The sequence below is a fragment of the Pseudomonas oryzihabitans genome (assembly GCF_032027545.1).
GTDB lineage: Bacteria > Pseudomonadota > Gammaproteobacteria > Pseudomonadales > Pseudomonadaceae > Chryseomonas > Chryseomonas oryzihabitans_F.
In genome coordinates this window covers 55,799-112,466 of record NZ_JAVSJB010000007.1, presented here as the reverse complement: position 1 = coordinate 112,466, position 56,668 = coordinate 55,799, and the positions used below count along the sequence as shown (strand labels likewise).

Here is a 56,668-nt window from a genome sequence, read left to right as displayed (position 1 = left end):
GGGCGCTTAGAGCCTGCTCAAAATCTGCTGCGCGTCGGCCAAACTGCGTTGAAAATGGCTTCGGAATGCTCATTTACCACTCGTAAACTCCGCTTCCTCAGCCCTTTTCGCCTTGTTTGGCTCTAGCTCGCGAGATTATGAAAAGGCGCTTAGCGCTGGCGCGGCTGGCGCCGCAGGAAGTCGTCGGCGATCTCGTCCATGGTGGCGAAGCGCACCCCGGCGTGACCCTGGATGTGCTCGATCAGGCGTTCGAGCATCAGCAGCACCTGCGGCCGCCCCGAGACATCGGGATGGATGGTGATGGGGAAGACGGCGTAGTCCAGCTCGCGATAGACCCAGTCGAACTGGTCGCGCCACATCTCTTCCAGATGGCGCGGATTGACGAAACCGTGGCTGTTGGGCGCCTTCTTGATGAACATCATCGGCGGCAGGTCGTCGAGGTACCAGTTGGCCGGGATCTCCACCAGGTCGGTCTCCTGGCCCCGCACCAAGGGCTTCATCCAGCTCTCGGGCTGCTGGCTGTAGTCGATCTTGGTCCAGTTGTCGCCGACCCGCACGTAATACGGGCTGAAGTCGTTGTGCATCAGGCTGTGGTCGTACTTGATGCCTTTCTTCAGCAGCAGCTCGTTGGTCACCCGGCTGAATTCCCACCAGGGCGCCACGTAGCCGGTGGGCCGTTTGCCGGCCAGGGTGGTGATCAGCTCGATGGACTTGTCCAGCACCGCCTCCTCCTGCTCGGGGGTCATGGCGATGGGATTCTCGTGGCTATAGCCGTGGATGCCGATCTCGTGGCCGGCGGCCGCGACGGCCTGCATCTGTTCGGGAAAGGTTTCCACCGAATGCCCGGGAATGAACCAGGTGGTCTTGAGGCCGTAGCGCTCGAACAGCTTGAGCAGCCGCGGCGCCCCCACTTCGCCGGCGAACAATCCGCGGGAGATGTCATCGGGCGAATCTTCGCCGCCGTAGGAGCCCAGCCAGCCTGCCACCGCGTCGACGTCGACGCCGATGGAAACGAAGATTTCTTTGGCCATCGTTGCAACCTCCAGTACCCGGAAAGACACAGGTCGATGGCGGAGCCGGGCCCCCGCCACCGCCGCTTGAAATCAAACGCGGAGCTGAGCTTCCAGGGCCGTGGCGGCATCGAGCAGGCGCTCGTCCGCCGCCGCCGGGGCTACCAGCAGCAGGCCGGTGGGCAGGCCCTGGGCATCGCGGCCGCTGGGTAGCGATACGCCGGGCGCGCCGAGCAGGCTGCCGGCCATGGTCAGGCGCAGCAGTTCCAGATTGGTGGCCGCGAAGAGGTCTGTGTCGGCTTCCAGAGGAGCCAGCAGCGGTGCCACGCGGCTCACAGTCGGCACCAGCAGCAGGGCCTGGGCGAATTCAGTAGCGAATCGCGCCCGCAGCTGGTCGCGGCGTTCATGCAGCCTGGCCAGGTGACCGTCCGGCAATGCCCGGGCCCGCTCCAGGCGCTGGCGTACCCGCGGATCCAGACGCTCGGCGTCGGGGCCGTCGAGCAGTTCGCGATGCAGGGCGAAGGCTTCCAAGGCACCTGGCCAACCTTCTTCGGCAAGAAACTCCAGGGCATCGGCGAAGACCGTACGGGCGCGGCGCTCCACCCTGACCCCAGCGCGGGCCAGACGGTCGGCGACTGCAAGCAGATTGGCTCGCACCGTGGATTCCACCCGGGCGTCCTCCAGCACGCTTGAGTCAAGCACCAGGCGCAATTCGGTCGCTGCCGGTAGCGGTCGCGCGGCGCCGCCCACCAGCAGCCGATCCAGGCACTGCACATCGCGCAGGCTGCGCGCCAGCGGACCCGGCACGTCATAGGATGCGGCCAACGGAAAGATGCCGGTCGCCGGATAGCGCCCCAGGCTGGGGCGATAACCCACCAGCCCATTGAGCGCGGCCGGCAGGCGCACCGAACCGGCGGTGTCGGTACCGAGGGCGAGGGGCACGATGCCGGCGGCGACAGCCACCGCCGACCCCGAGGAGGAGCCGCCGGGTATGCGCACCTCACCCTGCGCCCGGGGATTGGCAGGCGTGCCGAAATGAGGATTCGATCCCACACCGGAATAGGCGAATTCGCTGAGATTGACCTTGCCCAGGCTGACCAGGCCGGCCCGGCTCAGGCGCTGCACCAGCTCGGCGTCGGTGGCGGCCGGTGGCGCCAGACGGCGCAGCTCGGCGCCGCAGGTGGTGACCTCGCCCTGCAGGTCGAACAGATCCTTCCAGGCCAGCGGCACGCCATCCAGCGGCGAGCGCGGCTGCCCAGTCTGCCAGCGCTCGCGCGCGGCCAGGGCTTCGGCGCGTCCACGCGCGGCGGTCAGGCTGATGAATACGGCCGAGGATGCCTGGGCGCGCGCCAGCGCGGCCTCGAAAACCGCGACCGGATCGAGGATACCGGCGGCGTAGGCCTCGCCAAGACCGACGGCATCCAGGGACAAGGCTTGGGCGGACTCCATCGTCGCTCCTTAAACGTACATTTTATAATTTGATACGTTTAATAGAGCAGGCTTTGTGCCAGCTTGAAGAAAAAGAACGGCATTACTCGGAAAGCTGACGCTCAGCGCCCACTTGAGCTGTTCTTCAAACCGGTCGATAAAATGTACTTATAATAAATAGATCCATTTTTGTGCAGAACCGTAACGCCTGCCCCGTTACCGTGCGTGCGCCAGACCCGGCCGGTAACGCGCGAAAGGCCTCTGGCCTGTGCCACAATTCTCATCTCGTTTCTGGAAGTCCCCCGGATGTCGGCAGCAGTCCCCGCCCCCCTCGATGACAGTCGTACTGCCGCGCGCTACGCGATGATCCGCAGCGCGCTGCGCGAAGCCATCCTGGCCGGCCGTGCAGCGCCGGGCCTGGTCCTGGTCGAGGCGCCGCTGGCGCAGCTGTTCGGCACCAGCCGGGTACCCGTGCGCCAGGCGCTGACGCTGCTGCAGGAGGAAGGCCTGATCCGTCGCTTCGAAGGGCGCGGCTATCTGATCGATCCGGCCGGCACCGCGGGCGAGCCGCAGCGCCAACCGCTGACCCGCCAGTTGCTCGGGCTGGACAGCAGCGACGAACTGATCGATACGCGCTCCCTGGGCGAGCGGGTCGGCGATGAGATCGCCGCCTGTGTCAGCCACGCCATGCTCTTCGGCCATTTCCGCCTGGACGAGCAGCAGGCGGCGGACCACCTGGGCGTCAGTCGCGCCGTGGTGCGCGAAGCCCTGATGCGCCTGCGCGATCGCGGCCTGGTGGAAAAGGAACCCTATGGCCAGTGGCTGGCCGGTCCCCTGACCGCCCAGGCCATCCGCGACGACTACGAGATCCGCGCCCTGCTGGAACCCGAGGCGCTGTTGCAGACCGCACCGGGCCTGGCACGCAGCGAGCTGCTGGCGATGCTCGAACGGCTGGAGCAGCTGGCCGGCCACCCTGCCCCCACCTCCTGGGCGGCGGTGGAACGCATCGAGGCGGATCTGCATGGGCGTTGCCTGGCCGGCCTGCGCAATCGCAAGTTGACCCAGCTGATCGCCCACAACCAGAGTCCGCTGAATGTCTCGCGCATCTTCCACCAGTCGCTCGGCACCCCGCTGGACGAGGCGGTGCTGGTGGAGCATCGCCTGGTGCTGGAATCCCTGCTGGTGGGCAGTCCCGACTCGGCGGCCAGCCAGTTGCGCAACCACCTCCTGCGTGGCCGCGATCGCACCCTGCAGCGCCTCAAGGTGCTCTCGGTGCTGCCCGACCCGGAACTGCCACCTTATTTGTCCCGGTTGAGCTAACGCGCCCGCAGGTACCGCACGTAGCGGTCGCCGATGAACTGGATGCCGCACACCAGCACCACCAGGATAACGATCACCACCGCCATCACCTGGGTGTCGTAGCGCTGGTAGCCATAGCGGATCGCCAGGTCACCCAACCCCCCTGCGCCTATGGCACCGGCCATGGCCGAGGCGCCGATCATGGCCACCAGGGTCACGGTGAAACCGCCGATGATCCCCGGCAATGCTTCGGGCAGCAGCACGTTGAAGACGATGTGCCGCCGTTCGCAACCCAGCGCCTGGGCAGCCTCGATCACCCCGCCCCCGACCTCGCGCAGGCTGACCTCGGCGATGCGGGCGAAGAACGGCGTGGCGCTGAGGGTAATGGGCACCACCGCCGCCCAGACGCCGATGGTGGTCCCGGTGATCAGCCGCGTCAGCGGGATCAGGGCCACCAGCAGGATGATGAAGGGCGTGGCGCGAAAGGCGTTGATCACCGTGCCCAGCACCCGGTTGAGGGTGGGCGCGGCGAAGATGGCGCCACGCCCGGTAGTGACCAGCACCACCGCCAGGGCGATGCCGACGAACCAGACGATGAGCGCGGAGACGCTGACCATGGTCAGGGTATCGAGGAAGGCCTTCCACAGCGCCTTGAGCATGAACTCAGACATAGCCCAGCACCTCCGCCCGGGCGAACAGCCCGGCCTGGGTCAGGAAACTGGTCAGCCGCCGTTCCGGTGCCGTGGTGGCCACCAGCAGGCGGCCGAGGGCGCGCCCCTGGATGCGATCGATACCGCCGTGCAACAGCTCCACCGGTGCGCCGAGGGCCTGGCCCAGGGCCTGGAAATCGGGTTCCACGCCCTGGCCGTCGTAACTCAGCTCCAGCACCGCCCGCGCACCCGGCTGGCGGGTGGCGCTCAGGCGATTGGCAAGATCCGCCGGCAGCTGCGCCGCCAGGGGTGCCAGCAGCGCCTGGGTAGCTTCGGCCTGGGGCGCGCCGAACAGTTGCCACACAGGTCCTTGCTCGACGATACGACCGTGTTCCAGCACCACCACCCGGTCGCAGATCTGGCGGATCACCGCCATCTCGTGGGTGATGAGCACGATGGTCAGGCCCAGGCGGCGATTGATGTCCTGCAGCAGCGCCAGGATCGACTGGGTGGTCTCCGGGTCCAGCGCCGAGGTGGCTTCGTCGCAGAGCAGTATCTCGGGTTTGAGCATCAGGGCGCGGGCGATGCCCACCCGCTGCTTCTGGCCGCCAGAAAGGCGCGAGGGATAGACCTGCTCCTTGCCCTGCAGGCCCACGAGCTCCAGCAGCTCACGGGCGCGCTGTTCGATCTCGGCGCGCCGAAAGCCCGCCGCCTTGAGCGGCAAGGCCAGGTTCTCCAGGACCGTCTGCGACGCCAGCAAATTGAAGTGCTGGAAGATCATGCCGATGCGCCGCCGCAAAGCGACCAACTGGCTGCCACTCAGGGTGCCGATGTCGACGCCATCGATCAGCACCTGGCCAGCACTGGCGTCTTCCAGGCGATTGAGGGTGCGGATCAGGCTGGACTTGCCGGCGCCGCTGCGGCCGATGATGCCGAAGATCTCGCCGCGCGCGATGGACAGGTCGATGTCCGCCAGGGCGGTGACCGGCAGCGCGCCACCGGTATAGACCTTCTGCACCCCGCTCAGGCGCAGGTGCTCCCGCGCGGGCACCGTCCCGGGCTCGACTGGCGTCTGCCGTTCCAGGGTTTGCCGTAGTGCACTGCTCATCGCGAAGCCTCCTGCCGGTTCAGCCAGGCCAGGCTGTAGAGCTGCGGATTGCCATAGGCCTGGGCGATGGCCTCGCGCACCCGCGGATCGCTCTGGAACACCTGGATGAAGGTACGGATCGCCGGGTCGTCGGCCTTTTCCGGCTTGGTGACGAAGCGCAGGGCATAGAGGTGGCCGTTGGCCTCATCGTCGCTGAACAGCAGGGCGCTGTTAGGGTCGGTGGTGCCGGCCGCGAGGATGTGCGAGGGATAGCTCTGTGCCAGGGTCACGTCGTCCAGTACCCGCGCCAGTTGTGGACCCGGCAGCTCGATGAACGTCAAATGCCTGGGATTGGCGACGATGTCCTGCAGGCTGGCCTTGGGCCCGGCGTCGGCCTTGAGCTGGATCAGCCCGGCGCGGGCATAGAGCTGCAACCCGCGCCCCTGGTTGACCGGATCGTCGGCCACCGCCACGGTGGCACCATCGGGCACCTCGGCGAAGCTCTTCACCCGCTTGGAATAGAGCCCGACCTTGTTCTCCACGCCATAGGCGATGGGCACCAGGCCATAGCCATTCTGGGCATTGGCGTTGTCCAGGAACGGCTGATGCTGGAAGTAGTTGACGTCGATGTCGCCGTGGGCGAGCGCCAGGTTCGGCGTGTTCCAGTCGCTGAAGGCGACGATCTCCACCTCCACGCCCTTTTCCCGCGCCAGCTCGGCGGCGCGCTCCAGGGCGGCGTTCTGCGGGCTATCGTTGATGCCGAGGCGAATCTTCTGGGGTTCGGCAGCCTGGGCGGACAGCGCCAGGGCACCGCTCGCCAGGAGCAGCCAGAGGCGTTGGAGAATCGAAGGAATAGCCATGGAGAGACCTCGAGGTGTCTAAGAGCCTGTTCAAAGTCTGCTGCGCGTCGGCCAAACGGCGTTGAAAATGGCTTCGGAATGCTCATTTACCACTCGTAAACTCCGCTTCCTCAGCCCTTTTCGCCTCGTTTGGCTCTAGCTCGCGAGACTTTGAACAGGCTCTAAGGCTCGTCCGGTGGTCCGGTGGAACCCTTGGGAAAAGGATCAACTGCCCTTCTGGTCGGGCGTGTCGACGAAGAAATAGTCCTGCCAGGACGCGGGCTGGTTGCGGATCGCCCCGATGCGGTACATGAACTCCGCGAGCTTCAGGGTGTTCTGCGGCGCCGTGTCGAAGTTGACCTCGGGGCTCTCGATGATCTGCTGGACCAGCGCCGGGTCGAGCTTGGAATTCTCCACCTTGATGTAGGTACGGGCGGCAGCGGCCTTGTCCTTCTCGATGATCTGGCCAGCTTCGACCAGGGCTTCGCGGAAGGCCTTGTAGGTCTTGGGATTGTCCCGGCGGAATTTCTCGGTGACGAACACCAGGTTGGGCGAAACGGCACCGCCGAGGACGTCGTAGGAGCTGAGCACCTTGTGCACCTTGCCGCTGGCCAGTTCCTGTTCCTGGAACGGCGGATTGGCGAAGTGGCTGTTGATCTCGGTACCGCCGGAGATCACCGCCGCCGCGGCATCGGGATGAGGCACCGCGACCGTCAGCGGCTCCAGGCGATTCCAGTTCTGTTCGCCGAAGGCCTGGGCGGCGGCGTACTGCAGGATGCGCGACTGGACCGACACATTCACCGCCGGCACCGCGATGCGGTCCTTGGCGGTGAAGTCCGCCAGGGTCTTCACCTGAGGATTGTTGGTGACGAGGTAGTTGGGAAAGGCTCCCAGGCTGGCCACGGCCTTGACGTTCTGGCGACCATGGGTGCGGTCCCAGAGCGTGAACAGCGGCCCGAGACCGGCAGAGCCCACGTCTACCGCCCCCGACAGCACCGCCTCGTTGACGGCCGCGCCACCGGACAGCTTCACCCAGTCCACCTTGATGTCGAGGCCCTCTTGCTTGCCATGCTTCTCGATCAATTGCTGATCGCGCACCACATGCAGGATCACGTAGGACACCCCGAATTGCTCGGAGATGCGCAGGGTACCTTCGGCCTGGGCCGCCTGGGGCGCCACGAGCAGGCCCGTGAGCAGGCTCGCAGCGAGACCGAGGGCGAGCGGACGATGACTAAACGAAAGGGGTAACGGCATGGCAAAGCTCTCATCCATGGATCAAGACTTATAGCGTACTAAGGGCATAACGGACTTTTGAAATAAGCTTGAGTTATATGGATAGGTCGGCGCAGACCTCGCGGCTTTGCGCAGCGGATGGTGTTGGGCTGCGCTCAGCGCCTAGCGGCAGCGCCGAACCACCTCCTCAGGGAGAGGACTGGAGAGAGGGAGACTGCTCCCTACTTCCGCGCCGCCTGCCGCTGCTCACCCGCCTTGGCCACGCGAAAGCCCTGGGCGAAGGTCCCCTGGGCATCCAATCGCTGCGGGATCAGGCTGCTGCGGTGATAGAAGTCCGCCGCGGCTTGCTGATCGGCCACCACCTGGGCATCGATGGGCTCCCAATGCAGCTGGCGCCGCTCGAATTGCAATCGCGCCACCGCCTCGGGAAAGCCGATGATCTGCGCCAGCGTCTTGGCGTAGCTGTCGAGGTTGGCATATCCCCAGCGCTGGGCGGCGGCCAGGCGATCCAGGTAATCCTGCAGCGCCGCGCGCTTGGCCGGATCGGCCAGGGCGGTGTCGGTGGCCGCGAGGAAGCTGTTGCCCGCCCAGAGCCCGCGGCCATTGACCAGCACCCGGGCGCCATCCACCCGTTCGGCCTGGGCAGTGTAGGGTTCCCAGGTCGCCCAGGCGTCCACCGAACCGTTGGCCAGGGCCATCTTAGCGTCCACCGGACCGAGGAAGCGGAAGCTCACGTCCTTGGCCGTCAACCCCACCGAGTCCAGCGCCTTGAGGGCGATGTAGTGCCCGATGGAACCGCGCCCCGTGGCGATGCGCTTGCCCTTGAGGTCGGCGGCCGAGCGCAGCGGCGAGTCGCGGGGCACGATCACCGCAGTGCCATAGGGATCGGATATGTCCACGGCGATGGCCTTGACCGGCGCACCGGCAGCCAGGGCGAACAGCAGCGGACCATCGCCGATGATGCCGGCGTCCACCGCACCGGCGTTGAGGGCTTCGGCCAGGGGCGCGGCGGCGGGAAATTCCGCCCACTGGATGCGATAGCCGGGCAGGTCATGCAGCCCGTCGGCCGCCTCCAGTTGGGCGCGCATGTTGCCCTTCTGGTCGGCGATGCGCAGGGTGAGGGTCTCGGCGGCCAGGGCCGCGCTGGCGGCGAGTAGCACCGGCAGTGCCAGCAGGATGCGGCGGAGGGAGGTCATGGCGTGGGCTCCTGGGTGAAGACGGAGGGATCGGCCAGTGTTGCTACCTCGACCGGCTTGGGCAGTACCTGAAGTTCGCTGAAGAGATCGGCCACCTTCTGCACCGCCGCGACGTCCGTTGGCTGCACCGGGCGCAGGCCGCGGGAGGTGCGGGCGGAGATGGCCGCCGCGGCGCCTTCCGGCAGACGCGTCAACTCGGCATAGACGCGGGCATAGTCCTGTGGATGAGCCACTGCCCAGGCCCTTGCCCGCGAAAGGCGCTCGGCAAAATCGGCGATGGCGGCGCGCTTGGCCGGGTCCTCCAGGGACGTCGGCGTGGCGGTGAGGAAGCCCAGGGCGGTGGTCAGCCCCTCGCCGTCGCGCAGCAGGCGCGCACCGTGCTGCTCGGCGATGCCGAGATAGGGATCGAAGGTGGCCCAGGCGTCGATCTGCCCGGCAGTGAAGGCCGCGCTGGCGTCGGTGGGCAACACGAACTTGACCGTCACGTCCTCGCGCTTGAGGCCCGCCTCTTCCAGAGCGGCATAGAGCAGATGCTGGGAGATGCTGCCCTTGGCCGAGGACACCACCACGGTGCGCCCCTTGAGATCCCGCACCGAGCGAATCGGCGAATCCTGCTGCACCAGCAGGCCATTGGCCTGGGGGAAACCGACGTTGGTGGCGATCAGCTTGAGCGGCACACCGCCCGATGCGGCCATCAACACCGGCAGATCACCGGCGTAGGAGGTATCCACCGCGCCGACGCGCTGGGCCTCGAACAGCGGCGCGGCGCCCTGGAAGTTGGCCCAGCGATACTGATAGGGCGTCCCTTCGAGGGTGCCGGCGGCTTCCATCATCGCGCGTAGGCCGCGGGCCTGGTCGCCCAGTACCAGGGTCACCCCGGAGAGATCCGGCGCTGCCTGGGCCTGCCCCAGCAGCAGCGCCAGCCCGAGGGTGGCGAGCAGGTGCTTCATAGCGCGTACTCCCGGCCTTCCTGGCGCTCCAGCTGGCGCACCGCCGCCTCCCAGTGACGCACATGGGCGCCGCGGGCCAGGTTGCCAGGGATGAGGTCGCTGACCTTCTGCGCAACGGCGTCCGGGGCGATCACCAGCTCGGCGCCGCCACTCTGGGCTGCCAACTGCGCGGCACAGGAACGCTCCAGATAGTAGAGGTGCCAGAAGGCCTCCTCCAGACTCTGGCCGGTGGTGAGCAAGCCGTGATTGCACAGGATCATGGCCTGGTGCGGCCCGAGATCGGCCACCAGCCGGCTCTGCTCGTCCAGGTCCAGGGCCACGCCCTCGTAGCAGTGGTAGGCCAGGCGCCGGAAGAACCTCATGGCGTGCTGGGAGATCATCAGCAGGCCGCCGCGCTGGGCCGAGACGCCGATGCCCGCGGCGGTATGGGTGTGCAGTACCGCGTGGGTCTCGGGTTGGGCGCGATGGATGGCGCTATGGATCACATAGCCAGCGGGATTGATGCCGAAACCCGTGGGATCGAGGACGATCTTTCCGTCGATGTCCACCTTCACCAGCGAGGAAGCGGTGATCTCATCGAAGGTCTGGCCGAAGGGATTGATCAGGAAGTGCTCATCCGGCCCCGGTACCCGTAGCGAAAAATGGGTGTAGATGTGATCGGTCCAGCGTTCGCGCGCCGCCAACCGATAGGCCGCCGCGAGCTTGACCCGCGCCTCCCATTCGGCGGCGGACACCTGGGCACGGACGCTGGCGAGCGAGGGGACGAAGGCGGTCATGCAAAGGCTCCGAGGGCAGAAGAAATGCCAGGGCGACGGGCGTTGCCCTGGTCCGCTTAGAACCTAACGCCGGTTATCAGCACAGAATAAATACCGATTCCGCATAACCTAATATGCCAAATTCAAATAACTTAATTGTTTAAACATGCATTTATCGGTTTTCAGCACAGAACCAATCGATCTAAGGTCGAGGGTCTCGGCCCTGCTTTAATGGCCCCACTGCCTACCCGCCCTCTTCGTGGAGCCCGTCATGACCCCTAGGCTCGACCGCCTGCGCCTGTTCCTGCACGACCTCGCCGCCCTGGTGGACGAACAGCCAGCCGAAGCCCAATTGCTGGCCCGCGGCGCGGCCCTGCTCGGCGACCTGGTGCGCCATGACGACTGGCTGCCCGAGGACTGCGCCCTGCCCCGGCCCGAGCGCTATAGCCAGTACCTGCTGCATGCCGATGCCCGCCAGCGCTTTTCGGTGGTGAGTTTCGTCTGGGGCCCGGGCCAGGTCACTCCGGTGCACGACCATCGCACCTGGGGCCTGATCGGCATGCTGCGCGGCGCCGAGAACGCCCAGGGCTTCGCCAGAGCGCCCGATGGTCGCCTGTCGCCGGAAGGTGCGCCCGTACGCCTGGAGCCAGGCCAGGTGGAAGCCGTGTCGCCGCGGGTGGGTGACATCCACCAGGTCAGCAACGCCTATGCCGACCGCACCTCCATCAGCATCCACGTCTATGGCGGCAACATCGGCGCCGTGCGCCGCGCCGTCTATGACCTCGACGGCCAGGAGAAACCCTTCATTTCCGGCTACACCAATCGCCAGTTGCCCAACCTGTGGGACCTGTCCCAGGAGAACGCTACGCCATGACCGCCCTCCGTACCCCTGCCGAAATCCGCCAGGCCCTGCTCGCCGGGGCGGAAGTCGCCCTGCTCGATGTCCGCGAGGAAGCGCCTTTCGCCGAAGGCCATCCACTCTGGGCCGCCAACCTGCCGCTGTCGCGCCTGGAGCTGGAAGCCTGGTCGCGCCTACCGCGCCGTGACGTGGCCATCACCCTCTATGACAGTGGCGAAGGCCTGGCCGAACGCGCCGCCGAGCGCCTGCAGGCCCTGGGCTATACCGACGTGGCCCTGCTCGACGGTGGCCTGACAGGCTGGCGTGCCAGCGGCGGCGAGCTGTTCATCGACGTCAACGTGCCGAGCAAGGCCTTCGGTGAGTTGGTGGAGAGCAGGCGCCATACCCCCTCGCTGCCGGCCGAGGACGTCAAGGCGTTGCTGGATCAGGACGCCGACGTGGTAATCCTCGACGCCCGTCGCTTCGAGGAGTACCAGACCATGAGCATCCCCGGCGGCGTCAGCGTACCGGGCGCCGAACTGGTGCTGCGCGTCGCCGAGCTGGCACCCGATCCCCGGACGCGGGTCATCGTCAACTGCGCCGGCCGTACCCGCAGCCTGATCGGCGCCCAGTCGCTGATCAACGCCGGCATCCCCAATCCGGTGGCGGCCCTGCGCAACGGCACCATTGGCTGGACCCTGGCGGGTCAGCAATTGGAGCACGGCCAGGCGCGCCGCTTCGGCGACGTCACGCCAGCCACCCGGGCAACCGCGGCCGCCCGCGCTCGCCAGGTGGCCGACCGCGCCGGCGTCGCCCGCCTCCCCTTCAGCGAACTGGACGCCTGGCGCACCAATCCCCAGCGAACGAATTACCTGATCGACGTGCGCACCCCTGAGGAATTCGCCGCCGGCCATCTGCCCGGCGCCCGCTCCACCCCGGGCGGCCAGTTGGTGCAGGAGACCGACCACAGCGCCCCGGTCCGCGGCGCGCGCCTGGCACTGGTGGACGACGACGGCGTGCGCGCCAACATGAGCGCTTCCTGGCTGGCGCAGATGGGCTGGGAGGTGGCGGTGGTGGACGACATCCCACCCGCCGCCCTGAGTGCCAGCGGTCCCTGGCAGGCACCCGCCCCCACGCCTGGGCCAGTGGAGCGTATTTCCGTGGCGCGCCTGCAGGAGTTGCTGGCCGAGCCGGGCACCCGGGTACTGGACGTCACCGCCAGCGCCAACTACGTGCAGAGACACATCCCCGGTGCCGCCTGGGTGCTGCGCGCCGATCTGCCAGGCGCGTTGCCGCCCGCCGAACGCTATGTCTTCACCTGTGGCAGCGGCCAGCTGGCTGCCTTCGCCGCCGTCGACGTCCAGGCCACCACCGACCGTCCCGTCCTGCTGCTGGAGGGCGGTACCTCAGCCTGGCTGGCCGCCGGGCTGCCGGTGGAAAGCGGGGAGACACAGCTGCTGTCGACCCGCCGCGACCGCTACCGCCGTCCCTATGAGGGCATCGACGCCCCACGCGAAGCCATGCAGGCCTACCTCGATTGGGAATTCGGCTTGGTCGAGCAATTGCGCCGCGATGGCACCAGCGGCTTCCGGGTGATCTAGCCGCCAGTCCTCACGAAGGCGGCTACCCGTGCCGCGGTATCCGCCAGCACCTGGGCTTGGCTCAGGCCGCTGCGCTTGAGCGCCTTGAGGTCATGATCCGCCGTGGCTATCCACTGCACCTCGATGGACGGTGCCAGGGTATAACCGGCCACCTCCTTGCGGTTGCCCAAGGCATCCCGCTCGCCCTGGACGATCAGTGTCGGCGTGGCCAGGGTCGCCAGGTGTTCGGTGCGCAGTCGCTCGGGCTTGCCGGCCGGATGGAAGGGATAGCCGAGGCAGATCAGTCCCGCCGCGCCCAGTTCGTCGGCCAGCAGACTGGCCATCCGCCCGCCCATGGACTTGCCCGCCAGCCACAGCGATCCACTTTCTGCCGCGCGCCAGCGCGCCACCAGCTGGCGCCAGTGCGTAAGCAAGACCGGCGCCGGATCCGGCGGACGCCGCTTGCCCTCGGCACGGGCCCGCGCCATGTAGGGAAAGTCGAATCTCAGGGTACGAATCTCGCGCCGCGCCAGTTCCACCGCCAGTTGTTCCAGGAAGGGGCTGTCCATTCCCGCGCCGGCACCGTGGGCAAGTAACAGCGTCGCCAGGGGTGATCCTGCCGGACGGACCTCGCGAAAGGTGTCGAGGTACAACTCGTCTGCCATGGGCTACTCCTCGTCCAAACGCCAAAGCTTAACCGGCTATCCATTGATCTGGATCAATAAAGCCTGGTCTGTGCCCCTCACACTGGGCGCCTCAAAACTTTCGGAGCCTGGCATGCCATCTGCCCTCGCCTGGGACGCCGAGCTCATCGCGCGCTACGATCGCGCCGGCCCCCGCTACACCTCCTACCCCACCGCCGTGCAATTCCACGACGGCATCGGTGCCTTCGACCTGCTCGGCGCCCTGCGCCTGAGCCGCCAGGCCGGTCGTCCGCTGTCGCTCTACGTCCACGTGCCCTTCTGCGCCAACATCTGCTACTACTGCGCCTGCAACAAGGTCATCACCAAGGACCGCAGCCGCAGCGCCGCTTACCTCGCGGCCCTGCGCGAGGAAATGGCCCTCACCAGCCGCCACCTGGACGGCGGGCAGCGGGTGGAACAATTGCACCTCGGCGGCGGTACCCCGACCTTTCTCAATCCCATGCAACTGCGCGAGCTGATGGCCGACCTGCGGCGCCACTTCACCCTGGCCGACGATGACCATGGCGACTACTCCATCGAGATCGATCCACGCGAAGCCGATTGGAGCACCATGGGTCTGCTGCGCGAACTGGGCTTCAACCGCGTCAGCTTCGGCGTCCAGGATCTCGACCTGCAGGTGCAGCTGGCGATCAACCGCCTGCAACCCTTCGACGACACCCGCACCCTGGTGGAGGCCGCCCGCGCCCTCGGTTACCGCTCCATCAACCTGGACCTCATCTACGGCTTGCCGCGGCAGACTCCGGCCGGCTTCGCCCAGACCGTGGCGCGGGTGCTGGAACTGCAACCCCATCGGCTGTCGGTGTTCAACTATGCCCATCTGCCGCAACGCTTTCCGCCCCAGCGGCGCATCGAGGCCAGTGAGCTACCGGAACCTGCGGCCAAACTAGAGATGCTGCAGCGCACCGTGGAACAGCTGCTGGCCGCTGGCTATCGCTACATCGGCATGGATCACTTCGCCCTGCCCGACGATGACCTGGCCATTGCCCAGGAAGACGGCACCCTGCAACGCAACTTCCAGGGCTACACCACCCATGGTCATTGCGACCTGCTGGGCCTGGGCGTCTCCGCCATCAGCCAGATCGGCGAAGTGCTCTGCCAGAACAACCCCGATCTCGCCGGCTACCAAGAGCGCCTGGGCCACGGCGAACTGGCGGTGACCCGTGGCCTGCGCCGCTCGCGGGACGACCGCATCCGCGGCGCGGTGATCGCCCAGTTGATCTGCCACTTCCAGCTGGATTTCGCGGCCATCGAGCGCAGTTGCGAACTGGATTTCCGCCAGTACTTCGCCGAGGCCTGGCCCCAGCTCGAAGTCATGGCCGCCGATGGCCTGATCCGTCTCGACACGCGCGGCCTCCAGGTATTGCCGCCCGGACGGCTGCTGATCCGCGCCCTGTGCATGCTGTTCGACCGCTATTTGCCGGACGGCGACCGGCAACGCTTTTCCCGGGTGATATGAATCATGGCTGCCATGACTGCTAAAGTTAGACTTTTAGAACCAGACGAGAAGCGACCCGCCCCCATGACCGAGCCCCTCAAGCTGCGCACCGCCCAGGCCCATTGCAAGGATTGCAGCCTCGCCTCGCTGTGCCTGCCGCTCTCGCTCGACCTGGAAGACCTGGATGCCCTCGACCAGATCGTCAAGCGCGGCCGGCCGCTGGCCAAGGGTGATTACCTGTTCCGCCAGGGCGATGCCTTCGGCTCGGTCTATGCAGTACGTTCCGGCGCCCTGCGCACCAGCAGCCTGAGCGACGCCGGCGAAGAGCAGATCACCGGCTTCCACCTGCCCAGCGAACTGGTCGGGCTCTCGGGCATGGACAGCGAGCGCTATCCGGTCTCGGCTCGGGCGCTGGAGACCACGACCGTCTGCGAGATCCCCTTCGAGCGCCTGGACGAACTCTCCGAGCAACTGCCGCAACTGCGCCGGCAGCTGCTGCGGGTGATGAGCCGCGAGATCCGCGACGACCAGCAGATGATGGTGCTCCTATCGAAGAAGAGCGCCGACGAGCGCATCGCCACCTTCCTGGTCAATCTCTCGGCGCGCTTCCATGCCCGCGGCTTCTCCGCCCAGCAATTCCACCTGAGCATGTCGCGCAACGAGATCGGCAATTTCCTCGGCCTGGCCGTGGAAACCGTGTCGCGGGTGTTCACCCGGTTCCAGCAGAGCGGCGTGCTGGCGGCCGAAGGCAAGGAAGTGCGCATCCTCGACTCCGCCCGCCTCTGCGCCCTGGCGGGCGGCCAGTTGGAAGGCTGACGCCGGGGTCCTGCCTGCCGCAGGACCCCGTTCCCGCTAGAAGCTGTAGCTCACCGTCGCGGTGACGTTTCGCTCCTCCCCGAAGTAGCAGAAGTCCAGGCTGTAGCAGGACGCGACATAGTCCTTGCCCATCAGGTTGTTGGCATTGACCCGCGCGGTGAGCCCCGGCAGGCCCAGTCGGCTGAAGTCGTAGGCGAGCATGGCGTCCACCAGGGTGTAGGCCGGTACCTTGCGGGTATTGGCCTTGTCCGCCCAGCTGGTGCCCACGTAGCGCGCCCCTGCGCCGACGCTGAAGCCCGCCAGCGGTCCGGCCAATTCGTACTGCCCCCATAGCGACGCCTGGTGGCGTGGCGCCTGGTTCGGGGTGTTGCCCTGGGTGCCGTCCAGCGCCTGGGTGTACTCGATGTCGGTGAAGGTGTAGCTGCCCAGCAGCTTGAGCCGCTCGGCCAGTTGCAGGTGCCCTTCCAGCTCCAGCCCCCGCGAACGGATCTCACCCACCGAGGAATAGAAGTCCTCCTGCGGCAGCTTGGTTGCCACGTTCTCCTGGGTGATGTGGAACAGCGAGGCGGTGTAGTAACTGCTGCTACCCGGCGGCTGGTACTTCAGGCCCAGCTCCCACTGCTTGCCCTCGGTGGGTTCCAGCGGATTGCCCGCCGCGTCGTTGTAGGCGTTGGGATTGAAGGATGTGGAATAGCTCAGGTAGGGCGCCAGGCCGTTGTCGAACAGATAGAGCACCCCGGCACGCCCACTGGCCTGGCCACGGCGCTCGCTGCTGCGCGAGCCGTTGGCGCGATCCTCGATACCGATCTCAACCCAGTCCTGGCGCAGGCCCAGAGAGAAACGCCAGCGGTCCAATTCGATCAGATCCTGCAGGTAGACGCCGGTCTGCTCCAGTTCGCGGCGGTACTCGCTGCCGGGGTAGATCGTCACCTGGCCGCCATAACTCGGATCGAAGGCGTCCAGCGGATCGGCGGTGCCACTGGGCCAGTCCACCCCGGTCCAGCGACGCTGGTAGTCGGCGCCGGCCAGCAGCGTATGCCGCGTACCCGCCCAATCGAAGTCCGCCTGGACCATGTTGTCCAGGGTATAGGCATGCAGGTTCTCGCGGCCGCCGGAGTAGTAGCGATTGAGCAGATCGCTGTCGCCGACATAGCCGTAGCCATAGACCTGTTCCAGCTCGACCCGTGACTTGGCGTAGCGGAAATTCTGCCGGGCGCTCCAGACGTCATTGAATCTATGCTCGAACTGATAGCCGACCATCTGCTGGGTCCGCTCGAACTTATCGTGCGCCGGCTCGCCGTCGAAGAAGTGGTTGCTGATGTAGCGGCCATTGCGGCGATAGAGACTGCCCTCGGCCGGCACCCCGCTGTGGTAGCCGCCGTCCGGATCCTTCTGCAGATAGGCCTGCAGGGTCAGGGTAGTGGCATCGCTCAGGTCGATGGCCAGGCTGGGTGCCAGGGCGTAGCGCTCTTCTTCCACGTGATCGAATTGGGTATCGCTGTGCTGGGCCAGCCCCACCAGGCGATAGGCGATACGCCCCTCCTCGTCCAGCGGGCCGCCGAAATCGAAGCCGGCACCGCGCTGGCCGAGATTGCCCAGGGTGGCCTGCACCTGGTGATAGGGCTGGTACAAAGGCTTCTTGCTGGTCAGGGCCACCAGCCCACCTGGCAGGCTGCGGCCATAGAGCACCGATGCCGGCCCCTTCACCACGTCGATGCGTTCGAGGAAATAGGGATCGACCTGCAGCGAGCTGAAGGTGCCGCTGTCGCCCATGGTCTTGAGGCCATCGAGAAAGACGTTGTCGACGCTGTTGTCGGCGAAACCGCGCATCACCACGTAGTCGTAGCGATTGGACGCCCCGACTTGCCCGGTGAAGATCCCCGGGGTGTACTTCATGGCCTGCTGGACGGTCTTGGCGCCCTGGTCGTCGATCTGCTCGCGGGTCACCACCGATACTGACTGCGAGGTCTCCAGCAACGCCTTGCTGGTCTTGGTGGCCACGTCGCTGTGGGTGGCGAGATAGCCGTCGGTCTCGCCCAAGGCATTGCCCAGGGCGAAGCCGGTCACCGTGGTGTCGCTCAGGGAAGTCACTCCGCTCGCGGATACGATCTCCAGGCGATAGCTGCCGTCGGCCTGGCGCACCGCCTGCAGGCCACTGCCCTCGAGGATCCGCTGGAAGCCTTCCGTGGCCGTATAACGCCCCTGCAACCCCGCACTTTGGCGCCCCGCCAATCCCTGAGCGGGTGCCGACAGCAGGACACCGCTCTGGGCGGCGAAGGTACTCAGGACCGTCGCCAGGCTACCCGCCTGGATACGATACTCCTGGGCAACGGGCGCGGCGCAAGGCGAGGCGCCAGGCGCGGCGAGGGTCGCGATCCCGAGCGGCACGACCAGGGCGAAGGTGCGGGCTGCACGGCGCAGCGGATGGAGTTTGAAGCGAGAGTGGCAGAGCATGGGAGCCTCGAATGATGGATCTTTGTCTCCCTGAGCCCCGCGAGCGCGCCAAAGGGGAACCGCCCGCTGCAGTTTTTTTCAGGCGGGCACGATCTGCACCCACCAGGGCAGGCGCCGTTCGACTCGCACTGGCAGGCTGTCGGCCAGCGCCGCCAGGGCTCGGTCGGTGTCATCGAGGGGATAGCTGCCCACCACGCGCAGGCTGGCCACCGTGGCGGTACAGGTCAGCAGGCCCGGGCGATAGCGCGCGAGTTCATCCACCAAGGCACCCAGCGACCAGTCGTTCACCACCAGCCGGCCCTGCCGCCACAGTTGCCGACCAGGATCGACCCGGCCCAGCGGCTGCACCACGGTGGCGGTCATCAGGGCTCGCGTTCCCTCGCTCAGGACCTGTGGCCGCGCCTGCCGCGGAAACAGCTGCTGAACGCCGCGGAAGGCCGCGACCTCCAAACCGTCGTCGCGACTGCGTACGCCACAGCAACCCACGCCGAGTCGCACCCTGCCGACCGCGGTCTCCAGCAGCAGGGACGGTGCCCCGCTTTGCTGCTCGAACAGCGCCTCGCCGCGCAGCAGCCGCCAGCGGCCAGGCGCTGCTTCCCGCGCCAGCTGGCTGTCGGTGTCGAGCCAGACCCGGGTGCCCTCAGCCAATGCGAACGCACGAATTTCACCGACCGCGGTGCTCAGCTCGGCGCCTTGCCCCAGGCGCCAGTCATCCCCGCGATTCCAGCCCAGTGCCAATCCACCCAGCGCCAGACTCAGCATTTTGAGCGCGTGGCGACGTCCCAGGCTGTCGCGCCGCGCCAGTACCGCTCGCCCGGAGGCCGGTAGCGCGCGGAAGCGCCCACTGATCTCCTCGACCCGCGCCCAGGCCACCGCATGGCGACTGTCCGCCTGCAGCCAGCGCTCCCAGGCACGCTCGGTGGCCGGGTCCACCTCATCGGCGGCCAGTTCGGCGAACCAGTGGGCGGCCTCCTCCAGGGGGTTACCCCGGTCGCGACTCAGGGCGCTCAAGACACCAGTTCCAGGCAATGCAGCATGGCCTGGGCCATGTATTTCTTCACCATCCGCTCCGACACACCCAGGCGCTGGGCGACGACGGCATAGGTGAGGCCTTCGAGTTGTGCCAGCAGGAAGGCCTGGCGCACCCGAGCGGGCAGCCGGTCGAGCAGCGCATCGAGCTCGGTGAGGGTTTCCAGGATCAGCGCCTGGGCTTCTGGCGAGGGCTGTACCTCGGGCGGACGCGCGGCCAGTACTTCCAGATAGGCGCGTTCCAGCGCCTGTCGGCGCCAATGATTGGCCAGCAGGCCCTGGGCGATGGTGGCGAGAAAGGCGCGCGGCTCCCGCAACCGCTCCAGCTCGCCTTCCCGCGCCAACAACCGGAGAAAGGTGTCCTGGGCCAGATCGGCCGCCTGCCCGAAGCAGCCCAGCCGCCGCTGCAGCCGCGCGCGCAGCCAGCCGTGGTGGTCCAGGTAGAGGGTCCGGATGTGCCCGTGTGGGTCGGACTCGAGCGTCTGCATCACCATCCTCGGAAGCAGCTGACTTCCGATAATGATAATGCTTCTCGATCACCAGATACAGCTCGAGTAACGCGGTGGAGACAGTACGTCGTGTCACACCTCTATCGCCTGCCGGCGCGTGCGCGAAGCGTCCAGTTACCTGTTCAGACGAGAGGTACGTAAATATCCGTCTGCCAGCGCTCCTGGGGCGTTTCCGGATAGACGCTCAGGTAATGGAAGAACAGTGGCGCGTCGCGCAACTCCTCACCACTACCGGGCAGCCAGTCGCGATAGAGCGGGTAGATGCTCTCGTCGATACGATCGGTCGAACCTAGGTGGCGGACCACGGCATAGCGGCCACCAGAAATGAGCAGTTCCCGTACCCCATGCGGATTGGGCCGGACGTCTTCGTTGATCTCTCCGCCAATGGCAAAGCGAAAATCCTCAGCGGGCGTCGTATCGGGATTGCCGAAAGGAATCCCGAAGGAACGGCTGGTCGCCACCGGCGACTGGCCACTGAGCTTGCGCCAGTCGATGAAGATGCGCACGCTCTCCTCGACGTTCTGACGCGGTCCCCGGTGTTCGAAGGCAGCGATCCTGACGGCAGTGAATTCCACTAGACGTATTTGCATGACAAGACTCCTGGATAGTCGAGGAATGTCGAACACCAGATGCCAGGGCCGCCAATCGGGCGTCTGGCGGAACCGTCGCGGCGCCTGACCGAAGAGCCGGCGGAACGCCCGGCTGAAGGCTTCAGGGCTTTCGAAGCCGGCCTCCAGCGCTACCTCCAGCACGGAGCGGCGCCTGGCCGCAAGCAGGCTCAACCCGGCACGCCGCAGGCGCAGCAGCTGCACGTAGCGGGCAACCGGCATCCCCAGGTAGGCGGTGAACTGCCGATGGAAGTGAAAAGCCGAGAAAGCGGCCACCTCACTCAGGGCTGTTACCGACAGGTCACCCTCCAGATTGGCTTCGATGTAGGCAAGAACCCTGTCGAAACGCTGCGGATAGGTGGAAGTGCGCGAAAGCGTGACGGGCAGATCCATGGGGTTGACCTGGTGTTGTTCGACCACGTCAGGATCACCTGTTCCGGGTGACAATACCTGGCCGTCCTTGCGCAATCACCAACCGCTGGCGCGTCCTGGGCCCAGTAGCCTAGAGACTGATCGGCTTGCGCCCGGCGAAGGCGTGGGTCAGGGTGCCGCCATCGACCAAATCCAGCTCGCCACCAAGGGGCACGCCATGGGCGATACGCGAGATGGTCAGGCCCCTGGGGGCCAGCAGCTGGGCGATGTAGTAGGCGGTCGCCTCGCCTTCCACCGTGGGGTTGGTGGCGATGATCATTTCCTGGAAGTTGCCTTCGCTGACCCGCCGTTCGAGTTCGGGGACGCCGATGGCGTCCGGGCCCAGGCCATCGATGGGCGACAGGTGTCCCTTGAGCACGAAGTAACGCCCCCGGAAACCGGTCTGCTCCACGGCAAAGACGTCCATGGGGCCTTCCACCACGCAGAGAATACTGTCGTCGCGGCGGCTATCGGCGCAGAAACCACAGATCTCGTCTTCGCTCAGGGTGCGACACTGGCGGCAGTAACCTACCCCTTCCATGGCGGCACTGAGGGCATTGGCCAGGCGCAGGCCGCCCTGGCGTTCGCGTTCGAGCAGTTGCAGGGCCATGCGCTGGGCGGACTTCTGGCCGACGCCGGGCAGCACGCGGAGCGCATCGATCAATTGGCGAATCAGGGGACTGAAGCTCATGGACTACCGTGATGAAGAGCGAAGGAAACGGGTGCCTCGCCGGCACCCGTGGCAAGAGCCCTCTAGAAGGGCATCTTGAAGCCGGGCGGTAGCTGCATGCCGGCGGTCATACCGGACATCTTGTCCTGGCTGTTCTGCTCGATCTTGCGCACGGCATCGTTCACCGCGGCGGCGATCAGGTCTTCGAGGATTTCCTTGTCTTCCTGCATCAGGCTGTCGTCCAGGCTGACGCGCTTGACGTCGTGTCGGCCGGTCATGACGACGCTGACCAGGCCGGCGCCGGATTGACCGGTCACCTCGGCGTTCGCCAGCTCTTCCTGCATCTTCTGCATCTTTTCCTGCATCTGCTGGGCCTGCTTCATCAGGCCGGCCATGCCACCTTTCATCATGTCTGCTACCTCGAACTATGAATGGAAAACCGGTCAGGCTTGGGTGTCGACCGGCTCGATGGTACCCGCACGCACCGTGGCGGCGAACTGTTGCATCATCTGGCGGATCAGCGGATCGTCCTGGATGGATTGCTCCGCCTGCCGCTGGCGCTCCGCGCGGCGCCGTGCGGCGGCCTGGGCGGGCGTTTCCTGCTCCGGGGCCTGGATGGTCACCTGGAGCGTGATGGTCCGGCCCTGCTGCTGGTTCAGGGCGTCGTTGAGGCGGCGCTGCTGGTTGGCGTTGAACAGGGCGCTCTGCGCCGGGTCCAGGTGCAGGTGCCAGTGGTCGCCCTCCAGCGCCACCAGGGTGCAGTTGGCGGCGATGCTGGCCGTCAGGCCGCCCAGCTTCAACTCCGGGAACAACGCCAGCCAGTCGGCCGCAAGACCGGTGGCCGGCTGCACGTCAGGCGCCGGCGCCATGGCGATCTCGTCGGCTGCCGGCTCACCGAGGCTGTCGAGATAGTCGTCAAGCCCCACCTCGTAGTAATCCTCGGCCGGCGGCGGCTCTTCGTCACCGTCCAAGTCGTCACCGGAGGTGTCCGCTGGCAGCTCGGCGATCACCGTGGCTTCAGGGGTCGCCTCGACCTGGGGGGTCGGCAGCGCCTTGGGTACGACCGGCGTAGCGACCACCTCGACCGGAGCCGGAGCCGGAGCCGGAGCCGGAGCCGCCTTGGTCGCCACGGGCGCAGGTTCCTCCCAGGGGAGATCTACCGACTCTTCTGTAGGGGTGGTATTACTCGATGCTGGCGTTGCCGGCACCGGCGCAGGTGCCACCGCTGGCGCAGGCAGGGGCGTAGGGGCCGCCGCGGCCACCGGACGCTGGTCGGAGTCAGCCGTGGCCGGGCTGGCTCCCGTCGTCTTTAAGGCTGGGCGCTCGGGAATCGCCGCACCCGCTGGCCGGAAGGCCAACATCCGCAGCAAGACCATCTCGAAGCCGTGCCGCGGGTCCGGCGCCAGCGGCAAATCACGCCGCCCGACCAGCCCTAACTGGTAGTAGTACTGGACGTCCTCGGCCGGCAGCGACTGCGCCAGGGTCAGGACGCGTTCGCGGTCACCCTGGCCGTTGTCCACCGCATCGGGCAGCACCTGGGCGATGGCCACCCGGTGCAGCACGTTTAGCAATTCGGCCAACACGCCGCTCCAGTCGGGACCCTGCTCGGCCAAATGGCGCACCGCTTCCAGCACGGCGCGGCCATCGCCTTCCAGCAGGGCCTGCAGGACGTCGTAGACCTGGCCATGATCGAGGGTGCCGAGCATGGCGCGCACGTCGGTGGCCAGCACCTTGCCCTCGCCGAAGGCGATCGCCTGGTCGGTCAGGCTCATGGCATCGCGCATGGAGCCATCGGCAGCACGACCCAGCAGCCAGAGCGCATCGTCCTCGAAAGGAATGCTTTCCGCAGCCAACACCTGCTGAAGGTGCGCGACGACCCGCTCCGGTGGCATGTTCTTCAAGGCGAACTGCAGACAGCGCGAGAGGATGGTGACCGGCAGCTTCTGCGGATCGGTGGTGGCGAGCAGGAACTTAACGTGGGGCGGCGGCTCTTCCAGCGTCTTGAGCAGGGCGTTGAAGCTGTGGGTGGAGAGCATGTGCACCTCGTCGATGAGGTACACCTTGTAGCGACCGCGGGACGGCGCGTACTGCACGTTCTCCAGCAGCTCGCGGGTGTCTTCCACCTTGGTACGACTGGCGGCGTCCACCTCGATGAGATCGACGAAACGTCCCTCGTCGATCTCACGACACACCGAGCAGGTGCCACAGGGAGTGGAGCTGATGCCGGTCTCGCAGTTCAGGCACTTGGCCAGGATCCGCGCGATGGTGGTCTTGCCCACTCCGCGGGTACCGGTGAAAAGATAGGCGTGGTGCAGCCGCTCGTTGTCCAGCGCATTGATCAGCGCCTTGAGCACATGGGTCTGGCCGACCATTTCGCGGAACGACCGCGGGCGCCATTTGCGCGCAAGAACCTGGTAACTCATCGAGACCTGATCGGGAGAAGACGGGAAGGGAGCACATGCTAACGAAGAGGTGCGTTTAATGCACCCCGCATGCTCAACCGCCAGACCGTATGACGGGCCAGGGTTACCCCCTAAGTGGAGGCGGCGATCCGACCTTTCAAGCGATCGGCGCCGGAAACCACGGCCGTCGGAGCACGCTCAGGCGCGCAGGCAGCGGTCTTCGCCATCGGCCAGCACCACGCTGGCGACATAGGCCGCCAGCGCATCCAGTTGGACCCGCAGGCTCGCCACGGTGGCATTCATCTTGAAAGGATTGCAGGCGTCGTCGTTGCTCAGGTCGAGCTTGAGCAGCAACAGGGGCTCGCTGGGATGATAGATCTGGGCGACCAGCATCGCGTCGGGCGCGTGCCGGCAGGTGATGCGATAGGGATGCAAACCGAGGCTGAGGGCGCGTCCGGCGCTTTCGAGTCCGTTCTTCACGATGAGTCCTTGGACGTCAGTCCATAAGTGAGAATGCTACTCGAATGATGGCATGAAGCCACGAAGCAAACAGTGCACCGCATCACGATTGACTCGTGAAGGGGTTAACGGCAGAAAAAGCCTGGATGGGAGGAAAAATGCGGGGAAAAAAGCGGAGGGCAGAAATGGAGGTGGCCCCGCCAGCCACACCCCGGCACACGACATCACCGCTGCGGCTGCTCCCTTCCGGGCCTGACCGGGTTCACGGCTGATCGTTGCGGGGGGACCGACGGAGCCACCATAACGCCTCACCCTGAGGTGAGGTGCGCCATTCTACGCGGTTGGGACGAAGTTGCAAGCCATACAAGGACTTAGCTGCAGCAGAAGACCCGCGAACTTAAGCCTGGACGCCTCCCATCGCCGAGGTTAACGCCCCTGAGCCTCCAGGACCTGCAGGAAGGCCGCCTCATCCAGCACCTTCACTCCCAGCTCCGTCGCCTTGGTCAGCTTGGAACCCGCTCCCGGCCCTGCCACCACCACGGCGGTCTTGGCCGATACCGAACCCGACACCTTGGCGCCCAGGGCCTCCAGGCGCTCCTTGGCCTCGTCGCGACTCATCGCCTCCAGGGTGCCGGTGAGCACCCAGGTCTGCCCGGCGAAGGGCAAGCCCTGCACAGCTTGCCGGGTGCTTTCCCAGTGCATGCCGAAGGCCTTGAGCTGGGCCTCGATGGCCAACGCCTTGGCCACGTTCGCCGGATCGGCAAAGTATTCGCGCAGCCCCTGTTTGGCCCTCTCGTTGAGGCCGGAAAGCGTCTTGAAGGTCAGCCAGTCCTGGGAGCCTTCGATCAGGGCGGCCAAACTCGGAAAGGCCTTGGCCAGGGTCTTGGCGCCCGTCTTGCCCAGGTAGGGAATGTGCAACTGGTCGAGGAAGTCGGCGAAGCTGGCGTAGCCCGAGAATTCGGCATGCACCTCGCCTTCGTCGGCCAGCTCGATGCCATTGGCCAGCAGCGCTTCCAGCACGTCGCGGTTGTGCGCGGACTGGAAGAAGTTATGGATTTCGAAGGCCACCTCCGGCCCTACGTCCGGCAGATAGACCAGCACCTCGGGCAAGGCCTCACGGATGCGCTGCAGACTGCCCAGGGCACGCGCCAGTCGCTTGGCGGTCTCCTCCCCCACCTCGGGAATGCCCAGGGCGAAGATGAAGCGCGCCAACGTCGGCTGGCGGCTGGCCTGTATGGCGGCGAGCAGATTGCGGCTCGACACCTCGGCGAAGCCTTCGAGTTCGAAGACCTGCTCGTAGGTCAGGGTGTAGAGATCGGCCGGCGACTTGACCAAGTCACGGTCCACCAGCTGCTCGACGATACGATCGCCCAGACCGTCGATGTCCATGGCCCGGCGCGAGGCGAAATGGATGACCGCCTGCTTGAGCTGGGCCTGGCAGGCCAGGCGACCGACGCAGCGATAGACAGCGCCGTCGCTCACCGACTCCTTGCCCTTGGCGCGCTTGACCAGTTGGGTCCGTTCCACCGCCGAGCCACAGACCGGACAGCGCGTGGGGATCTCTACCGATCGCGCATCCGCCGGACGTCGCTCCGGCACCACCTGCATGATTTGCGGGATGACGTCCCCGGCGCGGCGGACGATCACGCTGTCGCCGATCATCACCCCCAGCCGGGCGATCTCGTCCATGTTGTGCAGGGAGGCATTGGTCACGGTGACACCCGCCACCTGCACCGGCTTGAGTCGGGCGACCGGCGTGATGGCGCCGGTGCGCCCTACCTGGAATTCGACATTGAGCAATTCGGTCAGCTCTTCACGGGCGGGAAACTTGTGTGCCAGAGCCCAACGCGGCTCGCGCGCACGGAAACCCAGCTCGCCTTGCCAGTCCAGGCGATTGACCTTGTAGACCACGCCATCGATCTCGTAGGCCAGGCCATCGCGCCGCTGGCCAATGTCCTGGTAGTAGGCGCGGCAACCTTCGGCCCCCTGCACCTTGCGCAGCTCGCGGCTGATGGGGATGCCCCACGCCTTGAGCTGCTGCAGGATGGCGTACTGGGTGTCCGGCAGGCCGCCGCCTTCGACGCGACCGAAGCCGTAGGCACAGAACTCCAGCGGCCGCTGGGCGGTGATGCGCGAATCCAGCTGGCGCAGGCTGCCCGCTGCCGCGTTGCGCGGATTGGCGAAGGTCTTGCCACCACTCTCCATGGCCCTGGCGTTCAAGGCTTCGAAACCGGCCCGGGACATGAACACCTCGCCGCGCACTTCCAGTACGCTCGGCCAGCCTTCGCCCTGCAGGCGCAGCGGGACGTTGCGGATGGTGCGGACATTGGCGGTGATGTCCTCGCCGGTGGTGCCGTCGCCCCGGGTGGCGCCGCGGGTCAGTACCCCGTCCTCGTACAGCAGACTGACCGCCAGGCCATCGAGCTTGGGCTCGCAGGTGTATTCCACCCCCGAATCCGGCCCGGCGAAATCGGTTTCGCCGAACTCCTCGCGCAGGCGCTTGCCCACGCTGCGGTCGAAGTCCTGCAGACTCTCGTCGGCGAAGGCGTTGCCCAGGCTGAGCATGGGCACCTCGTGGCGGATGGTGCCGAAGGCCGCCAGGGCGGACCCACTGACCCTCTGGGTCGGCGAATCGGGCGTCACCAGTTCGGGATGCTCGGCTTCCAGCGCCTTGAGTTCGTTGAACAGCCGGTCGTATTCGGCATCGGGCACACTGGGCTCGTCGAGCACATAGTAACGGTAGTTGTGGGCATCGATTTCGCTGCGCAGGGCGGCGATCCGGGTGACGGCATCTTGGGCGTCGGTCATGGCGGTCTCTCACTGTCGCCACCCTTGGGGTGGCCCTGGCGCCAGCGGGCGCCACTGCAAAGATTACAAACAAAAAGAGCAGCCGAGGCTGCTCTTGGTTCGCTCAGGCGCGATCAACGCTTGAGCATCAGACTCTTGCGTTCGAAATCGACGATGCGCTGGCGATAGTGCTCGATGGTCTGGGCGGTCATGACGCTGCGCTGCTCGTCCTTCAACTCGCCATTGAGTTCGGACGACAGCTTGCGCGCGGCGGCGACCATCAGGTCGAAGGCCTGTTTGGGATGGCGCGGACCGGGCAGCCCCAGGAAGAAGCTCACCGCCGGAGTATGGAAGTCGTCGATGGCATCCAGGTCGAAGGTGCCCGGACGAACGGCATTGGCCATGGAGAACAGCACCTCGCCGTTGCCGGACATGCTCTCGTGACGATGGAAGATGTCCATGTCGCCGAATCTCAGCCCGCTCTCGAGGATGTTCTGCAGCAGTGCGGGACCGGCGAAGCCCTTCTCGTCACGGGAGATGACGTTGATCACCAGCACCTCGTCCACCGGCGCCAGGGTACCGCCACTGCTGGCAGGCTCGGCGACCGGCTCGCGCTCGGTGGTCTTGGCGCTCAACGGCTTTTCCTTGCGTGGCTTCTCACGGCCGCGCGCGGCCACGTCGTCGGAATCGGCGGCCAGACCGCCCAGGCTGACGTCGTCGGCGGACAGATCGAAGCTGTCGGAACCGGGTTCTTCACGGCGCTTGCGCTGGGTGGCGCGAGGCGGCGTCGGCTCGCCGGGATCATCCAGCGAAGGCTCCTTATGCTCCACAACGCGCGTCGGGCCGACGATTTCCGGTTCCTCGTCCTCGTGTTCCGGATGATTGCTCAGGGACTGGTCAAGCTTGAACTTGAGCTTGCCCTTGCCACTCATGCGACGCCAACCATCGAACAGAATACCGGCGATGACGATGACGCCGATGATGATCAGCCACTCGCGCAGACCCATATCCATGAAAAAGACATACCCCTGTGAAAATAATGGACCGACAGCCGTCGGGAAACTTTGGAAAGTCGTCGCCTGCGAGGTCTTTCCAAAACGTCCGAACCTACGCCAAGTCAGTGTTCTTCTTAGCTTTTTCTACCTACCACTGAAGCGGCCATAAGCTAGCACGACTGCCGCCAACTTTACACCGCCACGCCACCACCCTGTGGGGCACTACGCGTCCACCATGGCCACCGCCTCCTCCACGTCCACGGCCACCAACCGCGAACAGCCCGGCTCGTGCATCGTCACGCCCAACAGCTGGTCGGCCATCTCCATGGCGATCTTGTTGTGCGTGATGTAAATGAATTGCACCTTCTCCGACATGCTCTTGACCAGCCGGGCATAGCGACCGACGTTGGCGTCGTCCAGCGGCGCGTCCACTTCGTCGAGCATGCAGAACGGCGCCGGATTCAGTTGAAAGATGGCGAATACCAGGGCCAGAGCCGTCAGGGCCTTTTCCCCACCCGAAAGCAAATGGATGGTGCTGTTTTTCTTGCCCGGCGGACGCGCCATGATCGCAACCCCGGTATCGAGTAGATCTTCCCCGGTAAGTTCCAGGTAGGCACTGCCACCACCGAAAACTTTCGGGAACAACGCCTGCAGGCCGTGGTTGATCTGCTCGAAGGTGTCCTTGAATCTGTTGCGCGTTTCCCGATCGATCTTGCGGATGACGCTCTCCAAGGTCTCCAGCGCCTCCACCAGGTCGGCGTTCTGGGCGTCCAGGTAGTTCTTGCGCTCTGCCTGCTGCTGATACTCGTCGATGGCCGCCAGGTTGATCGGTCCCAGGCGGGCGATGCGGGTGGCCACGGCTTCCAGTTGCTCCTCCCAGGCCGCCTCGCTGGCCTCAGCGGGTAGGGTGGCGATCACCGTCGGCAGGTCGTAGCCGTCGGCCGCCAGCTGCTCGGCGAAACCGCTGCGCCGGGTGGCCAGGCCCTGCCACTCCAGCCGGTGCTGTTCCAGTTGGCCGCGCAACAGCGTGGCCTGTTGCTCCGCCTGCAGGCGACGGCGTTCGAAGTCGCGCAGCTCCCGATCGGCGTCTTCCAGGGCCAGGCGCGCCGTGCGCATCTCCTCATCCACCTGCAGGCGCCGCTCCAACAGTTCTTCCAGGCGCAGACGCAGCTCGTCGAGGGGCTCCCCGCCCTCCTCCAGATTGAGATTGAGCTGCTCGCAGCGCTCACCGAGCCGCGCGGTCTGCAGTTCCAACCGCTCCAGCGCCTGGAGCGTCGATTGGCGCTGGGCGCGCAGGGTCGTCAGCCGCACCGTCAACTGGTGAAGCTGATCCTGCGCCTGGCGTTGTCCTTGCCGCGCTGCCTCCACCGCCTGCCGATGGCGCTCGCGCTGCTCCTGCAACTGGGCACGCTGCTCGGTATCCACTGCCATGGCGTCCAGGGCATCCTGCAGGCGCAGCCGGCACTCGCCCAATTCTTCCTGCTCCCGCTCCAGCTGCTGGTCGAGATCGCCGAGATCGGCCTCCAACTGCCGACGGCGGATGCCCAGTTGCTCGGCCCGCGCCTGCTGGGCAGACAGCTGGGCGCGGCGCTCGGCCAGGCGCTGCTGCTCCTGCTGCTGGCGCCGACGTCCTTCCTCACGCTCGCCCTCCAGGCGCTGCTGGGCTGCACGGCCGTCCTCCAGCCGCTCTTCCTGCAGCGCCAGCGCTTCACTTAGCTCCTCGCGCCGCGCCTGGAGTTCGTCCAGTTCCCGCCCGCGGGCGAGCACGCTGCCCTCTGCGGCCTGGGCACGCCGCACGCGCAAGAAATGCCGGGAAACCCAGTAACCTTCCGGCGTGATCAGACTCTGTCCGGCAGCGAGTGCAGGACGGCGCGCCAGGGCCTCTTCATAACTGGCCGCCATCAGCACCTGGCCAAGCCAGGGCGACAGATCGCGCGGCGCCTGCACCTTTTCCAGCAGGCTGCCCGCGGCCACCGACGCCGCGCCCGGCAGCACGACGTTCAACTCGCCGCTGACGAAGGCGCCGAGTCGTAGCGGCGCCAGGTCATCCAGGCAGACCGCCTGCAGATCCGTGCCGAGCACCGTCTCCACCGCCTGCTCCCAACCGGGCGCGACCTGCAGCTCGTCCGCCAGTTGGGCCGCCTGGGCCAGCCCCTCGGACTCGAGCCAGGCGGCAGCGCCGGTATCGGGGGCCAAGGCGGCCTGCTGCAGCGCCTCCAGTGAAGCGATACGCCCTTCGAGGCGCTGCAGCTCACCCTGGCGCTGGCTCTGTTCGCCGGCCAGTGCCAGCAATTCCTCGCGCAGGCGCTGGAGCCCATCGGCCACCTGCAACTCCTGCTCGGCCAAGCCTTCCAGCAGCAACTCGTCCTCGGCGATCTGCTCTTCCAGCGCCACCAGACTGTCGGACGGCCCATCCTCGCCCAGCAGGGTGCGTTCATCCCGCAAGCGGCGCTGGCGCTCGACACCGCGCTCCAGACTCTGCTCCAGGGAGCGGATGCGCGACTGCTGCACGTCCGCCTCCCGTTGCGGCTCGACGCTCGCCGCACTGAGCTGCTCCCAGCGTTGCTGCCAGTCCGCCAGGGCGAGCTCCGCCTCTTCCAGGGCCGCGCCGCCCTCTTCAACCTGGGCATGTGCCGCTTCCTCCTCGGGTTCGAGCATCGCCAGCTCTTCCTCGAAGGTGGCGAGCAGCACCCGGTCGTGCTCCAGGTGGGATTCGGCCTCGCTGCGCGCCTGCTCGGCTTCGCGCAGATCATCCTGCAACTGCCGCTGGCGCTGCTGGCCGTGCTGAATGGTCTGCTCCAACCGGGCGATGTCGCCGCCCAGGGAGTAGAAGCGTCCCTGGACCTGGTTGAAGGCCTCGCTCAGCTCGTGATGACCATCGCGCAGCCGCTCGATACCCGCATCCGCGTGGCGCTGTTCGGCGACCAGGGCTTCGAGGGCGGTCTCCTGGTCACGGATCACCTTCTCGCGCTGCTCGACGCGGCCATCCAGCTCGCGCCAGCGCACCGCCTGCAGCTGCGCCCTGAGCTGCCGCTCCTCCTGCTTGAAGGCCTGGAAACGCTCAGCGGACTGCGCCTGGCGATGCAGGCGTTCCAGCTGGCGCTCCAGCTCTTCGCGCAGGTCGGTCAGGCGGGCGAGGTTTTCCTGGGTACGGCGAATACGGCTCTCGGTCTCGCGGCGGCGCTCCTTGTATTTGGAGATACCCGCGGCTTCCTCGATGTAGTGCCGCAGATCCTCGGGGCGCGCCTCGATCAGCTTGGAGATCATGCCCTGCTCGATGATCGAATAGCTGCGTGGCCCCAGGCCGGTACCGAGGAAGATGTCGGTGATGTCGCGGCGGCGGCACTTGGTGCCATTGAGGAAATAGGTGTTCTGGCCTTCGCGGGTGACGCGTCGGCGGATGGATATCTCCGCGTAACTGGCATACTCGCCCACCAGGGTGTGGTCGGAGTTGTCGAAGATCAGTTCGATGGAGGCCTGGGACACCGGCTTGCGGCTGTTGGAGCCGTTGAAGATGACATCCGTCATCGATTCGCCACGCAGGTTCTTGGCCGAGCTTTCGCCCATCACCCAGCGCACGGCGTCGATGATGTTCGACTTGCCGCAACCGTTGGGGCCGACCACCGCTGCCATGTTGCTCGGGAAATTCACCGTCGTCGGATCGACGAAGGATTTGAATCCCGCCAGCTTGATCGACCTCAACCGCATATCAGGAGCCCTTGTCCGCCGCGCCGTGCCCAACCGCACGCGAAAGGGCGGCAGTCTACCATCCACGGGCCACCCTGCCCTCGCCGTGCATTACCTTATTTCCAGCGGTTATGCACGCAGGGCTGGATGACAGGCTATAGTCCTGCACCCTCCTCCGCAGGATGCCCCCATGAAGAGACTTCGCCTCACCCTGCTCGCGGCAGCCCTGACCGCCAGCGTCCAGGTCCTGGCCGCCCAGCCGCCACTGCTCAACGTCTCCTACGACGTGATGCGCGACTTCTACAAGGACTACAACCCTGCCTTCCAGGCCCACTGGAAGGCCGAGCATGGGGAAGCTCCCGTTATCCAGATGTCCCACGGCGGTTCCAGCAAACAGGCCCGCTCGGTCATCGACGGCCTGCAGGCCGATGTCATCACCATGAACCAGGCCACCGACATCCAGGCCCTGGCCGATCGCGGCCTGGTGCCCAAGGACTGGGAAAGCCGCCTGCCTGATCGCAGCGCGCCCTTCACCTCGGCCACGGTGCTGATCGTGCGCCAGGGCAATCCCAAGGGCATCCACGACTGGGCCGACCTGCTCAAGGACGGCGTCCAGGTGATCGTGCCCAATCCCAAGACCTCTGGGAACGGCCGCTACACCTATCTCTCCGCCTGGACCTACGCCCTGCGCCAGCCGGGTGGTGATGAGCAGAAGGCCCGCAGCTTCGTCGCCGACCTGTTCAAGCACGTACCCATCCTCGACACCGGTGGCCGCGCCGCCACCACTACCTTCATGAAGAACCAGCAGGGCGATGTCCTGGTGACCTTCGAGAACGAAGCCGAGATGATCGCGCGGGAATTCGGCCGTGGTGGCTTCGAGGTGGTCTATCCCAGCATCTCGGTGCAGGCCGAGCCGCCGGTGAGCGTGGTGGACAGCGTCGTCGACAAGAAAGGCACCCGCGCCGAGGCCGAGGAATACCTCAAGTATCTCTGGTCCGACGAAGGCCAGAAGATCGCCGCGGACAACTTCCTGCGCCCGCGCAATGCGAAGGTGCTGGCGCAGTATGCCGATCGCTTCCCCAAGCTCGAACTCATCGACGCCCAGAAGGAATTCGGCCCCTGGAGCGGCATCCAGAAGACCCACTTCGCCGATGGCGGCGTCTTCGACCAGATCTACACGCCCCAGTGACAGACCCGCCCGGCCTCGCGCCGGGCATCCGCTCGCGGGCAAGAAAGCCGCACAAACGAAAACACCGCCCGTAGGCGGTGTTTCGATATTTGGAGCGGGAAACGAGACTCGAACTCGCGACCCCGACCTTGGCAAGGTCGTGCTCTACCAACTGAGCTATTCCCGCAATATGGCGTCCCCTAGGGGACTCGAACCCCTGTTACCGCCGTGAAAGGGCGGTGTCCTAGGCCACTAGACGAAGGGGACGAAACCTCTTTCCGCAAGGTCTTTCACCTCGCCTCCAACTGTCATCAAACAGGTGGATCATGTTTGGAGCGGGAAACGAGACTCGAACTCGCGACCCCGACCTTGGCAAGGTCGTGCTCTACCAACTGAGCTATTCCCGCAATTTTGGCGTCCCCTAGGGGACTCGAACCCCTGTTACCGCCGTGAAAGGGCGGTGTCCTAGGCCACTAGACGAAGGGGACGAAACCTCTTTCTGCAAGGCCTTTCACCTTGCGCCCACCTGCCAAGAGGCAGCTGGACTATATTTGGAGCGGGAAACGAGACTCGAACTCGCGACCCCGACCTTGGCAAGGTCGTGCTCTACCAACTGAGCTATTCCCGCAATTTTTGGCGTCCCCTAGGGGACTCGAACCCCTGTTACCGCCGTGAAAGGGCGGTGTCCTAGGCCACTAGACGAAGGGGACCAGGTAGAATCCCTCAGGATTCCGGCCTACCACTCGGCTGACGCTTGCCGCCGTTGGGAGTGCGCGCATTCTAGGGAGCCTTACCCTAGGCGTCAATAGCTGATTAAATACTTTTCAAATCAACGACTTCGCTCGCGCGACAAAAGGCGGGCAAGCACCATGGAGAAGGGCATGTCCTCAACGATGATTGCAGCGGTAGTAGGGCTCGGGGTGCTGTTGATCATCATGATCGCCTTCGTCAACCAGAAGCTGGAAGCCGGTCGCCTGGAGAAGCAGCGCCTGGTCGCCGACCTGACCGACCGCATCAAGCGCTGCGCCCAGCTGTCCGCCAGCCTGCCCGGCCAGTTGATGACCCCGCCCCTCAAGCAGCTGTTCAACCACATCGAACTCGGCCTGATCGCTCGGCTCGCCGCCCTGCAGCCACCGTCGGCCGGCCTGGCCTCGCGCAAGACGGAACTGGACGAAGCTATCGCCAAGGGCGATGGCATCGAAGTGACCAACGTCGCGCGACCGGTGCACACCGAAGCCCGAGTCAAGGAAGTGCGCGGCTATATCGAAATGCTGCACGCCTTGGTGGCCCATGCCAACCAGATCGGCATTCTCGACGGCCAGGAAGCCCAGCGCTGGGTGGGCGAAATGCGCTATCTGCTGACGGTGAGCTACGTGGAATTCTTCCGCTACCAGGCCGACCAGCAGATCAAGAGCGAGCACTTCATCCAGGCGCGCCAGGCCTACGAACGCGCCATCATGCAGATTCGCAAGCAACAGCAACCCGAACGCTACACCGAGATGCTGGCCTACTTGGAAGAGCAGATCGCCCTGGTGAAACGCCAGCAGAGCGAGCTGGCCGAACAGGCCAGCGGCAGCGCCAACGAGCTGTCGGACAGCGTGGATACGCTCAAGGACGACAGCTGGCGCAAGAAGAACGACTACGAATGAGGGCGTCCCTGCCCTGCTCTTTCACCCTCAGCAGTCGGTAGCGACCAGGAAGACCGCCACCAGCCGCTGGATACCCGCCTGATCCGCCGCGCTGAAACGCGCCGGATGGGGGCTGTCCAGATCCAGCACGCCGATCAGGCGATCGTCCTTGACCAGCGGTACCACCAGTTCGCTGCGCGAGGCGGCGTCGCAGGCGATATGCCCGGGAAAGGCATGTACGTCCTCGACGCGCTGGGTCCGTCGCTCCCGCGCGGCAGCGCCACAGACGCCCTTGCTGAAGGGAATGCGCATGCAGGCGACCTTGCCCTGGAAAGGCCCCAGCAGCAGTTGGCCCTGGCCATCGACGAAATAGAAGCCGGCCCAGTTGAGATCGGGGATCTCCTGGAAGATGAAGGCCGACAGCTGGGCGGCGTTGGCCACTAGGTTGCGCTCGCCGGCCAGCAGGGCTTCGACTTGCGCCGCCAGCATTGCATAGCCTTCCAGCCCGGCGCCGACGCCCGAGAGTTCTACCGTCATGCTTGCTCCAATAGCTTGAGCCCGATCCACTGCCGGGCGAATTGATAGGCACAGCGACCGTTGCGGTTGCCGCGTCCGGACGCCCAGCGGATCGCCTCGCGGTCGGCATCCTCCGACCACTCCAGGGCGAGCCCGGACTTGCCGGCCAGGGTCGTGCACCAGTGGCGGACCACGGCGAGGTAGTGCTCCTGGGTGAAGGGATAAAAGGATAGCCACAGGCCGAAGCGATCCGACAGCGCGATCTTGTCCTCGGCCGCCTCGCTCGGGTGCAGCTCGCCGTCGACATGTTCCCAGTTGGCATTGTCGCTCTGCCGCTCGGCCACTAGGTGCCGGCGGTTGGACGTGGCGTAGAGCACCACGTTGTCCGGCGCCTGCTCCAGAGAGCCGTCGAGCACGCTCTTGAGTACCCGGTAGTCGTCGCTGCCGGCGTCGAAGGACAGGTCATCACAGAACAGGACGAAGCGCTGCGATTGCCCGGCGATCTGCTCCACGACTCGCGGCAGATCGGCGAGATCGTCGCGCTCGATCTCGATCAGGCGCAGGCCTAGGCCGGCATATTCCGCCAGCAGCGCCCGGATCAGCGACGACTTGCCGGTCCCGCGGGCACCCCATAGCAAGGTGTGGTTCGCCGGCAAGCCGGCAACGAACTGGCGGGTGTTGCGGGAGAGCTGGTCGCGCTGCCGATCGATACCGAGCAGATCGGTCAGGCGCAACTCGAGATTGACCTCGAGCGGCTGCAGGTAACCACCATGCCCCTCACGCCGCCAGCGCGCCGCATAGCAATGCTGCCAATCCAGGGGCTCACGGCGATGCGGCAGCAGTGGCTCGAGGCGTTCGAGCACCTGCCGCGCCTGGAGGAGAAAGGCTTCTAGAGAAGAACTCACGGGAATGATCCTTGACGACTAGGTTGAAGGTGCAGGCAATCGGCCAGCCCACTCCGGACACTATTGTATGACTTTCCAGCATGCATCTCGCCCTTCGCGACCTAGCGCGCCAGCAGGCGCTGGACGTGTCGCTCCAGCCTTTCGGGCTTGGTGATGGGCGCGAAGCGTTTTATCCGCCCACGCTCGGGATCGATCAGGAATTTGGTGAAGTTCCAGCGAATGGGACGACCCAGCAGCCCGGGCGCCGCACGTTTCAGCGCGGTGAACAACGGGTGGGCGGCATCGCCATTGACGTCGAGCTTGGCCATCACCGGGAAGCTGACGCCGAAACGGGTGACGCAGAATGTCTGGATCTGGGCGTCCGCTTCCGGTTCCTGGGCACCGAACTGATTGCAGGGAAAGACGATCACCCGCAGGCCCTGTTCACGGTAGCGCTGCTGCAGTTCTTCGAGCCCGGCGTACTGTTCGGTGAAACCACAGCGGCTGGCGGTATTGACCACCAGGTAGGCCCGAGCCGGCCAGTCGGCCAGCCGCGCGGCCTGGCCATCGGCCATGCGAAAGGGAATCTGCAGGATCTCCGGGGTCACGCGGACTCCCTGGGCTCGAGGTCGAGGGCGACCGAGTTGATGCAGTAGCGCAGTCCGGTCGGCGGCGGACCGTCGGGGAAGACGTGCCCCAGATGCGCATCGCAACGAGCGCACAGCACCTCGATGCGGTGCATGCCGTGGCTGAAGTCTTCCTTCTCCTGCACGGCGTCGGGGGCGATGGGTGCGTAGTAGCTCGGCCAGCCGCAGCCGGAATCGAATTTGCTGCCGGAATCGAACAAGGCGAGCTCGCAGCAGGCGCAGCGATAGACGCCAGGCGTCTTGGTGGCGCAATAGGCACCGGTGTAGGGCGCCTCGGTCGCGGCCAGTCGACAGACACGAAACTGATCGCCGGTCAGGCGCTCGCGCCAGTCTTCCGGGCTACGCTGTACTTTTTCCATGATGACCTCGCTGGATGTCGGCGCATCTTTTGTATCGGGCGATGCAGCCGTATGATTCCCGCTCAGTCTGGCATCCGCCCCCGGATGCTGCCAAGCGCCGGTCGGCGTCCGCCTCCATCCCGTCTTTCTCGCCCTTTTTTAGGATTCAGTCCACCATGCAGGTCTCCAAGTCGAACAAGCTCGCCAATGTCTGCTACGACATCCGCGGCCCGGTCCTCAAGCATGCCAAGCGCCTCGAGGAAGAAGGCCACCGCATCCTGAAGCTCAACATCGGCAATCCGGCGCCCTTCGGTTTCGAGGCACCCGAGGAGATCCTGCAGGACGTCATCCGCAACCTGCCCACCGCTCAGGGCTACAGTGACTCCAAGGGCCTGTTCAGCGCACGCAAGGCGGTCATGCAGTACTGCCAGCAGAAGCGCATCGAGGGTGTCGGCATCGAAGACATCTACCTCGGCAACGGCGTCTCCGAGTTGATCGTGATGGCCATGCAGGCCCTGCTCAACAACAACGACGAGGTGCTGATCCCGGCGCCCGACTATCCGCTGTGGACCGCCGCGGTCAGCCTGGCCGGTGGCAAGCCGGTGCACTACCTGTGCGACGAGCAGGCCGGCTGGTTCCCGGACCTGGCCGACATGGAAGCCAAGATCACCAGCAATACCAAGGCGCTGGTGCTGATCAACCCCAACAATCCCACCGGCGCGGTCTATTCCAAGGAAGTCCTGGAAGGCATCGTCGAACTGGCGCGGCGGCACAACCTGGTGCTGTTCTCGGACGAGATCTACGACAAGATCCTCTACGATGAAGCCGTGCACATCTCCACCGCCTCCCTGGCGCCGGACGTGCTCTGCCTGACCTTCAACGGTCTGTCCAAGTCCTATCGGGTCGCTGGCTTCCGCTCCGGCTGGCTGATCGTCTCGGGCCCCAAGCACCGCGCCCAAAGCTATATCGAAGGCCTGGACATCCTCGCCAATATGCGGCTGTGCGCCAACGTGCCTAGCCAGCATGCGATCCAGACCGCCCTGGGCGGCTACCAGAGCATCAACGACCTGGTCCTGCCGAACGGCCGCCTGCTGGAACAACGCAACCGCGCCTGGAAGCTGCTCAACGACATTCCGGGGGTCAGCTGCGTGAAGCCAATGGGCGCGCTCTATGCCTTCCCGCGCATCGACCCGAAAGTCTGCCCCATTCATAACGACGAGAAGTTCGCCCTCGACCTGCTGCTGTCGGAAAAGCTGCTGATCGTTCAGGGCACCGCCTTCAACTGGCCCTGGACCGACCATTTCCGCGTGGTCACCCTGCCCCGCGTCGACGATCTGGAACAGGCCATTGGCCGCATCGGCAACTTCCTCGGTGGCTATTCCCAGTAGCGAGCAAAGCATTTCCGCGTCTTTCACCGGTTGGCGCCTGCCAGGGCGTCAACCGGCACTGGCGCTCGTCCCCGGACCAGGCACGCGTTACCGAGCCCATAGACGACACAGTTTGCAATAGAGCAAACGTTGAATGGATCGGAGCCGAACCTTATATAGCCGGCAGATAAACCTGTGAGGAGCTATACCCCACCATGATGCGCATTCTGTTATTTCTGGCTACCAACCTGGCGGTGCTGATCGTTGCCAGCATCACCTTGAAGGTGCTTGGCGTGGATCGCTACACCGGTCAGAACTATGGCAGTCTGCTGGTGTTCTGTGCCGTGTTCGGTTTCGCCGGCTCGCTGGTCTCGCTGTTCATCTCCAAGTGGATGGCGAAGATGAGCACCCGCACCGAAGTCATCAGCCAACCTCGTACCCGTCACGAGCAGTGGCTGCTGCAGACGGTCGAGGAGCTGTCCCGCGAAGCCGGTATCAAGACGCCGGAAGTCGGTATCTTCCCGGCCTACGAGGCCAACGCCTTCGCCACCGGCTGGAATCGTAACGACGCCCTCGTCGCGGTCAGCCAGGGCCTGCTGGAGCGTTTCTCGCCCGACGAAGTACGAGCGGTACTGGCCCACGAGATCGGTCACGTCGCCAACGGCGACATGGTGACGCTGGCACTGATCCAGGGCGTGGTGAACACCTTCGTGATGTTCTTCGCGCGAATCTTCGGCAACTTCGTCGACAAGGCCATCTTCAAGAACGAGGAGGGCCACGGTATCGCCTACTTCGTGACCACCATCGTCGCCGAGCTGGTGCTGGGCATCCTGGCGAGCATCATCGTCATGTGGTTCTCGCGCAAACGCGAATTCCGCGCCGACGAAGCCGGTGCCCGCCTGGCTGGCCCCAACGCCATGATCGGTGCCCTGCAGCGCCTGCGCGCCGAACAGGGTATTCCGGTGCAGATGCCCGACACCCTGAATGCCTTCGGCATCAACGGTTCGCTGAAGAACGGCCTGGCCGGTCTGCTGATGAGCCACCCGCCGCTGGAAGACCGTATCGAAGCCCTGCGCCGCTACGGCCAGCGCTAAGCACGACCGCCAATGAAAAACCCCGGCCTCGGCCGGGGTTTTTCATTGGCGGGTCAACGCCCGGATGGCCTCAGCCAATCCTTCTCCGGTCAGGGGGAACATCCGCTGCGCCATCAGCTCGCGCAGCAGGCCGATGGAGGTACTGAAGTCCCAGCCGTCGCTTGGATAGGGATTGAGCCAGGCCGCACGGGGAAAGTGCTGGCACAGCCGCTGAATCCAGAGCGCGCCAGGCTCTTCGTTCCAATGTTCGACGCTACCGCCGGGATGGGTGATCTCGTAGGGTCCCATGCTGGCATCGCCGACGATCACCAGGCGATAGTCCGCTCCGTAGCGACGCAACAACTCGGCGGTCGGCAGACCCTCTTCGTGACGCCGCGCATTGTCCCGCCAGACCCGCTCGTAGACGCAGTTGTGGAAGTAGTAGTACTCCAGGTGGCGGAATTCGAGGCGACAGGCACTGAAGAGTTCGCTGCAGAGGCGTACGTGGATATCCATGGAACCGCCCACGTCGAACAGTAACAGCACCTTGGTCGCGTTGTGCCGCTCCGGGCGATAGCGGACGTCCAGCAAACCGCCCTCCTTAGCCGTGGCGGCCACCGTGGCATCCAGGTCGAATTCGGCCGCGGCGCCCTGCCGGGCGAAGCGCCGCAGTCGGCGCAAGGCCAGCTGCAGATTACGCCGGTCCAGGGGCGCACGATCATCCAGGTTGCGATAGTCTCGTTGCTCCCACACCTTGGCCGCCTGCCCCTGGCGAATACCGGCCTCGCCGATGCGCACGCCGAACGGGTTGTAGCCCCCGCTGCCAAAGGGACTGGTGCCCCCCGTGCCGACCCACTTGTTGCCGCCGGCATGTCGTTCACGCTGCTCCGCGAGGCGCTGCTGCAAGGTCTTGAGCAACTCATCCAAGCCACCCAATGCCTGCAGCCGCTGGCGATCCTCATCGGACAGCAGCCGCTGAAGCTCCAGCCTGAGCCAGTCCGCAGGAATCCCCTTCGTATCCGACGAGCGCTCGGCTCTGGCCATCTCACCGGCAAAGACCTGGTCGAAACGGTCGAAGAAGCGCTCGTCCTTGACCAACAGGGTCCGCGCCAACAGATAGAAAGCCTCGGGATCGAGTACCGCGATACCGGCGTCCAGGGCGGCATGCAGGTCCAGCAGTTCGCCGATGGACACCGGGATGTCGGCCGCTCTCAGGCGGGTAAAGAAGTCGAGGAACATGCCGATCCTCAGCTGCGGCGGCGACGCATGAAAACCTGGCGTTCGAGCAGTTGCAGGTCCTGCTCGTTCTTCAGCAGGGCCCCTGCCAGGGGCGGCAGGCTACCTTCGCCCTGCAGGGCCGCCTGGGCGGTTTCGTCCCCCAGCAACAATGCCAGCCAGTCCACCAGCTCGGAGGTAGATGGCTTCTTCTTCAGTCCAGGCACGCTACGCAGGTCGTAGAACAGATCCAGCGCCTCCTTCACCAGGCGCCCCTGCAGATCCGGGTAATGGACCTGGACGATCCGCTCCAGGGTTTCGCGCTCGGGAAAGCGGATGAAATGAAAGAAGCAGCGGCGCAGGAAGGCGTCCGGCAGCTCCTTCTCGTTGTTCGAGGTGATGATGATGATCGGCCGCCGCTGGGCACGAATGGTCTCGCCGGTCTCGTAGACGTGGAATTCCATGCGATCCAGTTCGAGCAGCAGGTCGTTGGGAAACTCGATGTCGGCCTTGTCGATCTCGTCGATCAGCAGGACCACCCTGTCCTCCGCAGTGAAGGCGTCCCACAGTTTCCCCGGCTTGATGTAGTGGGCGATGTCCTGCACCCGCGGGTCACCCAGCTGGGAGTCGCGCAGACGACTCACCGCATCGTATTCGTAGAGTCCCTGCTGCGCCTTGGTGGTGGACTTGACGTGCCAGGTGATCAGCCGCCCATCCAGGCTGTACGCCACCTGCTCGGCGAGCAGGGTCTTGCCGGTGCCCGGCTCGCCCTTCACCAGCAATGGACGCCCGAGCTGGACGGCCGCATTGACCGCCAGACTGAGCTCGGTGGTGGCTACGTAACGGTCGGTACCCTGAAAAGCCATCGTCGATCCTCATCGCCCTCTTTCGCCTGACGATAGCATGCCGCGCCCAGGCTGGACGTCATCCGGCGCAAGGCCTAGGCTGCGAGCTTTCTGCGCCCGACAGGATTCGCCATGAGCCGCATCTTCGCTGACAACGCCCAGTCCATCGGCAATACGCCGCTGGTCTACATCAATCGCCTCGGACCCAAGGGGGTCACCCTGCTCGCCAAGATCGAGGGACGCAACCCGGGCTATTCGGTCAAGTGCCGCATCGGCGCGAACCTGATCTGGGATGCCGAAGCCAAGGGGCTGCTCAAGCCTGGCATGAGCCTGGTGGAGCCGACCTCTGGCAATACCGGCATCGGCCTGGCCTATGTCGCCGCCGCTCGCGGCTATCGCCTGGTGTTGACCATGCCCGCCTCCATGAGCCTGGAACGCCGCAAGGTGCTCAAGGCCCTGGGTGCGGAGCTGGTCCTCACCGAACCGGCCAAGGGCATGAAGGGCGCCATCGAGAAGGCCCGGGAGATCGCCGAGAGCGAACCGGGCCGTTACTTCATGCCGCAGCAATTCGATAATCCGGCCAATCCGGCTATCCATGAGAAGACCACCGGTCCCGAGATCTGGAACGATACCGACGGTGCCATCGATGTCCTGGTGGCCGGCGTGGGCACCGGCGGCACCCTCACGGGCATCTCGCGCTTCATCAAGAACACCAAGGGCAAGCCCATTCTCTCGGTGGCGGTGGAGCCGGAGACCTCCCCGGTCATCAGCCAGACCCTGGCCGGCGAAGAGGTGAAACCCAGCCCGCACAAGATCCAGGGCATAGGGGCAGGCTTCGTCCCGCGCAATCTGGACCTCGCCATGGTCGACCGCGTCGAACAGGTCAGCGATGACCAGGCCAAGCTGATGGCCCAGCGCCTGATGCGCGAGGAAGGCATCCTCTGCGGCATCTCCTGCGGTGCCGCCATGGCCGCCGCGGTACGGCTGGCCGAGGCGCCGGAGATGCAGGGCAAGACCATCGTGGTCATCCTGCCGGACTCCGGCGAGCGCTACCTATCCACCATGCTGTTCGACGGCCTGTTCGAGGAACAGGAGCTGGTTCAGTAACGCCCGCCAGCGTGCCGGTTGGGGCTATAGCCGCCACTCGGCACAACGGCTACCATCCCTCGGTTGTCCAGAATTTTCAACGGAGGGAACAAGATGTCGAACACCTGCTATCCGGCGTCCTACTACGCGGCCAGCGCCCATCTCGGGCCCGACCGCCCTTCCCTTCAAGGCAGTCTCAGCACCGATGTCTGCGTCATCGGCGGCGGCTACACGGGGCTGTCGACCGCACTGCATCTGCGGGAGAAAGGCTATGACGTCGTTCTGCTCGAGGCCCAGCGCATCGGCTTCGGCGCCTCGGGTCGCAACGGCGGCCAGATCGTCAACAGCTATAGCCGCGACCTGGACACCGTGGAAAAGAGCGTCGACGCCTCCGCTGCCCAGTTGCTCGGGCGCATGGCCTTCGAAGGCGGCGCCATCATCCGTGAGCGGGTGCAACGCTATGGGATCGATTGCGACCTGAAGGATGGCGGCATCTTCGCCGCCCTGAACGACCGGCAGATGGGTCACCTGGAGGCTCAGCAGCGGCTCTGGCAGCGCTATGGCTACGATCGCCTCCAACTGCTCGATCGTGATGCCCTCCAGGAATGCGTGGCCTCTGAGCGTTATGTCGGGGGCATGCTGGATCTTGGCGGCGGCCACCTTCATCCGCTCAATCTCGCGCTCGGCGAAGCGGCGGCCTTCGAGTCCCTGGGCGGCATCATCCATGAGCACTCCCCCGCGACGCGCATCGACCAGGGTGAACAACCCGTGGTGCACACGCCCCAGGGCCGCGTGACGGCGCGTTTCGTGGTAGTGGCGGGCAATGCCTACCTGGGCAATCTCGTACCGGAACTGGCCGCCAAGTCCATGCCCTGCGGCACCCAGGTGCTGGCCACCGAGCCGCTGACCGAGGAGCAGGCGCGCAATCTCTTGCCGCAGGATTACTGTGTGGAGGACTGCAACTACCTGCTCGACTACTTCCGCCTCTCCGCCGATCGCCGGCTGATCTACGGCGGCGGCGTGGTCTACGGCGCACGCGATCCCGCCAACATCGAACGGCTGATCATGCCCAAGCTCGAACAGACCTTTCCGCAACTCAAGGGCATTCGTGCCGAGTACGCCTGGACCGGCAACTTCCTGCTCACCCTGTCGCGGCTACCGCAGATGGGCCGATTGGGCAGTAACGTCTACTACTCCCAGGGTTGCAGCGGCCATGGCGTGACCTTCACCCATGTCGCCGGCAAGGCCCTGGCGGAAGCCATCGCCGGCCAGGCGGAGCGCTTCGACGCCTTCGCCCAGCTGCCGCACTATCCCTTCCCGGGCGGCCAACTGCTGCGAGTGCCCTTCTCCGCCCTGGGCGCCTGGTACTACAGCCTCAGGGATCGCCTGGCGATCTGACCTCCAGCCATAAAAAAGCCCGGTTTCCCGGGCTTTCTTCTATCAGAGATGCTTGATCTCGGCCTTGGCATCCAGGGCTCGCCGGTAGGCCGCGAAATCGACCTGCCCGGCGCGTGACGCCAGGTAACGACGATACAGGGCCTTGTCCTCGGCGCTCAGGGCTTCCTTGGGTACGCCAACGCCCTGCAGGCGCAGCACCACGAAGTCGCCGTTCTGCAAACTGACACCGGCGTAGGACGGCTGCTTGCCGCTCTCCGGCTTGGCCATGCGGAACACCGCCTGGAGCACCTGGGGATCGATGCCGTCCTGATTGCGGGTGGCTGCCTCGACGGTACGCCAGTCGCCCGCCGGTGCCTTGCCGCCGTCGCGCAGGGTCTTGAGCTGCTTTTCACCGGTAGCCTTGGCCACGGCCGCAGCCTTCTCCTGGGTCAGGCGGGTGACGATCTCGCCCTTCACCTGATCCAGCGACTGTAGTTGCGGCGTGCGATGCTCCTTGTCGCGCAGCACCACCAGGGTTTCCGGATCGAGCTGCAAGGCAGCGCTATTGGCGCCATTACGCATGACGTCTTCACTGAAGGCCGCCTCGATCACCTGGCGGTTGGCAGTGATGCCTTCGCCACCCTCACGCCCGAAGGGCGCGCTGGTCTTGACCTGCAGGCCCTGTTCCTGGGCCGGCTGGCTCAGGTCGGAGGCCTCGTAGGCGGAGCTTTCCAGCTTGCGGCCCGCTTCGACGAAGAGTCGATCGGCGTCTTCGGCCTTGAGCTGTTGCTCCAGGCGCGGACGAACGCTCGCCAGGGTCGGAATCTCCGGGGCCTGTATGCCTTGCAGCTTGATCAGGTGCCAGCCGAAGCTGGTGCGCACTGGCGCGGACACCTGCTGCGGCGCCAGGGCGTAGAGGGCTTCCTCGAAGGCCGGATCGTAGACGCCACGACCGGCGAAACCCAGGTCGCCGCCATTGGCGGCCGAACCGGGGTCCTGGGAGAACTCCTTGGCGAGCTTGGCGAAGTCCTCGCCCTTGCTCAGGCGCTCCTGGATCTGCTGGATCTTGGCCTTGGCCTGGTCGTCGCTCTGCTTGTCGTTGACCTCGATGAGGATGTGCGCCGCATCGCGCTGCTCCGACAGGTTGGCGATCTCGGACTTGTAGGCGGCCTGCAGGCGACTCTCGTCGACCTTGGCCTTGGCCATGAAGGCGTCCTTCTTCAGCTCCACGTACTCGATGACCACCTGCTCGGGCGTCATGAAGTCGTTCTTGTGGCTGTCGTAGTAGGCCTGGATTTCCTCCTGGGTCGGTACGATGCCGTTGCTGGAGGCCTTGACCGTGCGCATGGCGAAGTCGCGAGTCTGGCGTTCGAGGGCGGCGAAAGCCTCGATGTCCGCATCGGTGACGAAGTTGCTGCCGACGATGCCGGCACGCAGCTGGCCGATCAGCATCTCGTCGCGCAGCAGGTCACGGAACTGCAGGCGCGTGTAGTTCATCTGGCGCACGGCCTGATCGAAACGCTGCGGATCGAAACGGCCCTCGGTCTGGAACTCGGGGGTGTTCAGGATCAGCTGATCCAGTGCCTGCTCGGAGAAGGCGAAGCGATCGGCCTTGGCGGCCTGCAGGATGAGCTGCTTGTCGATCAAGGCCTTGAGGGCGGATTCGCGCAGCAGGCGGTCATCCAGGGTGGACGGGTCGAAGCCCTGGCCCAGTTGCTGCTGCAGTTGGCGACGCTGCATCTCCACTGCCTGGGCGAGATCGGTCTGCTTGATCTCGTCGCCGTTGACCAGCGCCACGGCGCCCTGGTGGCCGGTCGCGCGGATGATCGCTTCGAAGCCGGTGAGTGCCATCAGCAAGATGATGAATCCGATGATGACTTTGGCAATCCATCCCTGAGAACGGTCCCTGATGTTTTGTAGCATGTTCCCCCCACGAGCTGTGGCCGGACCGGCCATGGCGAAATCGTCGAATACCAAATAGCGAAAAGGCGCATCTCGAGATGCGCCTTTTCGTCGATCAAGGACCTTGCATCCAGCAGGACAGCGGCGCACCGAGAACGAATTCTGGCGGCCCGCCTATCGAGCCGGAAGCGCCATCAGTGGGTACTGACGCGCTCCTTGCCCTCCTGCTCCCGCTTCTCGTCCTTGCTGACGAGCTCCGGACCATCGTCCGGGAGCGGTTCCGGGGTGTATTGCAGCGCAACCTCCAAGACCTCGTCAATCCATTTGACCGGCTTGATCTGCAAGTCGGCCTTGATGTTATCCGGAATGTCCCGCAGATCGCGCACGTTTTCCTCGGGAATGATCACGGTCCGGATGCCACCGCGGTGCGCCGCCAGCAGCTTTTCCTTGAGTCCACCGATGGCCAGCACCTGACCACGCAGGGTGATCTCGCCGGTCATGGCCACATCGGCACGCACCGGGATGCGCGTCGCCGCCGAGACCAGCGCGGTGCACATGCCGATACCGGCGCTCGGGCCATCCTTGGGGGTAGCGCCTTCGGGAACGTGGATGTGGATGTCGTGCTTCTCGTGGAAGTCCTTGGGAATGCCCAGGCTACGGCCACGACTACGAACGACGGTCAGGGCTGCGGTGATGGACTCGGCCATGACATCGCCCAGGGAGCCGGTCTTGATCATCTGGCCCTTGCCAGGGACGACCGCGGACTCGATGGTCAGCAATTCGCCACCGACCTGGGTCCAGGCCAGCCCGGTGACTTGACCGATCTGATCCTGCTGCTCGGCCAGGCCATAACGGAACTTGCGCACGCCCAGCCAATGCTCCAGGGTATCCACCGTGACGCTGGCGGTACGCGACTTGCTCAGCGCGTGCTCCTTGACCACCTTGCGGCAGACCTTGGCCACCTGCCGCTCCAGGCTCCGTACACCCGCTTCGCGGGTGTAGTAGCGGATGACGTCGCGCAGGGCAGCTTCGTCGAACTCCACCTCGCCCTTCTTGAGCCCGTTCGCCTTGATCTGCTTGGGAATCAGGTAACGGGTGGCGATGTTGACCTTTTCCGCCTCGGTGTAGCCGGGCAGCCGAATGACTTCCATGCGATCCAGCAACGGTGCCGGGATGTTCATGGAGTTGGCGGTGCAGACGAACATCACGTCGGAAAGGTCGTAGTCCACTTCGAGGTAATGGTCGTTGAAGGTATGGTTCTGCTCGGGATCGAGCACTTCCAGCAACGCCGATGCGGGGTCACCGCGCATGTCGTTGCCCATCTTGTCGATTTCGTCGAGCAGGAACAACGGATTGCGTACCCCGACCTTGGTCATCTTCTGGATGAGGCGACCCGGCATGGAGCCGATGTAGGTACGGCGGTGACCACGGATCTCGGCCTCGTCTCGTACGCCACCCAGGGCCATGCGGACGAACTTGCGGCCGGTGGAACGGGCGATGGACTCGGCCAGGGAGGTCTTGCCCACCCCGGGCGGACCGACCAGGCAAAGCACCGGGCCACGGACCTTCTTCACGCGCTTTTGCACGGCGAGGTATTCGAGGATGCGCTCCTTCACTTCTTCGAGGCCGTAGTGATCCTTGTCGAGGACTTCCTCGGCACGGCCCAGATCCAGGCGAACCTTGCTTTCGGCCTGCCACGGGACATTCACCAGCCAGTCGATGTAGGAGCGCACCACCGTCGCCTCGGCGGACATGGGCGACATCTGCTTGAGCTTGTTCAGCTCGGCATTGGCCTTGGCCAGGGCATCCTTGGGCAGCCCAGCGGCTTCGATGCGGCGCTTGAGGTCATCGGCCTCATTGTGGCCCTCATCGATATCCCCCAGCTCTTTCTGGATGGCCTTCATCTGCTCGTTGAGGTAGTACTCGCGCTGGCTGCGCTCCATCTGCTTCTTGACGCGGCCACGGATGCGCTTCTCGACCTGCAGCAGGTCGATTTCCGCATCCAGCAGCGCCAGCACGTGCTCGACGCGCGCACCCAGTTCGGTGATCTCGAGGATCTCCTGCTTCTGTTCGATCTTCAGCGCCATGTGCGCCGCCATGGTGTCTACCAGGCGGCTGGGGTCTTCGATGCTGTTCAGCGACGAAAGCACCTCGGCAGGGACCTTCTTGCCCAGTTGGACGTACTGTTCGAACTGGCTCATCAGGCTGCGCGAGAAGACTTCAGATTCGCGATCCGGCGCCTCGCTGTCATCGATCAGGGTGACCAGGGCCCGCGCGTAGTTCTGGTTCTCGACGAAGGAGTCGATCCGACCACGCTGCTCGCCTTCAACCAGGACCTTGACGGTGCCATCGGGCAGCTTCAGCAGCTGGAGGACAGTGGCGACGGTACCCATGTGGTACATGTCGTCCGCGGCGGGATCGTCATCGCCGGGGTTCTTCTGGGCGACCAGTAGGATCTGCTTGTCGCCAGCCATGGCAGCTTCCAGGGCTTCGACGGACTTTTCCCTTCCGACGAACAGCGGGATGACCATGTGGGGATAGACCACTACGTCACGTAGGGGCAGCAGGGGAAGTTCTATCGTCGTAGTCATGGGATACGGGTCTCGGCAAATAATCGGCCGCAGATGCGGTTAAGGCCTCGGTTTCCTCTAACATGAGGTTGACCGCCGCAAAATACAACCATGGCTCCAATGAAAAAGGGGCCGAAGCCCCTTTGGTTCATCACGCGTCTGGCGCTGCCTTCGCCGGCTCGCTGTTCTCGTAGATGAGCAGCGGCTGGGAACTGCCGTCTATGACGCTCTCGTCGATGACCACCTTGCTGACATCCTTCTGCGAAGGAATCTCATACATGGTCTCGAGCAGGATGCCTTCGAGGATGGATCTCAGGCCACGGGCGCCGGTCTTGCGCTCCAGGGCCTTGCGAGCGACCGCCTTGAGTGCGTCGGGGCGGAACTCCAGGTCGACGTCTTCCATCTCGAACAGCTTGGCGTACTGCTTGGTGAGGGCGTTCTTCGGCTCGGTGAGGATCTGCATCAGTGCCGGCTCGTCCAGTTCGTCGAGGGTCGCAATGACCGGCAGACGACCGACGAATTCTGGAATCAGGCCGAACTTCACCAGATCCTCGGGCTCGGCATCCCGCAGGGATTCACCGATCTTCTTGCCTAGCTCCTGGCTGCGCACCTCGGCATTGAAGCCGATGCCGCCACCCTTGGTGGAACGGTTCTGGATGACCTTCTCCAGGCCAGCGAAGGCGCCACCGCAGATGAACAAGATGTTGCGCGTGTCCACCTGCAGGAATTCCTGCTGGGGATGCTTGCGGCCACCCTGGGGCGGAACCGACGCCACGGTGCCTTCGATCAGCTTCAGCAGCGCCTGCTGCACACCCTCGCCCGAGACGTCACGGGTGATGGAGGGGTTGTCGGACTTGCGCGAGATCTTGTCGATCTCGTCGATGTAGACGATGCCCATCTGGGCCTTTTCCACGTCGTAGTCGCATTTCTGCAGCAGCTTCTGGATGATGTTCTCGACGTCCTCACCCACATAACCGGCTTCGGTCAGGGTGGTGGCGTCGGCGATGGTGAAGGGGACGTTGAGCAGCCGCGCCAGCGTTTCTGCCAGCAGCGTCTTACCCGAACCGGTCGGACCGATCAGCAGGATGTTGCTCTTGCCCAGCTCGACATCGTCTTTCTTCTCACGCTGATTCAGACGCTTGTAGTGGTTGTAGACGGCAACCGCGAGGACACGCTTGGCACGCTGCTGACCAATGACGTACTGGTCGAGGATGCCGCTGATTTCCTTCGGCGCAGGCAACTTGTGCGCATTGCTCTCGGCCTGCGCTTCCTGAACTTCCTCGCGGATGATGTCATTGCACAGGTCGACGCATTCGTCGCAGATGAAGACGGAGGGTCCAGCGATCAACTTGCGTACTTCGTGCTGACTCTTGCCACAGAAGGAGCAGTAAAGCAGCTTGCCGTTATCGTCGCTATTGCGCGTATCTGTCATTCGATCGATCCAATGGAATGTGCTTACATCAACAAGATGGAGCCAATTGCACGGTTTTTCAAGCCTACCTGCCCAAACGACCGGCGCCTGGGCAGGTGGTCGAGGCGGGGTCAGGCGGGGATGTTGCGCTTCTCGAGGACCTTGTCAATCAGGCCGTAGGCAACCGCTTCGGGGCCACTCATGAAGTTGTCACGGTCGGTATCGCGGGCGATCACGTCCATGGGCTGACCGGTGTGATGCGCCAGCACCTTGTTCAGACGCTCACGGATGGTCAGAATTTCACGGGCGTGAATTTCGATGTCCGAGGCCTGACCCTGGAAGCCGCCCAAGGGCTGGTGAATCATCATCCGCGAGTGCGGCAGGCAGAAACGCTTCTCGGCAGCACCACCGGCGAGCAGCAGCGCGCCCATGCTGCAGGCCTGGCCGATGCAGATGGTGGAGACGTCGGGCTTGATGAACTGCATGGTGTCGTAGATCGACATGCCAGCGGTCACCGAACCACCCGGACTGTTGATATAGAGGTGGATGTCCTTGTCAGGATTCTCGGCCTCCAGGAAGAGCAGCTGGGCGACGACCAGGTTGGCCATGTAGTCCTCGACCTGGCCGACCAGGAAGATGACGCGCTCCTTGAGCAGCCGGGAGTAGATGTCGTAGGCGCGCTCGCCACGGGCGGATTGCTCCACCACCATGGGTACCAGACCGCCAGCGGCTTGAATATCGGGCATGGATTGCATGTAAGAATTGCGGGACATGTCCTGCACTAGCTCCCTATCTGGATGACCTGTCAAAAACACATAAGCCAGCACTAGGCTGGCTTATGTGAACTAGCAACTTGAGGCAGATCAGGCTGCTTGCGGAGCCTCGGCCGGTTTGACCGCGTCCTCGTAGGAGACCTGCTTGTCGGTGACTTTTGCCTGCTTGAGGACAGTATCCACGACTTGTTCTTCCAGTACAACCGAACGCACTTCGTTCAGCTGCTGCTCGTTCTGGTAGTACCACTTCACTACCTGCTCGGGCTCCTGGTAGGCCGCGGCCATTTCCTCGATCAGCTCGCGAACGCGGGCGTCATCGGGCTTAAGCTCGAACTGCTTGACCATCTCGGCGATGATCAGACCCAGCAGTACGCGACGCTTGGCCTGCTCGGTGAACAGCTCGGCCGGCAGTTGGTCGGGCTGGATGTTGCCACCGAACTGCTGGACGGCCTGGACGCGCAGGCGATCCACTTCGTTGCTGATCAGGGCGGCCGGCACGTCGATCTGGTTGGCAGCCAGCAGACCGTCCATGACCTGGTTCTTGACCTTGGTCTTCAACGCCTGGCGCAGCTCGCGCTCCATGTTCTTGCGCACTTCGGCGCGGAAACCTTCGACAGTGGTCTCTTCCACGCCGAACTGCTTGAAGAAGGCTTCGTTCAGCTCGGGCAGCTCGGGCGCGGCCACTTCCTTGACGGTGACCTTGAACTGCACCGCCTTGCCGGCCAGGTCCAGGTTCTGGTAGTCCTCGGGGAAGGTCAGGTCGAGCACGCGCTCGTCACCGACCTTGGCGCCGACCAGGCCGTCTTCGAAACCGGGGATCATGCGGCCGGAGCCCAGGACCAGCTTGGTGCCTTCAGCGGAACCCCCGGCGAAGGCTTCGCCATCACGGGTGCCGACGAAGTCGATGGTGACCTGGTCGTCGTTGGCGGCAGCGCGGTCAACGGCTTCGTAGCGGGTACCCTGCTTGCGCAGCACGTCGAGCATCTTGTCGATGTCGGCGTCTTCGACGCTGGATTCCTGGCGCTCGATCTCGATGGCGTCCAGGCCCTTCACTTCGAATTCGGGGAAGACTTCGAAGGTGGCGACGTATTCCAGATCCTTGCCCTTCTCGAACACCTTGGGTTCAACGGCGGGGGCGCCAGCCGGGTTGAGCTTTTGCTCGACGACGGCTTCATAGAAGGTTTCCTGAATGAGATCACCCAAGGCTTCCTGACGAGCCGAGGCTTCGTAGCGCTGGCGAATGACGCTCATGGGTACCTTGCCCGGGCGGAAACCGGGAACCTTGGCGCGTCGGGCAGTCTGCTGCAGACGCTTGTTCACTTCGGTTTCGATACGCTCGGCCGGCACGCCAATGGTCATGCGACGCTCGAGAGCGGAGGTGTTTTCAACGGAAACTTGCATGGATATTCCTCGTGGCACAAGAACAGGCCGGCTTTCCGGCCCTCCAGAATCAAGGGCGACCATTCTAGAGACAGTCTGAAGCGAAGTCACCTGGCTTGATCCAGAGCGACGAATGCCGCCAATTCAGAGACGGACCAGGGGATCACCGCCTCACGGACGGACAGGTGGGTGCAATCGGCACGCTGCCTCGGGACAGGGCATCTTCGTCGCAAGGCAGAGACCTGTGGTGAGGCCTCGCAGGGTGCCACCGTAGACCGAGCGCTCGCCAGGCTGAAGCGCCCTTTCACCGAAAGGCGGTGGGCGGCACTCACCTTATCGAGGCTTCAGCGCCGCCTTGCGTACGGTCATTCGATGGCGGGCAGCGTCTTGCCGCGGATGCGCCGCGCCAGGGAGTCGTAGATTTCCCGGCAGCCTTCGGCCCAGAAGCGGTCGGGATCGTCCTGGGGCTCCAGGGCGACGGAGAATTCGCCCTCGCGTTCCTTCAGCACGAAGTGATCGTTGGTATAGAAGAAGGACAGGCCGATGGCGAAGGTCTGGGGCGTGCCGGCGAGGTCGTCGACGATCACCGTGAGATCGTAGCGCGCATAGACTTCCAGCTCGCGCACGATGTTGCCATCGACGCGCTTTTCCAGCCCCAGCCCGGCGTCCACCTGATCCGCCGGGGTCAGGCCCAGGTAGCGGGTGAAGCAGTCCGGCAATTCCTGCAGGCGGCGCTCCAGTTCCTGCCAGTAGGCTTCTTCCCGCTCGGCCGCCTTGCTCAGCGCCTGACTCAATGCCTGATATCGTTCCATTGCCGTTCCCATCTGTTCGCTGGAGGTCGTCGACCGACGACCGACAGCTCTGAGACCCCAGCCGGGTCCCGGGGTGCCACACCGATCGGCGCAGGGCTTCAGGACGCCGGCCAGCCCAGTACCGGCGCGCGGGTGTCACCCAGCAGGAAGTCGCGATTGGCGTCGGTACAGGCGCGCAGGTAATCGGTGACCAGGGTGATGCGCCGCAGCCGGCGCAGGTCCTCGCGGTAGTAGAGCCAGAATTGCCGGGTGATCTGGATCTGTTCGGGCAGCAGCGCCACCAGGCGCGGATCGGGCGCGGCGACGAAGCACGGCAGGATGGCCAGGGCATGGCCGCAGAGCGCTGCCTGGTACTGGGCAATGACGCTGGTGCTGCGCAGGCCGCTGCTGGCCTCGGGCAGGATGCGCTCCAGATAGAGCAGCTCCGGGCTGAAGGCCAGGTCGTCGACGTAGGTGATGAACCTGTGACCGACCAGGTCGGCAGGTTGCTCGATGGACGGATGGCTTTCCAGGTAGGCCGGCGTCGCGTAGAGGCGCAGCCGATAGTCGCACAGCTTGCGGCAGACGTAGGGACCGCGCTCGGGGCGCTCCAGGGTGATGGCGATGTCCGCCTCGCGCCGTGACAGGTTGACGAAGTGCGGGACCGGCAACACGTCCAGGGTGATGCCGGGATAACGTTGCTGGAAGAAGCTCAGCTGGGGCGCCACGAAGTAGCTGCCGAAGCCTTCGGTGGCGCCAATGCGCACCTGGCCGGAGGGCGCCAGTCGGGTATCGGAGATCTGCTCGCAGGCGGTCTGCAGGGTGCTTTCCAGGGTTTCCGCGTGCACCAGCAGGCGCTGGCCTTCCATGGTGAGGCTGAAGCCGGTGCTGCGCGACTTCTCGAACAGCAGCGCCCCCAGCGCCTTTTCCAGGGCGGCGATCCGCCGCGAAACGGTGGTGTAGTCCACCCCCAGTCGCCGGGCGGCGGCGCTGGCCTTCTGGGTGCGCGCCACTTCGAGGAAGAATCTGAGATCGTCCCAGTCGAGACGTCCCGCCGGGTTATTGGATTTTTGCATATCGGTCGGGCGTTTTTGTCGGAAGCCAGGAGACTTTTGCCGGAACTATACTGCTTACCAAGTCGCGTCACGAGCGGTGACGGCGCGAATCTCTGCCAGCCAACAACAATAAAGAGCAGACCCCCATGACCTACCCGCACGCCCCATCCCGGCGCCAGGCCGGACGCTGCCCTTCCTTCCCGCCCCTGCAGGCCGCGGGGTATCGCCCATGACCGCCGGCGACGCCTTCCGTGAGGCGCGCGACTTCCTGCTGCGCCATCGCACCGACTACGCCACGGCCGTCCGCGATTTCCGCTGGCCGGAGCTGGAACACTTCAACTGGGCGCTGGACCATTTCGATCGCCTGGCCGAGGAGCATGCCGGTCCGGCGCTGTGGCGGCTGGATGCCGAGGGCCGGGAGGAGCGCTACAGCTTCGCCGAGCTGCGCCAGGCGTCGAATCGCACCGCCAATTTCCTGCGCGCCCAGGGTGTGCGTCGCGGCGAACGCATCCTGGTGATGCTGGGCAACGAGGTGGCGCTATGGGAAACGCTGCTCGGCGCCTTCAAGCTGGGCGCCGTGGTGGTGCCCGCCACCACCCTGCTCAGCGATGCCGATCTGCAGGATCGCGTGCAGCGCGGGCGGATCGCCCACCTGGTGGTAGGCAGCGCCCATACCGAGCGATGCGCCAGTCTGGATGCGGGCCTCACCCGCATCTGCGTCGGGGCGCCGGTGGCCGGCTGGCAATCCTATGCGCCGGCCGCCTGCGCCAGCGACTTCCTGCCGGACGGCCCCACCCGCGCCACGGATCCGCTGCTGCTCTACTTTACCTCGGGGACCACCTCGCGGCCCAAGCTGGTCCTGCACAGCCACAGCAGCTATCCGGTCGGGCACCTGTCCACCCTCTACTGGATCGGTCTGCAACCGGGCGATGTGCACCTCAACATCTCCTCCCCCGGCTGGGCCAAGCACGCCTGGAGTTGCGTGTTCGCGCCCTGGAACGCCGGCGCCTGCGTGTTCATCCATGACGTGCCGCGCTTCAAGCCCCAGGCGCTGCTGGAGGTGCTGGCGCGCTATCCGGTCACCAGCCTCTGCGCGCCGCCCACGGTGTGGCGGATGCTGATCCAGGAGGACCTCACCGCCTATCGCGATCGACTCGACCTGCGCGAGCTGGTCGGTGCGGGCGAACCGCTCAATCCCGAGATCATCGACAGTCTGCAGGACGCCTGGGGGCTGACCCTGCGCGATGGCTTCGGCCAGTCGGAAACCACGGCGCTGGTGGGCAACACCCCCGGACAGCCGCTCAAGCCGGGCTCCATGGGCCGGCCGCTACCGGGTTGCCACGTCCAGTTGCTGGATGCCGACGGCCAGCCGGGCAACGACGGCGAGGTGGCCCTGGCGCTGGAACCGCGGCCGGCCGGACTGATGCTGGGCTACGAGGACAGCCCGGAGAAGACCGCCGAGGTGATGCGCAACGGGCACTACCGCACTGGCGATACCGCGGTGCGCGACGCCGACGGCTACATCACCTTCGTCGGGCGCGCCGATGACGTCTTCAAGTCGGCGGACTACCGCATCAGCCCCTTCGAGCTGGAAAGCGCCCTGATCGAGCATCCGGCGGTGATGGAGGTGGCCGTGGTGCCCAGTCCCGATCCGCTGCGCCTCAACGTGCCCAAGGCCTTCGTCATTCTCGCCGCCGGGCATCTGCCCTCGGCCGCGCTCGCGCAGGAATTGCTCGGCTTCGCCCGCGGCTGCCTGTCGCCCTACAAGCGGGTGCGCCGCCTGCAATTCGTCAGCGAACTGCCCAAGACCTTGTCCGGCAAGATCCGCCGCATCGAGTTGCGCCTGGGCGAGGCGCAGCGCCGGGCCAGCGGCAGTCCCGACCTTCACGACTACGCCGAAGAAGACTTCGCCGACCGCGCTGCTCCCACCTCCACTGCCCAGGAATCCCTGTCATGACCCAGACCGCCATCCAAGACGTACCGCTGCTGATCGACGGCCAGTTTGTTCCCTCCACCGGCCGTGAAACCCGCGAGGTGATCAATCCGGCGACCCAGGAGGTGCTGGCGCGGGTACCCTTCGCCACCGCCGAGGAGGTACAGCGCGCCGTGGCCAGCGCCAAGACGGCCTTCGCCACCTGGCGCAAGACGCCCATCGGTGCGCGGGCGCGGATCTTCCTGCGCTATCAACAGTTGATCCGCGAGCATATGACGGAACTGGCTGCGCTGCTGACGTCTGAGCAGGGTAAGACCCTGGCGGACGCCGAAGGCGATGTCTTCCGTGGCCTGGAGGTGGTTGAGCACGCGGCGGGCATCGGCAATCTACAATTGGGGGATCTGGCGAACAATGTCGCCACTGGGGTGGACACCTATACCCTGCTGCAACCCCTGGGGGTCTGCGCCGGTATCACGCCCTTCAACTTCCCGGCGATGATCCCGCTGTGGATGTTTCCCATGGCCATCGCCTGCGGCAACACCTTCGTGCTCAAGCCATCGGAACAGGACCCGCTGGTGACCATGCGCCTGGCCGAGCTGGCGCTGGAAGCCGGGGTGCCGCCCGGGGTGCTCAACGTGGTCCATGGCGGAGCGTCGGTGGTGGACGCCCTCTGCGATCACCCGGACATCAAGGCGCTGTCCTTCGTCGGCTCCACCCGCGTGGGTACCCACGTCTATCGTCGCGCCAGCGAAGCTGGCAAGCGCGTGCAGTGCATGATGGGCGCCAAGAACCATGCGGTGGTGCTGCCCGATGCGCCCCGCGCGCAGACCCTGGCCAACCTGGTGGGGGCGGCCTTCGGCGCGGCCGGCCAGCGCTGC

47 protein-coding genes, 6 tRNA genes and 1 other RNA gene (1 of these 54 only partly in view) are annotated in these 56,668 nt (G+C 65.2%); 13 read left to right on the top strand and 41 right to left on the bottom strand.

Annotation, left to right across the window (positions count from 1 at the left end):
• Positions 1-149 precede the first annotated feature (149 nt).
• Positions 150-1,031: a polysaccharide deacetylase gene (locus RND78_RS14005; protein WP_312729554.1), complete on the bottom strand. Its 882-nt coding sequence runs from the start codon at positions 1,029-1,031 to the stop codon at positions 150-152.
• Positions 1,032-1,103: 72 nt separating this feature from the next.
• On the bottom strand, positions 1,104-2,459 hold the full coding sequence (locus RND78_RS14000) for an amidase (RefSeq protein ID WP_312729553.1): 1,356 nt from the start codon (positions 2,457-2,459) through the stop codon (positions 1,104-1,106).
• 285 nt (positions 2,460-2,744) lie between these two features.
• On the opposite strand from RND78_RS14000, the gene RND78_RS13995 reads away from it, so the two are divergent.
• A complete protein-coding gene (locus RND78_RS13995) occupies positions 2,745-3,758 on the top strand; it encodes a GntR family transcriptional regulator (protein ID WP_312729552.1) in 1,014 nt (337 codons plus the stop codon).
• On the opposite strand, the gene RND78_RS13990 is transcribed toward RND78_RS13995, so the two are convergent.
• The 7 genes from RND78_RS13990 to RND78_RS13960 all read right to left on the bottom strand — a co-directional run bounded on the left by RND78_RS13990 (position 3,755) and on the right by RND78_RS13960 (position 10,468).
• Positions 3,755-4,408, bottom strand: a complete 654-nt coding sequence (locus RND78_RS13990; RefSeq protein WP_312729551.1) for a methionine ABC transporter permease — start codon at positions 4,406-4,408, stop codon at positions 3,755-3,757. The two genes, RND78_RS13995 and RND78_RS13990, sit on opposite strands and share 4 nt — an antisense overlap.
• A complete protein-coding gene (locus tag RND78_RS13985) occupies positions 4,401-5,495 on the bottom strand; it encodes a methionine ABC transporter ATP-binding protein (RefSeq protein ID WP_312729550.1) in 1,095 nt (364 codons plus the stop codon). The genes RND78_RS13990 and RND78_RS13985 overlap by 8 nt, the downstream gene beginning before the upstream one ends.
• Positions 5,492-6,334 (bottom strand): MetQ/NlpA family ABC transporter substrate-binding protein, encoded by an 843-nt coding sequence (locus tag RND78_RS13980; protein ID WP_312729549.1) that lies wholly within the window; start codon positions 6,332-6,334, stop codon positions 5,492-5,494. The genes RND78_RS13985 and RND78_RS13980 overlap by 4 nt, the downstream gene beginning before the upstream one ends.
• A gap of 204 nt (positions 6,335-6,538) precedes the next feature.
• A complete protein-coding gene (locus RND78_RS13975; RefSeq protein WP_312729548.1) occupies positions 6,539-7,567 on the bottom strand; it encodes an ABC transporter substrate-binding protein in 1,029 nt (342 codons plus the stop codon).
• A 200-nt stretch (positions 7,568-7,767) separates the two neighbouring features.
• Positions 7,768-8,742 (bottom strand): ABC transporter substrate-binding protein, encoded by a 975-nt coding sequence (locus RND78_RS13970; RefSeq protein WP_312729546.1) that lies wholly within the window; start codon positions 8,740-8,742, stop codon positions 7,768-7,770.
• Complete coding sequence (locus tag RND78_RS13965; protein ID WP_312729543.1) at positions 8,739-9,692, bottom strand: ABC transporter substrate-binding protein; 954 nt, start codon at positions 9,690-9,692, stop codon at positions 8,739-8,741. Before RND78_RS13965 ends, RND78_RS13970 begins: the two co-directional genes overlap by 4 nt.
• Positions 9,689-10,468: a class II aldolase/adducin family protein gene (locus RND78_RS13960; RefSeq protein WP_312729541.1), complete on the bottom strand. Its 780-nt coding sequence runs from the start codon at positions 10,466-10,468 to the stop codon at positions 9,689-9,691. The genes RND78_RS13965 and RND78_RS13960 overlap by 4 nt, the downstream gene beginning before the upstream one ends.
• 250 nt (positions 10,469-10,718) lie before the next feature.
• On the opposite strand from RND78_RS13960, the gene RND78_RS13955 reads away from it, so the two are divergent.
• Both RND78_RS13955 and RND78_RS13950 read left to right on the top strand, forming a co-directional pair.
• Entirely contained in the window at positions 10,719-11,321 is a 603-nt protein-coding gene (locus RND78_RS13955) for a cysteine dioxygenase (RefSeq protein WP_312729539.1), read from the top strand.
• The gene (locus RND78_RS13950; protein ID WP_312729537.1) at positions 11,318-12,886 is read left to right on the top strand and encodes a rhodanese-related sulfurtransferase; all 1,569 of its coding nucleotides are present in this window, start codon (positions 11,318-11,320) and stop codon (positions 12,884-12,886) included. Before RND78_RS13955 ends, RND78_RS13950 begins: the two co-directional genes overlap by 4 nt.
• Here RND78_RS13950 and RND78_RS13945 read toward each other — a convergent pair.
• A complete protein-coding gene (locus tag RND78_RS13945; protein WP_312729536.1) occupies positions 12,883-13,530 on the bottom strand; it encodes an alpha/beta family hydrolase in 648 nt (215 codons plus the stop codon). The two genes, RND78_RS13950 and RND78_RS13945, sit on opposite strands and share 4 nt — an antisense overlap.
• 112 nt (positions 13,531-13,642) lie before the next feature.
• On the opposite strand from RND78_RS13945, the gene hemN reads away from it, so the two are divergent.
• Both hemN and fnr read left to right on the top strand, forming a co-directional pair.
• Positions 13,643-15,025, top strand: coding sequence for an oxygen-independent coproporphyrinogen III oxidase (gene hemN / locus RND78_RS13940; RefSeq protein ID WP_312729535.1), 1,383 nt, complete (start codon positions 13,643-13,645; stop codon positions 15,023-15,025).
• Between the two features lie 63 nt (positions 15,026-15,088).
• The gene (gene fnr, locus RND78_RS13935) at positions 15,089-15,820 is read left to right on the top strand and encodes a fumarate/nitrate reduction transcriptional regulator Fnr (RefSeq protein WP_312729534.1); all 732 of its coding nucleotides are present in this window, start codon (positions 15,089-15,091) and stop codon (positions 15,818-15,820) included.
• A 36-nt stretch (positions 15,821-15,856) separates the two neighbouring features.
• On the opposite strand, the gene RND78_RS13930 is transcribed toward fnr, so the two are convergent.
• The 12 genes from RND78_RS13930 to smc all read right to left on the bottom strand — a co-directional run bounded on the left by RND78_RS13930 (position 15,857) and on the right by smc (position 31,852).
• A complete protein-coding gene (locus tag RND78_RS13930) occupies positions 15,857-18,274 on the bottom strand; it encodes a TonB-dependent siderophore receptor (RefSeq protein WP_312729533.1) in 2,418 nt (805 codons plus the stop codon).
• Positions 18,275-18,352: 78 nt separating this feature from the next.
• Positions 18,353-19,285, bottom strand: a complete 933-nt coding sequence (locus RND78_RS13925) for a DUF4880 domain-containing protein (protein ID WP_312729532.1) — start codon at positions 19,283-19,285, stop codon at positions 18,353-18,355.
• Positions 19,282-19,791, bottom strand: coding sequence for a sigma-70 family RNA polymerase sigma factor (locus RND78_RS13920; RefSeq protein ID WP_312729531.1), 510 nt, complete (start codon positions 19,789-19,791; stop codon positions 19,282-19,284). Before RND78_RS13920 ends, RND78_RS13925 begins: the two co-directional genes overlap by 4 nt.
• A 143-nt stretch (positions 19,792-19,934) precedes the next feature.
• Positions 19,935-20,813, bottom strand: a complete 879-nt coding sequence (locus RND78_RS13915; protein WP_312729530.1) for an AraC family transcriptional regulator — start codon at positions 20,811-20,813, stop codon at positions 19,935-19,937.
• Positions 20,814-20,922: 109 nt separating this feature from the next.
• Complete coding sequence (gene recR, locus RND78_RS13910) at positions 20,923-21,522, bottom strand: recombination mediator RecR (RefSeq protein WP_312729529.1); 600 nt, start codon at positions 21,520-21,522, stop codon at positions 20,923-20,925.
• A 62-nt stretch (positions 21,523-21,584) separates the two neighbouring features.
• The gene (locus RND78_RS13905) at positions 21,585-21,911 is read right to left on the bottom strand and encodes a YbaB/EbfC family nucleoid-associated protein (protein ID WP_058762856.1); all 327 of its coding nucleotides are present in this window, start codon (positions 21,909-21,911) and stop codon (positions 21,585-21,587) included.
• Positions 21,912-21,944: 33 nt separating this feature from the next.
• A complete protein-coding gene (gene dnaX, locus RND78_RS13900) occupies positions 21,945-23,924 on the bottom strand; it encodes a DNA polymerase III subunit gamma/tau (RefSeq protein WP_312729524.1) in 1,980 nt (659 codons plus the stop codon).
• 177 nt (positions 23,925-24,101) lie between these two features.
• On the bottom strand, positions 24,102-24,383 hold the full coding sequence (locus tag RND78_RS13895; protein ID WP_312729522.1) for a hypothetical protein: 282 nt from the start codon (positions 24,381-24,383) through the stop codon (positions 24,102-24,104).
• Positions 24,384-24,557: 174 nt separating this feature from the next.
• Positions 24,558-24,654: signal recognition particle sRNA small type (gene ffs, locus RND78_RS13890), an RNA gene on the bottom strand.
• A gap of 134 nt (positions 24,655-24,788) precedes the next feature.
• On the bottom strand, positions 24,789-27,170 hold the full coding sequence (ligA, locus tag RND78_RS13885; RefSeq protein WP_312729521.1) for an NAD-dependent DNA ligase LigA: 2,382 nt from the start codon (positions 27,168-27,170) through the stop codon (positions 24,789-24,791).
• A 113-nt stretch (positions 27,171-27,283) separates the two neighbouring features.
• Positions 27,284-28,162, bottom strand: a complete 879-nt coding sequence (zipA, locus tag RND78_RS13880; protein WP_312729520.1) for a cell division protein ZipA — start codon at positions 28,160-28,162, stop codon at positions 27,284-27,286.
• Positions 28,163-28,366: 204 nt separating this feature from the next.
• A complete protein-coding gene (gene smc / locus RND78_RS13875; RefSeq protein ID WP_312729519.1) occupies positions 28,367-31,852 on the bottom strand; it encodes a chromosome segregation protein SMC in 3,486 nt (1,161 codons plus the stop codon).
• Between the two features lie 169 nt (positions 31,853-32,021).
• Here smc and RND78_RS13870 point away from each other — a divergent pair, with 169 nt between their 5' ends.
• On the top strand, positions 32,022-33,020 hold the full coding sequence (locus tag RND78_RS13870; protein WP_312729518.1) for a sulfate ABC transporter substrate-binding protein: 999 nt from the start codon (positions 32,022-32,024) through the stop codon (positions 33,018-33,020).
• A 90-nt stretch (positions 33,021-33,110) separates the two neighbouring features.
• Here RND78_RS13870 and RND78_RS13865 read toward each other — a convergent pair.
• The 6 genes from RND78_RS13865 to RND78_RS13840 all read right to left on the bottom strand — a co-directional run bounded on the left by RND78_RS13865 (position 33,111) and on the right by RND78_RS13840 (position 33,709).
• A tRNA-Gly gene (locus RND78_RS13865) sits at positions 33,111-33,186 on the bottom strand.
• A gap of 4 nt (positions 33,187-33,190) precedes the next feature.
• A tRNA-Glu gene (locus RND78_RS13860) sits at positions 33,191-33,266 on the bottom strand.
• 64 nt (positions 33,267-33,330) lie between these two features.
• A tRNA-Gly gene (locus RND78_RS13855) sits at positions 33,331-33,406 on the bottom strand.
• 5 nt (positions 33,407-33,411) lie between these two features.
• Positions 33,412-33,487 (bottom strand) — tRNA-Glu (locus RND78_RS13850).
• Between the two features lie 64 nt (positions 33,488-33,551).
• Positions 33,552-33,627 (bottom strand) — tRNA-Gly (locus tag RND78_RS13845).
• A gap of 6 nt (positions 33,628-33,633) precedes the next feature.
• Positions 33,634-33,709: transfer RNA gene (locus RND78_RS13840), tRNA-Glu, on the bottom strand.
• A 171-nt stretch (positions 33,710-33,880) separates the two neighbouring features.
• Here RND78_RS13840 and RND78_RS13835 point away from each other — a divergent pair.
• Positions 33,881-34,648 carry a hypothetical protein gene (locus RND78_RS13835; protein WP_312729516.1) on the top strand — a complete coding sequence of 256 codons (768 nt, stop codon included), beginning with the start codon at positions 33,881-33,883 and terminating at the stop codon, positions 34,646-34,648.
• 27 nt (positions 34,649-34,675) lie between these two features.
• Here RND78_RS13835 and RND78_RS13830 read toward each other — a convergent pair whose 3' ends face one another.
• The 4 genes from RND78_RS13830 to msrB form a co-directional block, all read right to left on the bottom strand.
• On the bottom strand, positions 34,676-35,164 hold the full coding sequence (locus tag RND78_RS13830; protein WP_312729514.1) for a GAF domain-containing protein: 489 nt from the start codon (positions 35,162-35,164) through the stop codon (positions 34,676-34,678).
• Entirely contained in the window at positions 35,161-36,048 is an 888-nt protein-coding gene (locus tag RND78_RS13825; RefSeq protein WP_312729513.1) for an ATP-binding protein, read from the bottom strand. The genes RND78_RS13830 and RND78_RS13825 overlap by 4 nt, the downstream gene beginning before the upstream one ends.
• Before the next feature lie 101 nt (positions 36,049-36,149).
• Entirely contained in the window at positions 36,150-36,635 is a 486-nt protein-coding gene (locus RND78_RS13820; protein WP_312729511.1) for a glutathione peroxidase, read from the bottom strand.
• Positions 36,632-37,033, bottom strand: coding sequence for a peptide-methionine (R)-S-oxide reductase MsrB (gene msrB / locus RND78_RS13815; RefSeq protein WP_312729509.1), 402 nt, complete (start codon positions 37,031-37,033; stop codon positions 36,632-36,634). Before msrB ends, RND78_RS13820 begins: the two co-directional genes overlap by 4 nt.
• A gap of 155 nt (positions 37,034-37,188) precedes the next feature.
• Between msrB and RND78_RS13810 the strand changes: the two genes are divergently transcribed.
• Both RND78_RS13810 and htpX read left to right on the top strand, forming a co-directional pair.
• A complete protein-coding gene (locus RND78_RS13810) occupies positions 37,189-38,400 on the top strand; it encodes a pyridoxal phosphate-dependent aminotransferase (RefSeq protein ID WP_058762840.1) in 1,212 nt (403 codons plus the stop codon).
• Between the two features lie 194 nt (positions 38,401-38,594).
• Positions 38,595-39,473 (top strand): protease HtpX, encoded by an 879-nt coding sequence (gene htpX / locus RND78_RS13805; RefSeq protein WP_059232402.1) that lies wholly within the window; start codon positions 38,595-38,597, stop codon positions 39,471-39,473.
• 42 nt (positions 39,474-39,515) lie between these two features.
• Here htpX and RND78_RS13800 read toward each other — a convergent pair whose 3' ends face one another.
• Together RND78_RS13800 and RND78_RS13795 are read right to left on the bottom strand one after the other, a co-directional pair.
• Positions 39,516-40,691: a vWA domain-containing protein gene (locus RND78_RS13800; protein ID WP_312729505.1), complete on the bottom strand. Its 1,176-nt coding sequence runs from the start codon at positions 40,689-40,691 to the stop codon at positions 39,516-39,518.
• Between the two features lie 8 nt (positions 40,692-40,699).
• The gene (locus RND78_RS13795; protein ID WP_312729504.1) at positions 40,700-41,533 is read right to left on the bottom strand and encodes a MoxR family ATPase; all 834 of its coding nucleotides are present in this window, start codon (positions 41,531-41,533) and stop codon (positions 40,700-40,702) included.
• A gap of 111 nt (positions 41,534-41,644) precedes the next feature.
• On the opposite strand from RND78_RS13795, the gene cysK reads away from it, so the two are divergent.
• Both cysK and RND78_RS13785 read left to right on the top strand, forming a co-directional pair.
• A complete protein-coding gene (cysK, locus tag RND78_RS13790; protein ID WP_312729503.1) occupies positions 41,645-42,619 on the top strand; it encodes a cysteine synthase A in 975 nt (324 codons plus the stop codon).
• Between the two features lie 93 nt (positions 42,620-42,712).
• Positions 42,713-43,996 (top strand): FAD-binding oxidoreductase, encoded by a 1,284-nt coding sequence (locus RND78_RS13785; RefSeq protein ID WP_312729502.1) that lies wholly within the window; start codon positions 42,713-42,715, stop codon positions 43,994-43,996.
• A 42-nt stretch (positions 43,997-44,038) separates the two neighbouring features.
• On the opposite strand, the gene RND78_RS13780 is transcribed toward RND78_RS13785, so the two are convergent.
• From RND78_RS13780 to RND78_RS13750, 7 genes are all read right to left on the bottom strand, one after another.
• On the bottom strand, positions 44,039-45,898 hold the full coding sequence (locus tag RND78_RS13780) for a SurA N-terminal domain-containing protein (RefSeq protein WP_312729501.1): 1,860 nt from the start codon (positions 45,896-45,898) through the stop codon (positions 44,039-44,041).
• 173 nt (positions 45,899-46,071) lie between these two features.
• Positions 46,072-48,468 carry an endopeptidase La gene (gene lon, locus RND78_RS13775; protein WP_312729499.1) on the bottom strand — a complete coding sequence of 799 codons (2,397 nt, stop codon included), beginning with the start codon at positions 48,466-48,468 and terminating at the stop codon, positions 46,072-46,074.
• Positions 48,469-48,598: 130 nt separating this feature from the next.
• The gene (gene clpX, locus RND78_RS13770) at positions 48,599-49,879 is read right to left on the bottom strand and encodes an ATP-dependent Clp protease ATP-binding subunit ClpX (RefSeq protein ID WP_059232396.1); all 1,281 of its coding nucleotides are present in this window, start codon (positions 49,877-49,879) and stop codon (positions 48,599-48,601) included.
• Between the two features lie 110 nt (positions 49,880-49,989).
• Positions 49,990-50,631, bottom strand: a complete 642-nt coding sequence (gene clpP / locus RND78_RS13765) for an ATP-dependent Clp endopeptidase proteolytic subunit ClpP (protein ID WP_007162222.1) — start codon at positions 50,629-50,631, stop codon at positions 49,990-49,992.
• Between the two features lie 90 nt (positions 50,632-50,721).
• On the bottom strand, positions 50,722-52,032 hold the full coding sequence (gene tig, locus RND78_RS13760; RefSeq protein ID WP_312729496.1) for a trigger factor: 1,311 nt from the start codon (positions 52,030-52,032) through the stop codon (positions 50,722-50,724).
• A gap of 344 nt (positions 52,033-52,376) precedes the next feature.
• Positions 52,377-52,823, bottom strand: coding sequence for a hypothetical protein (locus RND78_RS13755; protein WP_312729495.1), 447 nt, complete (start codon positions 52,821-52,823; stop codon positions 52,377-52,379).
• A gap of 98 nt (positions 52,824-52,921) precedes the next feature.
• The gene (locus tag RND78_RS13750; protein ID WP_312729494.1) at positions 52,922-53,878 is read right to left on the bottom strand and encodes a LysR family transcriptional regulator; all 957 of its coding nucleotides are present in this window, start codon (positions 53,876-53,878) and stop codon (positions 52,922-52,924) included.
• 208 nt (positions 53,879-54,086) lie between these two features.
• Here RND78_RS13750 and RND78_RS13745 point away from each other — a divergent pair, with 208 nt between their 5' ends.
• Both RND78_RS13745 and RND78_RS13740 read left to right on the top strand, forming a co-directional pair.
• Positions 54,087-55,814 (top strand): AMP-binding protein, encoded by a 1,728-nt coding sequence (locus RND78_RS13745; protein ID WP_312729492.1) that lies wholly within the window; start codon positions 54,087-54,089, stop codon positions 55,812-55,814.
• Positions 55,811-56,668, top strand: partial view of a CoA-acylating methylmalonate-semialdehyde dehydrogenase gene (locus tag RND78_RS13740; RefSeq protein WP_312729491.1) — the 5' portion only. Its footprint extends 651 nt past the window's final position; only the first 858 of its 1,509 coding nucleotides appear in the window; it begins with the start codon at positions 55,811-55,813; its stop codon lies beyond the right edge, outside the window. The genes RND78_RS13745 and RND78_RS13740 overlap by 4 nt, the downstream gene beginning before the upstream one ends.

What these genes read in the sequence shown, in the direction of transcription:
- RND78_RS14005 (WP_312729554.1), bottom strand. Translation starts at nt 1,031, where the DNA reads ATGGCCAAAGAAATCTTCGTTTCCATCGGCGTCGACGTCGACGCGGTG.
- RND78_RS14000 (WP_312729553.1), bottom strand. Translation starts at nt 2,459, where the DNA reads ATGGAGTCCGCCCAAGCCTTGTCCCTGGATGCCGTCGGTCTTGGCGAG.
- RND78_RS13995 (WP_312729552.1), top strand. Translation starts at nt 2,745, where the DNA reads ATGTCGGCAGCAGTCCCCGCCCCCCTCGATGACAGTCGTACTGCCGCG.
- RND78_RS13990 (WP_312729551.1), bottom strand. Translation starts at nt 4,408, where the DNA reads ATGTCTGAGTTCATGCTCAAGGCGCTGTGGAAGGCCTTCCTCGATACC.
- RND78_RS13985 (WP_312729550.1), bottom strand. Translation starts at nt 5,495, where the DNA reads ATGAGCAGTGCACTACGGCAAACCCTGGAACGGCAGACGCCAGTCGAG.
- RND78_RS13980 (WP_312729549.1), bottom strand. Translation starts at nt 6,334, where the DNA reads ATGGCTATTCCTTCGATTCTCCAACGCCTCTGGCTGCTCCTGGCGAGC.
- RND78_RS13975 (WP_312729548.1), bottom strand. Translation starts at nt 7,567, where the DNA reads ATGCCGTTACCCCTTTCGTTTAGTCATCGTCCGCTCGCCCTCGGTCTC.
- RND78_RS13970 (WP_312729546.1), bottom strand. Translation starts at nt 8,742, where the DNA reads ATGACCTCCCTCCGCCGCATCCTGCTGGCACTGCCGGTGCTACTCGCC.
- RND78_RS13965 (WP_312729543.1), bottom strand. Translation starts at nt 9,692, where the DNA reads ATGAAGCACCTGCTCGCCACCCTCGGGCTGGCGCTGCTGCTGGGGCAG.
- RND78_RS13960 (WP_312729541.1), bottom strand. Translation starts at nt 10,468, where the DNA reads ATGACCGCCTTCGTCCCCTCGCTCGCCAGCGTCCGTGCCCAGGTGTCC.
- RND78_RS13955 (WP_312729539.1), top strand. Translation starts at nt 10,719, where the DNA reads ATGACCCCTAGGCTCGACCGCCTGCGCCTGTTCCTGCACGACCTCGCC.
- RND78_RS13950 (WP_312729537.1), top strand. Translation starts at nt 11,318, where the DNA reads ATGACCGCCCTCCGTACCCCTGCCGAAATCCGCCAGGCCCTGCTCGCC.
- RND78_RS13945 (WP_312729536.1), bottom strand. Translation starts at nt 13,530, where the DNA reads ATGGCAGACGAGTTGTACCTCGACACCTTTCGCGAGGTCCGTCCGGCA.
- hemN (WP_312729535.1), top strand. Translation starts at nt 13,643, where the DNA reads ATGCCATCTGCCCTCGCCTGGGACGCCGAGCTCATCGCGCGCTACGAT.
- fnr (WP_312729534.1), top strand. Translation starts at nt 15,089, where the DNA reads ATGACCGAGCCCCTCAAGCTGCGCACCGCCCAGGCCCATTGCAAGGAT.
- RND78_RS13930 (WP_312729533.1), bottom strand. Translation starts at nt 18,274, where the DNA reads ATGCTCTGCCACTCTCGCTTCAAACTCCATCCGCTGCGCCGTGCAGCC.
- RND78_RS13920 (WP_312729531.1), bottom strand. Translation starts at nt 19,791, where the DNA reads ATGCAGACGCTCGAGTCCGACCCACACGGGCACATCCGGACCCTCTAC.
- RND78_RS13915 (WP_312729530.1), bottom strand. Translation starts at nt 20,813, where the DNA reads ATGGATCTGCCCGTCACGCTTTCGCGCACTTCCACCTATCCGCAGCGT.
- recR (WP_312729529.1), bottom strand. Translation starts at nt 21,522, where the DNA reads ATGAGCTTCAGTCCCCTGATTCGCCAATTGATCGATGCGCTCCGCGTG.
- RND78_RS13905 (WP_058762856.1), bottom strand. Translation starts at nt 21,911, where the DNA reads ATGATGAAAGGTGGCATGGCCGGCCTGATGAAGCAGGCCCAGCAGATG.
- dnaX (WP_312729524.1), bottom strand. Translation starts at nt 23,924, where the DNA reads ATGAGTTACCAGGTTCTTGCGCGCAAATGGCGCCCGCGGTCGTTCCGC.
- ligA (WP_312729521.1), bottom strand. Translation starts at nt 27,170, where the DNA reads ATGACCGACGCCCAAGATGCCGTCACCCGGATCGCCGCCCTGCGCAGC.
- zipA (WP_312729520.1), bottom strand. Translation starts at nt 28,162, where the DNA reads ATGGATATGGGTCTGCGCGAGTGGCTGATCATCATCGGCGTCATCGTC.
- smc (WP_312729519.1), bottom strand. Translation starts at nt 31,852, where the DNA reads ATGCGGTTGAGGTCGATCAAGCTGGCGGGATTCAAATCCTTCGTCGAT.
- RND78_RS13870 (WP_312729518.1), top strand. Translation starts at nt 32,022, where the DNA reads ATGAAGAGACTTCGCCTCACCCTGCTCGCGGCAGCCCTGACCGCCAGC.
- RND78_RS13835 (WP_312729516.1), top strand. Translation starts at nt 33,881, where the DNA reads ATGTCCTCAACGATGATTGCAGCGGTAGTAGGGCTCGGGGTGCTGTTG.
- RND78_RS13830 (WP_312729514.1), bottom strand. Translation starts at nt 35,164, where the DNA reads ATGACGGTAGAACTCTCGGGCGTCGGCGCCGGGCTGGAAGGCTATGCA.
- msrB (WP_312729509.1), bottom strand. Translation starts at nt 37,033, where the DNA reads ATGGAAAAAGTACAGCGTAGCCCGGAAGACTGGCGCGAGCGCCTGACC.
- RND78_RS13810 (WP_058762840.1), top strand. Translation starts at nt 37,189, where the DNA reads ATGCAGGTCTCCAAGTCGAACAAGCTCGCCAATGTCTGCTACGACATC.
- htpX (WP_059232402.1), top strand. Translation starts at nt 38,595, where the DNA reads ATGATGCGCATTCTGTTATTTCTGGCTACCAACCTGGCGGTGCTGATC.
- RND78_RS13800 (WP_312729505.1), bottom strand. Translation starts at nt 40,691, where the DNA reads ATGTTCCTCGACTTCTTTACCCGCCTGAGAGCGGCCGACATCCCGGTG.
- RND78_RS13795 (WP_312729504.1), bottom strand. Translation starts at nt 41,533, where the DNA reads ATGGCTTTTCAGGGTACCGACCGTTACGTAGCCACCACCGAGCTCAGT.
- cysK (WP_312729503.1), top strand. Translation starts at nt 41,645, where the DNA reads ATGAGCCGCATCTTCGCTGACAACGCCCAGTCCATCGGCAATACGCCG.
- RND78_RS13785 (WP_312729502.1), top strand. Translation starts at nt 42,713, where the DNA reads ATGTCGAACACCTGCTATCCGGCGTCCTACTACGCGGCCAGCGCCCAT.
- RND78_RS13780 (WP_312729501.1), bottom strand. Translation starts at nt 45,898, where the DNA reads ATGCTACAAAACATCAGGGACCGTTCTCAGGGATGGATTGCCAAAGTC.
- lon (WP_312729499.1), bottom strand. Translation starts at nt 48,468, where the DNA reads ATGACTACGACGATAGAACTTCCCCTGCTGCCCCTACGTGACGTAGTG.
- clpX (WP_059232396.1), bottom strand. Translation starts at nt 49,879, where the DNA reads ATGACAGATACGCGCAATAGCGACGATAACGGCAAGCTGCTTTACTGC.
- clpP (WP_007162222.1), bottom strand. Translation starts at nt 50,631, where the DNA reads ATGTCCCGCAATTCTTACATGCAATCCATGCCCGATATTCAAGCCGCT.
- tig (WP_312729496.1), bottom strand. Translation starts at nt 52,032, where the DNA reads ATGCAAGTTTCCGTTGAAAACACCTCCGCTCTCGAGCGTCGCATGACC.
- RND78_RS13755 (WP_312729495.1), bottom strand. Translation starts at nt 52,823, where the DNA reads ATGGAACGATATCAGGCATTGAGTCAGGCGCTGAGCAAGGCGGCCGAG.
- RND78_RS13750 (WP_312729494.1), bottom strand. Translation starts at nt 53,878, where the DNA reads ATGCAAAAATCCAATAACCCGGCGGGACGTCTCGACTGGGACGATCTC.
- RND78_RS13745 (WP_312729492.1), top strand. Translation starts at nt 54,087, where the DNA reads ATGACCGCCGGCGACGCCTTCCGTGAGGCGCGCGACTTCCTGCTGCGC.